At 52.4% G+C, this 57551-nt stretch carries 54 protein-coding genes and 1 riboswitch (1 of these 55 running past the window's edge); of the genes, 30 read left to right on the top strand and 24 right to left on the bottom strand.

Features of this window, described 5'->3' with window-relative positions:
• The 3 genes in view from rfaF to B880_RS0117950 are tightly spaced (at most 1 nt apart) and all read left to right on the top strand, a layout consistent with a single transcriptional unit that may run on beyond the window.
• Positions 1 to 126, top strand: the 3' end of a protein-coding gene (gene rfaF / locus B880_RS0117960) for an ADP-heptose--LPS heptosyltransferase RfaF (protein ID WP_017348841.1). Its footprint begins 933 nt before the window's first position; 126 of the gene's 1059 nt are visible here — the last part of the coding sequence; the start codon falls outside the window, past its left edge; it ends in the stop codon at positions 124 to 126.
• Positions 114 to 1091, top strand: coding sequence for a lipopolysaccharide heptosyltransferase RfaC (gene rfaC, locus B880_RS0117955; RefSeq protein ID WP_017348840.1), 978 nt, complete (start codon positions 114 to 116; stop codon positions 1089 to 1091). The genes rfaF and rfaC overlap by 13 nt, the downstream gene beginning before the upstream one ends.
• 1 nt (position 1092) lies before the next feature.
• A complete protein-coding gene (locus tag B880_RS0117950; protein ID WP_017348839.1) occupies positions 1093 to 2172 on the top strand; it encodes a glycosyltransferase family 9 protein in 1080 nt (359 codons plus the stop codon).
• Here the strand turns inward: B880_RS0117950 and B880_RS0117945 are convergent.
• The 4 genes from B880_RS0117945 to envC form a co-directional block, all read right to left on the bottom strand.
• Entirely contained in the window at positions 2167 to 3414 is a 1248-nt protein-coding gene (locus B880_RS0117945; protein ID WP_017348838.1) for an O-antigen ligase family protein, read from the bottom strand. The genes B880_RS0117950 and B880_RS0117945 overlap by 6 nt on opposite strands.
• Positions 3411 to 4532, bottom strand: a complete 1122-nt coding sequence (locus tag B880_RS0117940; RefSeq protein ID WP_017348837.1) for a glycosyltransferase family 9 protein — start codon at positions 4530 to 4532, stop codon at positions 3411 to 3413. Before B880_RS0117940 ends, B880_RS0117945 begins: the two co-directional genes overlap by 4 nt.
• Positions 4533 to 4699: 167 nt before the next feature.
• Positions 4700 to 5572, bottom strand: coding sequence for a divergent polysaccharide deacetylase family protein (locus B880_RS0117935; RefSeq protein ID WP_051005715.1), 873 nt, complete (start codon positions 5570 to 5572; stop codon positions 4700 to 4702).
• Positions 5573 to 5617: 45 nt separating this feature from the next.
• Entirely contained in the window at positions 5618 to 6919 is a 1302-nt protein-coding gene (envC, locus tag B880_RS0117930; protein WP_017348835.1) for a murein hydrolase activator EnvC, read from the bottom strand.
• Between the two features lie 251 nt (positions 6920 to 7170).
• Here envC and B880_RS0117925 point away from each other — a divergent pair, with 251 nt between their 5' ends.
• From B880_RS0117925 to cysE, 5 genes are all read left to right on the top strand, one after another.
• On the top strand, positions 7171 to 7602 hold the full coding sequence (locus B880_RS0117925) for a rhodanese-like domain-containing protein (protein ID WP_026042748.1): 432 nt from the start codon (positions 7171 to 7173) through the stop codon (positions 7600 to 7602).
• Positions 7603 to 7622: 20 nt separating this feature from the next.
• Positions 7623 to 7877: a glutaredoxin 3 gene (grxC, locus tag B880_RS0117920; protein ID WP_017348833.1), complete on the top strand. Its 255-nt coding sequence runs from the start codon at positions 7623 to 7625 to the stop codon at positions 7875 to 7877.
• A 40-nt stretch (positions 7878 to 7917) separates the two neighbouring features.
• Positions 7918 to 8379 (top strand): protein-export chaperone SecB, encoded by a 462-nt coding sequence (gene secB, locus B880_RS0117915; protein ID WP_017348832.1) that lies wholly within the window; start codon positions 7918 to 7920, stop codon positions 8377 to 8379.
• Positions 8379 to 9395 (top strand): NAD(P)H-dependent glycerol-3-phosphate dehydrogenase, encoded by a 1017-nt coding sequence (gene gpsA, locus B880_RS0117910; protein WP_017348831.1) that lies wholly within the window; start codon positions 8379 to 8381, stop codon positions 9393 to 9395. The genes secB and gpsA overlap by 1 nt, the downstream gene beginning before the upstream one ends.
• A 68-nt stretch (positions 9396 to 9463) precedes the next feature.
• Positions 9464 to 10282, top strand: coding sequence for a serine O-acetyltransferase (gene cysE, locus B880_RS0117905; RefSeq protein ID WP_017348830.1), 819 nt, complete (start codon positions 9464 to 9466; stop codon positions 10280 to 10282).
• A gap of 6 nt (positions 10283 to 10288) precedes the next feature.
• Here cysE and trmL read toward each other — a convergent pair whose 3' ends face one another.
• The 3 genes from trmL to cpxR are packed head-to-tail and all read right to left on the bottom strand — an operon-like array spanning position 10289 to position 12870.
• Positions 10289 to 10759 (bottom strand): tRNA (uridine(34)/cytosine(34)/5-carboxymethylaminomethyluridine(34)-2'-O)-methyltransferase TrmL, encoded by a 471-nt coding sequence (gene trmL, locus B880_RS0117900; RefSeq protein ID WP_017348829.1) that lies wholly within the window; start codon positions 10757 to 10759, stop codon positions 10289 to 10291.
• Between the two features lie 39 nt (positions 10760 to 10798).
• Positions 10799 to 12175, bottom strand: coding sequence for an envelope stress sensor histidine kinase CpxA (gene cpxA, locus B880_RS0117895; RefSeq protein ID WP_017348828.1), 1377 nt, complete (start codon positions 12173 to 12175; stop codon positions 10799 to 10801).
• Complete coding sequence (cpxR, locus tag B880_RS0117890) at positions 12172 to 12870, bottom strand: envelope stress response regulator transcription factor CpxR (RefSeq protein ID WP_026042746.1); 699 nt, start codon at positions 12868 to 12870, stop codon at positions 12172 to 12174. The genes cpxA and cpxR overlap by 4 nt, the downstream gene beginning before the upstream one ends.
• Positions 12871 to 13018: 148 nt before the next feature.
• Between cpxR and cpxP the strand changes: the two genes are divergently transcribed.
• The 8 genes from cpxP to B880_RS0117845 all read left to right on the top strand — a co-directional run bounded on the left by cpxP (position 13019) and on the right by B880_RS0117845 (position 20707).
• Positions 13019 to 13531 carry a cell-envelope stress modulator CpxP gene (cpxP, locus tag B880_RS0117885; protein ID WP_017348826.1) on the top strand — a complete coding sequence of 171 codons (513 nt, stop codon included), beginning with the start codon at positions 13019 to 13021 and terminating at the stop codon, positions 13529 to 13531.
• A gap of 201 nt (positions 13532 to 13732) precedes the next feature.
• Complete coding sequence (locus tag B880_RS0117880; protein WP_017348825.1) at positions 13733 to 14683, top strand: hypothetical protein; 951 nt, start codon at positions 13733 to 13735, stop codon at positions 14681 to 14683.
• Positions 14684 to 15313: 630 nt separating this feature from the next.
• Positions 15314 to 15862, top strand: a complete 549-nt coding sequence (locus B880_RS0117870) for a hypothetical protein (protein WP_017348823.1) — start codon at positions 15314 to 15316, stop codon at positions 15860 to 15862.
• Between the two features lie 416 nt (positions 15863 to 16278).
• On the top strand, positions 16279 to 16461 hold the full coding sequence (locus B880_RS0117865) for a general stress protein (RefSeq protein ID WP_017348822.1): 183 nt from the start codon (positions 16279 to 16281) through the stop codon (positions 16459 to 16461).
• A 214-nt stretch (positions 16462 to 16675) separates the two neighbouring features.
• Positions 16676 to 17575, top strand: coding sequence for a CDF family cation-efflux transporter FieF (gene fieF / locus B880_RS0117860; protein WP_017348821.1), 900 nt, complete (start codon positions 16676 to 16678; stop codon positions 17573 to 17575).
• Positions 17576 to 17756: 181 nt separating this feature from the next.
• Positions 17757 to 18719, top strand: a complete 963-nt coding sequence (gene pfkA, locus B880_RS0117855; RefSeq protein WP_017348820.1) for a 6-phosphofructokinase — start codon at positions 17757 to 17759, stop codon at positions 18717 to 18719.
• 125 nt (positions 18720 to 18844) lie between these two features.
• Complete coding sequence (locus tag B880_RS0117850) at positions 18845 to 19840, top strand: sulfate ABC transporter substrate-binding protein (protein WP_017348819.1); 996 nt, start codon at positions 18845 to 18847, stop codon at positions 19838 to 19840.
• Positions 19841 to 19945: 105 nt separating this feature from the next.
• Complete coding sequence (locus B880_RS0117845) at positions 19946 to 20707, top strand: CDP-diacylglycerol diphosphatase (protein ID WP_017348818.1); 762 nt, start codon at positions 19946 to 19948, stop codon at positions 20705 to 20707.
• Positions 20708 to 20726: 19 nt separating this feature from the next.
• On the opposite strand, the gene tpiA is transcribed toward B880_RS0117845, so the two are convergent.
• The 3 genes from tpiA to fpr form a co-directional block, all read right to left on the bottom strand.
• Positions 20727 to 21494 carry a triose-phosphate isomerase gene (tpiA, locus tag B880_RS0117840; RefSeq protein WP_017348817.1) on the bottom strand — a complete coding sequence of 256 codons (768 nt, stop codon included), beginning with the start codon at positions 21492 to 21494 and terminating at the stop codon, positions 20727 to 20729.
• An 81-nt stretch (positions 21495 to 21575) separates the two neighbouring features.
• Entirely contained in the window at positions 21576 to 22199 is a 624-nt protein-coding gene (locus B880_RS25220) for a DUF1454 family protein (protein ID WP_051005714.1), read from the bottom strand.
• A 138-nt stretch (positions 22200 to 22337) separates the two neighbouring features.
• The gene (gene fpr / locus B880_RS0117830; protein ID WP_017348815.1) at positions 22338 to 23084 is read right to left on the bottom strand and encodes a ferredoxin--NADP(+) reductase; all 747 of its coding nucleotides are present in this window, start codon (positions 23082 to 23084) and stop codon (positions 22338 to 22340) included.
• A 297-nt stretch (positions 23085 to 23381) separates the two neighbouring features.
• On the opposite strand from fpr, the gene emrD reads away from it, so the two are divergent.
• The gene (emrD, locus tag B880_RS0117825; protein ID WP_017348814.1) at positions 23382 to 24575 is read left to right on the top strand and encodes a multidrug efflux MFS transporter EmrD; all 1194 of its coding nucleotides are present in this window, start codon (positions 23382 to 23384) and stop codon (positions 24573 to 24575) included.
• Here emrD and glpX read toward each other — a convergent pair.
• From glpX to B880_RS0117810, 3 genes are all read right to left on the bottom strand, one after another.
• On the bottom strand, positions 24565 to 25575 hold the full coding sequence (gene glpX, locus B880_RS0117820; RefSeq protein WP_017348813.1) for a class II fructose-bisphosphatase: 1011 nt from the start codon (positions 25573 to 25575) through the stop codon (positions 24565 to 24567). The two genes, emrD and glpX, sit on opposite strands and share 11 nt — an antisense overlap.
• A gap of 111 nt (positions 25576 to 25686) precedes the next feature.
• Entirely contained in the window at positions 25687 to 27204 is a 1518-nt protein-coding gene (gene glpK, locus B880_RS0117815; protein ID WP_017348812.1) for a glycerol kinase GlpK, read from the bottom strand.
• A gap of 30 nt (positions 27205 to 27234) precedes the next feature.
• The gene (locus tag B880_RS0117810; protein ID WP_017348811.1) at positions 27235 to 28074 is read right to left on the bottom strand and encodes an MIP/aquaporin family protein; all 840 of its coding nucleotides are present in this window, start codon (positions 28072 to 28074) and stop codon (positions 27235 to 27237) included.
• Positions 28075 to 28491: 417 nt separating this feature from the next.
• Here B880_RS0117810 and zapB point away from each other — a divergent pair, with 417 nt between their 5' ends.
• Entirely contained in the window at positions 28492 to 28731 is a 240-nt protein-coding gene (gene zapB / locus B880_RS0117805; RefSeq protein ID WP_017348810.1) for a cell division protein ZapB, read from the top strand.
• A 51-nt stretch (positions 28732 to 28782) separates the two neighbouring features.
• Here zapB and rraA read toward each other — a convergent pair whose 3' ends face one another.
• The 6 genes from rraA to priA form a co-directional block, all read right to left on the bottom strand.
• The gene (rraA, locus tag B880_RS0117800) at positions 28783 to 29268 is read right to left on the bottom strand and encodes a ribonuclease E activity regulator RraA (RefSeq protein WP_017348809.1); all 486 of its coding nucleotides are present in this window, start codon (positions 29266 to 29268) and stop codon (positions 28783 to 28785) included.
• Between the two features lie 176 nt (positions 29269 to 29444).
• On the bottom strand, positions 29445 to 30776 hold the full coding sequence (gene hslU / locus B880_RS0117795; protein WP_017348808.1) for an HslU--HslV peptidase ATPase subunit: 1332 nt from the start codon (positions 30774 to 30776) through the stop codon (positions 29445 to 29447).
• 11 nt (positions 30777 to 30787) lie between these two features.
• On the bottom strand, positions 30788 to 31318 hold the full coding sequence (gene hslV, locus B880_RS0117790) for an ATP-dependent protease subunit HslV (RefSeq protein ID WP_071524416.1): 531 nt from the start codon (positions 31316 to 31318) through the stop codon (positions 30788 to 30790).
• Between the two features lie 88 nt (positions 31319 to 31406).
• The gene (gene ftsN / locus B880_RS0117785) at positions 31407 to 32375 is read right to left on the bottom strand and encodes a cell division protein FtsN (protein ID WP_020376728.1); all 969 of its coding nucleotides are present in this window, start codon (positions 32373 to 32375) and stop codon (positions 31407 to 31409) included.
• Between the two features lie 154 nt (positions 32376 to 32529).
• Complete coding sequence (gene cytR, locus B880_RS0117780) at positions 32530 to 33567, bottom strand: DNA-binding transcriptional regulator CytR (protein ID WP_017348803.1); 1038 nt, start codon at positions 33565 to 33567, stop codon at positions 32530 to 32532.
• Between the two features lie 144 nt (positions 33568 to 33711).
• Positions 33712 to 35907 (bottom strand): primosomal protein N', encoded by a 2196-nt coding sequence (priA, locus tag B880_RS0117775; protein WP_017348802.1) that lies wholly within the window; start codon positions 35905 to 35907, stop codon positions 33712 to 33714.
• A gap of 225 nt (positions 35908 to 36132) precedes the next feature.
• Between priA and rpmE the strand changes: the two genes are divergently transcribed.
• On the top strand, positions 36133 to 36345 hold the full coding sequence (gene rpmE / locus B880_RS0117770; RefSeq protein WP_017348801.1) for a 50S ribosomal protein L31: 213 nt from the start codon (positions 36133 to 36135) through the stop codon (positions 36343 to 36345).
• Between the two features lie 74 nt (positions 36346 to 36419).
• Here the strand turns inward: rpmE and metJ are convergent, their stop codons facing one another.
• On the bottom strand, positions 36420 to 36737 hold the full coding sequence (gene metJ, locus B880_RS0117765; RefSeq protein ID WP_017348800.1) for a met regulon transcriptional regulator MetJ: 318 nt from the start codon (positions 36735 to 36737) through the stop codon (positions 36420 to 36422).
• Between the two features lie 270 nt (positions 36738 to 37007).
• Here metJ and metB point away from each other — a divergent pair, with 270 nt between their 5' ends.
• Together metB and B880_RS0117755 are read left to right on the top strand one after the other, a co-directional pair.
• Complete coding sequence (metB, locus tag B880_RS0117760; protein ID WP_017348799.1) at positions 37008 to 38168, top strand: cystathionine gamma-synthase; 1161 nt, start codon at positions 37008 to 37010, stop codon at positions 38166 to 38168.
• A 2-nt stretch (positions 38169 to 38170) separates the two neighbouring features.
• A complete protein-coding gene (locus B880_RS0117755; protein WP_017348798.1) occupies positions 38171 to 40606 on the top strand; it encodes a bifunctional aspartate kinase/homoserine dehydrogenase II in 2436 nt (811 codons plus the stop codon).
• Positions 40607 to 40689: 83 nt separating this feature from the next.
• Here the strand turns inward: B880_RS0117755 and ppc are convergent, their stop codons facing one another.
• A complete protein-coding gene (gene ppc / locus B880_RS0117750) occupies positions 40690 to 43341 on the bottom strand; it encodes a phosphoenolpyruvate carboxylase (protein ID WP_017348797.1) in 2652 nt (883 codons plus the stop codon).
• 269 nt (positions 43342 to 43610) lie between these two features.
• Positions 43611 to 44762: an acetylornithine deacetylase gene (argE, locus tag B880_RS0117745; RefSeq protein ID WP_017348796.1), complete on the bottom strand. Its 1152-nt coding sequence runs from the start codon at positions 44760 to 44762 to the stop codon at positions 43611 to 43613.
• Between the two features lie 167 nt (positions 44763 to 44929).
• On the opposite strand from argE, the gene argC reads away from it, so the two are divergent.
• From argC to oxyR, 5 genes are all read left to right on the top strand, one after another.
• The gene (gene argC / locus B880_RS0117740) at positions 44930 to 45934 is read left to right on the top strand and encodes an N-acetyl-gamma-glutamyl-phosphate reductase (RefSeq protein ID WP_017348795.1); all 1005 of its coding nucleotides are present in this window, start codon (positions 44930 to 44932) and stop codon (positions 45932 to 45934) included.
• 14 nt (positions 45935 to 45948) lie between these two features.
• Positions 45949 to 46725, top strand: a complete 777-nt coding sequence (gene argB / locus B880_RS0117735) for an acetylglutamate kinase (protein ID WP_017348794.1) — start codon at positions 45949 to 45951, stop codon at positions 46723 to 46725.
• Between the two features lie 28 nt (positions 46726 to 46753).
• Positions 46754 to 47971, top strand: a complete 1218-nt coding sequence (locus B880_RS0117730; RefSeq protein WP_017348793.1) for an argininosuccinate synthase — start codon at positions 46754 to 46756, stop codon at positions 47969 to 47971.
• A 75-nt stretch (positions 47972 to 48046) separates the two neighbouring features.
• Entirely contained in the window at positions 48047 to 49420 is a 1374-nt protein-coding gene (gene argH, locus B880_RS0117725) for an argininosuccinate lyase (protein WP_017348792.1), read from the top strand.
• Positions 49421 to 49629: 209 nt separating this feature from the next.
• A complete protein-coding gene (oxyR, locus tag B880_RS0117720) occupies positions 49630 to 50547 on the top strand; it encodes a DNA-binding transcriptional regulator OxyR (RefSeq protein ID WP_017348791.1) in 918 nt (305 codons plus the stop codon).
• Here oxyR and sthA read toward each other — a convergent pair.
• Positions 50530 to 51930 carry a Si-specific NAD(P)(+) transhydrogenase gene (gene sthA / locus B880_RS0117715; protein WP_017348790.1) on the bottom strand — a complete coding sequence of 467 codons (1401 nt, stop codon included), beginning with the start codon at positions 51928 to 51930 and terminating at the stop codon, positions 50530 to 50532. The two genes, oxyR and sthA, sit on opposite strands and share 18 nt — an antisense overlap.
• A gap of 194 nt (positions 51931 to 52124) precedes the next feature.
• Between sthA and fabR the strand changes: the two genes are divergently transcribed.
• Both fabR and B880_RS0117705 read left to right on the top strand, forming a co-directional pair.
• A complete protein-coding gene (gene fabR, locus B880_RS0117710; protein ID WP_017348789.1) occupies positions 52125 to 52769 on the top strand; it encodes an HTH-type transcriptional repressor FabR in 645 nt (214 codons plus the stop codon).
• 17 nt (positions 52770 to 52786) lie between these two features.
• A complete protein-coding gene (locus B880_RS0117705; protein WP_017348788.1) occupies positions 52787 to 53143 on the top strand; it encodes a YijD family membrane protein in 357 nt (118 codons plus the stop codon).
• 31 nt (positions 53144 to 53174) lie between these two features.
• Here the strand turns inward: B880_RS0117705 and trmA are convergent, their stop codons facing one another.
• A complete protein-coding gene (gene trmA, locus B880_RS0117700) occupies positions 53175 to 54278 on the bottom strand; it encodes a tRNA (uridine(54)-C5)-methyltransferase TrmA (protein WP_017348787.1) in 1104 nt (367 codons plus the stop codon).
• Between the two features lie 112 nt (positions 54279 to 54390).
• A riboswitch (cobalamin riboswitch) is annotated at positions 54391 to 54574 on the top strand.
• A gap of 70 nt (positions 54575 to 54644) precedes the next feature.
• Here trmA and btuB point away from each other — a divergent pair.
• Together btuB and murI are read left to right on the top strand one after the other, a co-directional pair.
• Positions 54645 to 56507, top strand: a complete 1863-nt coding sequence (btuB, locus tag B880_RS0117695) for a TonB-dependent vitamin B12 receptor BtuB (protein ID WP_017348786.1) — start codon at positions 54645 to 54647, stop codon at positions 56505 to 56507.
• A complete protein-coding gene (gene murI / locus B880_RS0117690; protein ID WP_017348785.1) occupies positions 56452 to 57303 on the top strand; it encodes a glutamate racemase in 852 nt (283 codons plus the stop codon). The genes btuB and murI overlap by 56 nt, the downstream gene beginning before the upstream one ends.
• The last annotated feature ends 248 nt before the right edge of the window (positions 57304 to 57551 follow it).

Below are 57551 nucleotides of genomic sequence, written 5' to 3'. Positions count from 1 at the left end.
AAAGTACGTAAAGGCGATGCAGAGCAGGGTTATCATCAGAGCCTGATCGATATCACTCCGGCGCGTGTTTATCAGGAACTCAGCACATTGCTGCACGCACCACAGGAGACGTCATGCACGTCCTGATTATTAAAACCTCCTCAATGGGCGATGTTCTCCACTCGTTGCCCGCATTAACGGATGCGATGCAGGCGATTCCTGGCATTCGTTTTGATTGGGTGGTTGAAGAGAATTTTGCCCAGATTCCTGGCTGGCATCCGGCAGTTGATAAAGTCCTGCCGGTGGCGATTCGCCGCTGGCGCAAGCACTGGTTTGGCAGCCAGCAGCGAGAAGAACGTTTTCTGTTTAAACGTGAACTGCAGTCCCGTCAGTACGATATCGTGCTGGATGCTCAGGGGTTGATTAAGAGTGCTGCCCTGGTCACCCGGTTAGCAAAAGGGGTCAAGCATGGCCAGGACAGCCGCAGTGCACGTGAGCCCTTTTCCAGCTGGTGGTATGACAAACGCCATGAAATTAGCAAACAGCAGCACGCGGTAGAACGGACGCGTGAACTGTTCGCAAAAAGCCTGGGATATGAAAAACCGCAAACCCAGGGCGACTACGCGATTGCTCGCCATTTTCTTAGCCAGCCCTCAGCGGATGCACAGCGTTATCTGGTGTTTTTGCACGCTACCACGCGTGATAACAAACACTGGCCCGAAGCGCACTGGCGCGATCTCATCGCACGTGTGGCTCCTACCGGCCTGCGGATCAAATTGCCGTGGGGTGCAGAGCATGAGCACCAACGCGCACTACGCCTGGCTGAAGGCTTCGACCACGTAGAAGTGCTGCCGAAGCTGTCACTGGAACTCGTTGCAGGTCAACTGGCAAATGCGCGAGCGGTGGTGTCGGTAGATACCGGCTTGAGTCACCTGACCGCAGCGCTGGATCGACCGAATATCACACTGTATGGGCCGACCGATCCCGGCTTGATTGGCGGTTATGGCCAGAATCAGGTGAGCATCAAAGCGGAAGATAACTGCACCGATTCGATTACCAGTGAAGCGGTGTACTTACGTCTTCAGGAGATATTGCAGTCTCAGGCGGCATAAAATGGAAAAGAAGAAAAAATTTGCGAAGCTGCGGGCATTAAATCGCCAACGCAATTATCTGATGAAGTCGCTGCGCCTTCATTTCGCACGCCTTTTACTCGACCATCGCTCACCAAGGGCTTTTGCTATTACGGCGAGTAAACGCGTTCTTTTCCTGCGTGATGACGACAAAATTGGCGATATGGTGGTTTCCACCTCACTGTTTCGTGAATTTTCACGCGCAGGATATCAGGTTGATGTTTATGCTGGTGCAGCCAATGTCTGTGTCATTGAGCGTAATCCGCACATCAATAACATTATTATTGCCAGTAAAGACATTCAGGCCAGGCTGGCACAAGCAAACGTGCTCGCCCAAAAGCCCTATGACGTCGTGATTGATATGGGCGATAAACTTTCGCCGTTTCATCTGCGATTTCTGCGCCGCTTGAATGCCATGAATGTCGTGGGTTTTAATAAAAAAGGGTTCAATATCTACAATAAGTCGCTGGATTATCTCGGTTATGAACGCCATATCACCGAGCGCTACCAGTTGCTAATGGAAAGTTTTGATATTAAGAATTTCAGCACTGCGTATGACCTGCATATCCCGGAGTCATTGCAGAGCGAAATCAGTGCTTTTTTTGCCAGCTTACCGGGTGAACGCTGCCTGGTTATCAATCCCTATGCTGCGGATGCACGACGTGATATGTCATTGCCGCAGTTGCAGCAGGTGATCCAACTTATTCATGAACGTTGGTCAGACACGGATGTGGTGATCATTGGTGACCCCAAACGTGTTAGCCATCTGGAACTGGAAGGCGCGGTGATCAGTCCTTTCCAGACCTTGCAAGGTGCGTGTGGAGTGATTGCGCAAAGTGATGCTGTACTGTCACCTGATACCGCAGTCGTCCATATTGCCGCCGCCTGGCAAAAACCTATGGTTTGTCTGTATGGTAATGATCTGCACGGTTCGTGGATTAACAGCAAAGTCTGGGGGCCGGGTTATCCGCAAGCCTTCCAGGTTTACACTCAGGATAAATACCATCCGGTCTCAACGATCAAGGCAGATGATATTATCCTGGCGCTGGGCAAAATCTTATGACGTTACCTGAGGTGCGGGTCGACTGAGCTGCCAGAGCAGTGTCAGGAGCATCAGCACGGGGAAGAAAATGGTCTGATCGCGGCTGATAAATATGACGTCGGTCAGGCCAGAGAGCATAACGACTAACACCACGGATAAGAACGCCGGGTTGCGGTATCTCCATCCCAGTGTCAGGTTGGTGATGTAGTAGAAAATCAGGACTGCCAGACCTAAAACACCTTGCAGACTAGCGGTTTCAATTAACTCATCGTGCAGATGGATATTGACGTAAGCAAGCGAGGATTTGTCTTTGTGCGTGGTGGCGACATAGTCTTTGAACCACTGAGTACGATCTTCCTGGCTCATGCCAAACGGGTGGGCGGCAAAACTCTTTAGGCCCACGTTCCACATTGCCAGCCGGGTAGTTAATGAACCGAGGTCATTACCATCACTCTGTTCAAATGTCTGATACTCCTGAACCGTCGTCGCAACTCTGGGTGCAATCACCAGTTTGTAGCTCGCTGCAATCAACACGAAGAGGGTGACAAAGACTATCGCAAAGCCCTTCCAGCCAAAATGACGGAACTTCAGCACCCCAATAATCAGTAATGCCAATGGGAAGCTCGCCATTGTATTGCGGGTTTCAGTGGCGCTGATCATCAGAAAAGCGAGAATAAACACGCCTGCGGCCACAAGGTAGTGCCAGCGTTGGTTGGCATCTTGCAGCAGCATAAAAATGACGGCGGTTGCTAATCCGGCATACATGTAGGAGGCATCAGTGGCGCGTCCCTGGTAAAAGTCGACCCGGTCAACATGATGCAGAATCTGCCAGCCACCCACGCAAGTTGCCACCAACAGCGCACCCAGCAGGCCATACTTGATGAACTGAGCATGAACGGGGCTGAGCAAGCGTTTATTGCCGAGTAGAAACAGGGCGATGAATGCTGCAATCATCACGCGTTTACCACTGGCAAGGTAGGAGTTATAGATATCAAAGTCCGGCTGACCAATATACTCGATGCCGAACCAGACAACTTTACTGAGCCCAAGAAGAAAGAGTGAGCCGATAAAAAAATATTCACTGCGACTCAAGGAGAGGCGACGATATAACATGCCGAAAGCGGCAAGGTAAGAAGAGATAAAGAAAAAAATGCGCCCGTCTTTTTTATCAAAGAAAGTAAAAATAACTGTCGATAAGATAAGTAAAGCTGAGAGGTTGAATAACCATGTCAATCTCTTGTCTGGCGCAGGAAGTATTTTCATTCGACAAGTTGCTCCTCAGGTGTGAGTGTTCTGATTCCTTTTTCCAGCATCTCCGTGACTTTTGCCGCGACCTGTTCAGGCCGGATGACATCCATCACATGTGCCAGTTCGCTATGGGACTTTCTGCGGCTAACATAAATGATTCGATGTAAATGAGGGTCCTGGAATGCACCTGTTGCGTAGGGGTTGGCCGTCACAAACAGCCCTAAAGTCGGGGTTTTTACCGTCACGGCAATATGTAATGGGCCCGTGTCTCCGGTGATTAAGAGATCCATATTGTTGATGATCGCGCATAGCTCCGGTAAACCGGTCGCGCCGACGCGATTGCTGACTTTTTCATGCAGTGCTTGCGGAAAATGTTGCAGGAAAGCGGCTGCCCGGCCCTTATCTCCCGGCCCGCCGATCAAAATAAAATGGCATTCGGGATGGCGCGTCAGAATGTGTGCAGCTGCGCTGGCAAAATGTTCTGGCGCCCAGCAGCGCTCTGGGGTTGAAGCGCCTAATTGCAGGCCAACCACCGGTTGAGGATTGCGTTGTTTTTCCGGCAAAACCAACGGCAGTTTCATTGTAATATCATTAATATCACAGCCTAACCCTTGTACCAGAGCCAGCTTGCGTTGAATGATATGCCCTTTAAACGCGATGGTGTAATCCGCCAGCCATTTATCCCGCAGAGGCACATTATCCAGATAGTTATCTTTAATGATGGTTTTCGCACCCGATAAGATGGCGCATAAATAGTCATAAGGTTCGTGCGAGTGAAGCAACAGCGCTAAATCAGGGCGGGGATATTGTTTTAGCTCTTTCAGCAGCGGCGCAATCGTAATGGCTTTGTTATTCCAGAAGGCAAGATTATCCCAGTCATCACCTGTGCGCAGGAAATCAGTAAACTTCTGATGTGCAATAAGGGTAATCAAGGCGTCAGGATAGCGAGCCCTTACTGCGCGAATCGCCGGGGAGTTAAACAGGAAGTCGCCAAGGGCTGTAGTGGAAAAAATTAAAATGTGACGAGGCTGCAGGGTTGATAAATCAACCGTAGTATCGACCTGATGACGCTTTACCAGGTTATGGACAAGGAGCGCCTTGTCTAACAGTTTTGTTTTCCAAATTTTGCGCATGTACGGCTCGTATTATTCTGATTCAGATGATGATGAAACACTTTTGACCCGGTGGAACTGATTAAGTTTCCCGATCAAACCCGTGTGTTACCACACCGTTAAAGCGTGCAAGCAGCCTCTTAAGTTTAACGAATTGTGCCACTTTCCCCACAGAGGGGGAAAGGCAATCAGAACAGGTCCGCCAGTTTTTTGTAGAGCGGGCTTTGCGCAATACTCTCCGCGATCACACTCAACATACGCGTTGCTGGCACGGGGGCAATAGGCTGCCTGGTTACGCACAAGCCAGGCGCTTTGAAGCGTGCTGGCTGAGGTTTTACTGGCGAAGTTGGATGCGTGCTGGCAGAAACCGCAGTACCGCGCTGCGGCTCATTAAGGAGCTGGCTGGGACGCACTAAGGTGACATCGGCGGGTAGATTCGGCAGCATCGCACGTAGCACCCGTACCGTGGTGGGATGTGGGTGCCCAATCGCAATAGCGTATCCATCACGCTGGGCCAGTTTTACCGCTCGCTGGAACTGCTGGCGGATGTCTGCCTCGTTTTGGCTGTCATCAAGGAAAACGCGACGTTTCAGAATACGGACGTGCGTGCCCTGCGCTGCGGGTATGGACTGGCTACCCGCAATCGTCATGCTATCGAGAAAATAGAGATTGTAGTGATCCAGTGCCTGCATCACTTTCTGCATACCCGACAAACTGGAGGTCATCTTACTGCCCTGATGATTATTCAGGCCGACGGCAAACGGGACTTTATTCACCGCTTCCTGGATGATGCGAGCAACTTCGGCACTGCTCATATCAGGCGTGAGGGTATTTTTTTCCAGTGGCTGTTTACTTAACGGGGCCATGGGAAGATGGATGATCACCTCATGGCCCAATTGATGGGCCTTGACCGCCATCTCATGGGAATGTGGGGCATCTGGCAGGACGGAAACGCTGATTTGCGGCGACATCTGCAAAATCTGGTTCTCTTCCGCCGGGCGATAACCAAAATCATCAATCACTAACGCTAACTTGCCAGCATGAGCAGTAAAGCTGAGCATCAGACCGCCCAGCAACGAAATGAGAGTGCGGGAGCGAATCAAGGCTTATCTTCCTAACCACGGGAGTGGGTTAACCGCCTGTCCCTGGCGTCGGATTTCGAAATAGAGCGATGGCGTACCACGACCGCCGCTGGTGCCTACCAGGGCAATGGACTGTCCGGCCCTTACCTGAGCACCTACGCTCACCAGTGCGCTTTGGTTATAGCCGTAGAGGCTCATATCCCCTTTGCCGTGATCGATAACCACCACCAGCCCGTAACCTTGCAACCAGTCGGCCATGAGCACGCGGCCATCTGCGATGGCTTTAACGTCACTGCCTTCTGCGGCATCAATCACCAGCCCTTTCCAGCGCAGTTCACCTTGCAGAGTTTCACCAAAGCGATGTTCGATGCGGCCATGTACTGGCCACAGAGCCTGGCCACCAGGTCGGCCTAAGCCACCGGTACGTGCCATCAACTCACTCTCATCGCGAGTGGGTTTGTAAGTGGAACCTTTGGCCTTGGCTTGTGCCTGACGCTGGCGCACCTGTTCTGCTTCGCGCGCTTCACGTTCAGCTCTTGCACGTGCCTCGCGTTCAGCTTTGGCTATTTTATCTTGCAGGCGGCTTTCGTTCTGGCGCATCTGCACCAGGTCAGCCTGGTCTTTCTCCAGTGAACTCTCCAGCACGCTCAGGGTTTTTTTACGTGCTGCGTTGGCTTGTTCCAGACGAGTTTGCTGTGTCTGTTGTTGAGACAGCAGTCCTTTCTGTTGTGCTTGCTTAGCCAGCAATGTGCTTTGTTGCTGGGCGAGTTTCGCTCGGGTTTGCTTGAGCGCCTCAATGTTCTTTTCTCTGGCGTCGTTGAGGTAGCCGAAGTACGCCAGAATGCGCTCACTGCGTTGTGCTTCTGCACCGCCCATCAGCAACTGTAGGCCGTTATGTTTGCCCTGACGGAATGCAGCATCCAGCTGTTGTGCGAGTAATTTTTCCTGAGCAACCTGCTGCTTCTTCAGTTGCGCAATCGAGGCGGTGAGTTGGTTGATATCATTGTTGATACTGGCCAGTGTATTGCGGGTTTCTCTCAGCTGGCGACTCGCCTGCGCGACCACTTTTTCCTGGCTCTGGAGCTGATCAAGCAGTTGGCTGCGCTGCACTTTCTGCGCCTGAACACTCTTCTCTTTCTCGGCAATACTCTGCTGAATCGACTTGAGTTGAGTTTTGTTGTCATCAGCGCTGTAGCCAGTGACAGGCAATGACAACATGCCCGCGCAAAGCAGGCTCAGGGAGAGGACGGACATACGCACCGTTTTTGGCGAATGCGCCGTGTTAAAACGGGTCCATGTGTATGAATTGGCTGTTTTTCCCTTCATATACCAGTGATTATTCCACGTTGAATAGATGCTTACCAGCCATCCCCAAAGGGATTTCCTTTTCCAAACATGTCCGTAAGCGACCAAACCTTCTTAAGCGTTGCGCTGTTTTTACGATTTGACCACTTTTTTTGGAAAATGACGCACAAATCGTAACTCTGGCCCTCTCGCTTCTGTACATGCGAAGTGGCGCAGGTATACTCAGAACCCTTGTTTTCGCTTATTAGCCCGGTTTGGAGTCGTTACCCCTCATGCAAGAAATTATGCAGTTTGCCAGCAATCACACCATCCTGAGCCTGGCTTGGGTTGCTTTATTAATTCTGGTGATTGTAACCACCGTTAAAGGCATGTTCTCTAAAGTAAAAACAATTAGCCGGGGCGAAGCAACCCATCTAATTAATAAAGCAGACGCGGTGGTGGTTGACGTTCGCTCACGCGATGATTATCGCAAGGGGCACATTTCTGGGGCTATTAACCTGGCAGCAGCAGATATCAAAAAAGGCAGCTTTGGCGAACTGGAAAAGCATAAAGCTCAGCCAGTCATTGTTGTCTGCGCCACGGGCCAGAGCGCCGGTGAGCCAGCGGCTGCACTGAGTGCAGCCGGTTTTGCGCAGGTTAGCGTTCTGAAAGATGGCATCAGTGGCTGGAGCGGTGAAAACCTGCCTCTGGTACGCGGAAAATAATCTTCCCTAAGGAATCCGATATGGCAAACATTGAGATTTATACCAAAGCGACCTGTCCTTTCTGTGTGCGTGCAAAAGAACTGTTAAAACAGAAGGGTGCTGCATTCAATGAAATCGCTATTGATGGTGATGCCGAAAAGCGTGAAGAGATGATTAAACGCAGTGGCCGTACTACTGTGCCTCAGATCTTTATTGATGCGCAGCATATTGGCGGCTGTGACGACCTTTTTGCTCTTGAGGGTCGTGCCGGATTAGACCCACTCCTTCAGGCGTAATTTAACGTCAGGACATTTTAACATACAGGACTTAAGTCAGATGTCAGAACATAACACCAACGAAATGCAGTTCCAGATTCAACGCGTCTATACTAAAGATATCTCTTTTGAAGCGCCTAATGCGCCACAGGTATTCCAGAAAGAGTGGGAACCTGAAGTTAAACTGGACCTGGACACCGCGTCTTCTCAGCTGGCTGACGACGTATTTGAAGTTGTCCTGCGCGTTACTGTAACCGCCAGCGTTGGTGAAGATACTGCGTTCCTGTGCGAAGTTCAGCAGGCAGGTATTTTCAGCATCACCGGTATCGAAGGCAACCAGATGGCTCACTGCCTGGGTGCATACTGCCCGAACATCCTGTTCCCGTATGCGCGCGAGTGCATCACCAGCCTGGTTTCTCGCGGTACCTTCCCGCAGCTTAACCTGGCGCCAGTGAACTTTGATGCGCTGTTCATGAACTATCTGCAGCAGCAGCAGGGCGCTGAACCACATCAGGATGCCTGATGAGTAATCACGCTTCTATTAGCGTCATCGGTGCCGGTTCATACGGCACCGCACTGGCGATCACCCTAGCCCGTAACGGCCATCCGGTACTGTTATGGGGACATAATCCTGTGCATCAGGCGCAGCTCCAGGCTGACCGCTGTAATGTGGCTTTTCTGCCTGATGTACCTTTCCCTGACAACCTTGCACTCGAAACCGATCTGGCAAAAGCTGTGGCTGCTAGCCGTGACTTGCTGGTCGTGGTGCCAAGCCATGTCTTTGGTGAAGTGCTGGCGCAAATCAAACCGCACCTGCGAGCGGATTCACGGATTGTCTGGGCAACAAAAGGCCTGGAGCGTGAAACGGGGCGTTTGTTGCAGGATGTGGCGCGTGAAGTGCTGGGTGATGAAATCCCACTTGCTGTGGTGTCTGGTCCCACCTTTGCAAAAGAGTTGGCTGCGGGTATGCCAACCGCGATTGCTCTGGCGGCAACAGATGCGCAATTTGCTGAAGATCTGCAGCTCAAACTGCACTGTGGCAAAAGTTTCCGTGTTTACAACAACCCGGACTTTGTCGGCGTACAGTTGGGGGGAGCGGTGAAAAACGTCATCGCTATCGGAGCCGGTATTTCCGATGGAATTGGCTTTGGTGCGAATGCCCGCACGGCATTGATCACGCGTGGCCTGGCTGAAATGAGTCGTTTGGGTGCTGCGTTAGGTGCCGATGCGACAACCTTCATGGGCATGGCCGGTCTAGGCGATTTGGTGCTGACCTGTACCGATAATCAGTCACGTAACCGTCGTTTTGGCATGATGCTGGGACAGGGCGAAGATGTAGACAGCGCACAGCGCATTATCGGACAAGTGGTTGAGGGATACCGAAACACTAAAGAGGTCAAAGCATTAGCCGCTCGTCTTGGCGTAGAGATGCCAATTACAGAACAAATTTACCAGGTTCTGTATTGCGAAAAGTCAGCGCGAGAGGCAGCATTGAGCTTGTTGGGCCGTGAACGCAAGGATGAAAACAGCCCGAGCTGAGGCATGATGCCCGGTAGAATTATCTGTAGCGCCGGTTTTGGCGCTTTTTTTTATCAGGAGAAATAGCAATGTCGTCTGATGAGTTAGAACTGGTTTGGAATAATATTAAAGCCGAAGCACGAGCGTTGGCAGACTGTGAGCCAATGCTGGCCAGTTTTTACCATGCGACATTGTTGAAACATGAAAATCTCGGCAGCGCGTTGAGCTATATGCTGGCTAACAAGCTTTCGAACCCAATCATGCCAGCAATCGCCATTCGCGAGATTGTTGAAGAGGCGTATCGTGAAGATCCCTCCATGATTGTCTCTGCGGCTTACGATATTCAGGCGGTACGCCTGCGTGACCCGGCAGTCGACAAATACTCCACGCCATTGCTTTACCTCAAAGGTTTCCATGCTTTGCAGGCTTATCGTATCGGCCACTGGCTGTGGAATGAGGGACGTCGTGCACTGGCGGTCTATCTGCAGAATGAAATTTCTGTCTCCTTCAGCGTTGATATCCACCCTGCGGCAAATATTGGTTACGGTATTCTGCTCGACCATGCTACCGGCATCGTTATTGGTGAAACGGCTGTGGTAGAAAATGACGTATCCATTTTACAGTCAGTGACGCTGGGCGGTACCGGGAAAACCACCGGTGACCGTCACCCAAAAATTCGCGAAGGCGTACTGATTGGCGCGGGGGCCAAAATTCTCGGCAATATCGAAGTGGGACGTGGTGCGAAAATTGGTGCGGGTTCAGTAGTATTGCAACCGGTGCCGCCGCATACCACGGCAGCAGGGGTTCCGGCACGCATTGTGGGTAAACCCACCAGTGATAAACCCTCAATGGATATGGATCAGCACTTTAGTGGTGCCGCCGGATTTGAATTCGGCGACGGGATCTAAACGCGTTTATTTAACCAGCGCGCCGGCATAATCCAGCTGGCGCCATGCTTCAAACACCACGACTGAAACCGCATTCGAGAGGTTCATGCTCCGGCTTTCCGGCGCCATTGGGATGCGGATCTTATGTTGTGCAGGCAACACATCCAAAATCGTTGCGGGTAAGCCGCGGCTCTCCGGTCCAAACAGCAAGTAATCCCCAGCCTGATAGCTCACCGCACTGTGTGCCGGCGTGCCTTTGGTCGTCAAAGCAAACAACCGCTGTGGATTTTCAGCATTGAGGAAAGCGGCGTAATCGTCGTGATGACGAATAGCCGTGAATTCATGGTAGTCCAACCCGGCGCGGCGCAACCGCTTATCATCCCAGCCAAAGCCCAGTGGATGAATCAGATGCAGTTGAAAGCCGGTGTTAGCGCACAGGCGAATAATATTGCCAGTATTCGGTGGGATTTCAGGTTCAAATAAAACGATGTTCAGCATAGTGGCCCCCAGTAACGAGGGCCGCAGCATAGCAAATTATTAACTGGCAGAGGAGTAGAGCGGTAGCCATAACGTCAGACGCAGGCCGCCTAGCGGGCTGTCATCGGCTTTCACCCAGCCGCGATGCTGCTGGATCGCCGTTTCCACAATCGCCAGGCCCAAACCGGTTCCACCAGACTCTCTGTCACGCGCTTCATCAGTACGGTAGAACGGACGGAAAATCTGTTCACGGTCTTCCGGGCTAACGCCTGGGCCGTCATCATCAACGTGAATAGTGATGCCCGTTATATCCACGGAAAACGAGACACTGATATGGGAGTGTGAATAGCGCAGGGCATTGCGAACGATATTCTCCAACGCACTTTCCAGAGCATGAGGATTCCCGTACAGCGGCCACGATCCCGGTGGATAAGGCACATCCAGTTGCTTGCCCATCTGTTCTGCTTCGAACTTCGCATCTTCTAACACGCCGTTCCACAGTTGATTCGCCTTCATGGCTTCACTGACCAGCGCATTGTTGTGTTGTGTGCGTGACAGCACCAGCAAGTCGTTGATCATGCCATCCAGGCGTTGTGCCTCGGTTTCGATACGTTCCAGCTCCTTGCTCTCGCCTTGTCGACGCCGTACCAGCGCAGTGGCTAACTGTAAGCGGGTTAATGGTGTGCGCAGTTCATGGCTGATGTCAGAAAGTAAACGCTGCTGAGCGGACATCATTCGCTCTAGCGCGCTAACCATCTGATTGAAACTGGAACCGGCAGCGAGAAACTCCTGTGGCCCAGATTCCAGTTCCGGGTGTTGACGCAAATTACCGCTGGCTACTTCATCCGCAGCATGTTTCAACTTACGTGCTGGACGTGCCAGGCTCCACGCCAGCCAAAGAAGCAGCGGCGCGCTGATCAGCATGGTGACAATCAGCAGTAAAAATGGCCGGTCAAACAGCAGATTGACGAAATCCAGTTGGGAGCTGGTGGCCGGGCGGATCAGATACAGTTGATAGTTATCTTCGCCGTCCTGCACCATAAACGGCCCCACTAGCTCGATGCGGCCATATTTTTTCTTCATGGGGTGGTCGGCATTATCGGACTGGCCGATAAAGTTGCGGATCACCTGCATTTCATTGTGCTGAGCGCCAATCACACGACCTTCACTGGTCACCAGTAACAAACGCTGGCCCGGCGGTGCCCATTTATCAATGGCACGAAACAGCCGACGCCACCACATCAGGTCATTGGAGGGATCGTCTGAAAGCTCAGCTTCAATATGTTGTTCAATCATCAGACCTTGCCGCTGCTCACTATCGAGCAGCGGGGTCATCTGGCGGGAGTCAAGTTTCGGGACCATCAGCACCAGCATCAACACCAGGGCCAACGTCAGCCAGAAAATAGCGAAGATGCGGGTGGTCAAACTTCCAATCATGATGCAGAGACCATCAGGTAGCCACGTCCACGCAGGGTTTTAAACCACGGGTGCCCGTCACGCCGTTCTGGTAGTTTGCGACGCAGGTTGGAAATGTGCATATCAATCGCACGATCAAAAGGCGTTAAGCGTTTACCTAACACTTCCTGGCTCAGATGTTCACGGGAGACCACTTGCCCCAAATGCTGCGCCAGCAAATAGAGTAGAGTGAATTCCGTGCCAGTGAGGTCCAGCGTGGTGTTTTCAAAGCTCGCTTCCTGACGGCCAGGATTAAGGCGCAGGCAGTCCACTTCCAGCGTTGGCGCGCTGTTGTCTTGCTGCTGCTGCTGTTCACTCCAGTTCGAACGACGCAGGATGGCACGGATACGCGCTACCAGTTCGCGGTCATTAAACGGTTTGGGCAGATAGTCATCTGCACCGAGTTCCAGCCCCAGAACGCGATCGAGCTCACTGCCGCGTGCAGTCAGCATAATCACTGGCGTTTGATGCTGCTGGCGGAGTTCCTTCAGCGTGTCGATGCCATTTTTTTTCGGCATCATTACATCAAGTAAAAGTAGGTCAACAGAGCTGTCGAGGAGGTTGAGTGCTTGCTCGCCGTCACCGGCTACCAGTATTTCAAACCCTTCCATTTCCAGCAGCTCTTTTAACAGTGACGTTAATTCGCGGTCGTCATCAACTAACAGGATTTTGTTCATTTTCATTGCCCTCCGCAGGCAAAATACCTCGTTCCTGGCTAACCCATCCATCGCTTTACGTAGTTTTACACCCCCTGACGCATGTTTGCAGCCCCAGCCGTAAACTGGCTCTCGTTGAATCGCAAAACAGAACGAACTGGAGTACCCGATGCGCACACTAACCGCCGTCGTTTTTGCCTCAGCGGTGAGTCTAAGTATCACTCAGGCAGGAGCCGCAAGCACGACGAAGAGTGAACAACCGCATCAAGATGGACAGCGGGTGCCGGGAGGCATATCGCAAATTCATCAAAACCAGATGTTCGATGGGATTGAGTTGACCGAACAGCAACGTCAACAGATGCGCGACCTGATGCAGCAGGCCCGCCATGAACGTCCAGCGATTTCACTGCAGGAAATTGAAAACCTGCACGAGTTAACGATTGCTGACCAGTTTAATGAATCTGCGCTGCGCGCCGAAGCTGAAAAGATAGCACAAGCGCAGGTAGATCATCAGGTTGAGATGGCCCGGGTCAGTAATCAGATGTATCACCTGTTAACGACGGCACAGCAAGCCACGTTGCAGAAAAATTATGAGCGTCGCCTGAATCAGTTACGCGAGCTCTCATCTTTGCAGTCAGCGTCATCGCTGCAAGCAGTGAGTAGTACCAGTGGTAATCAGTAAGCATGTATCCAGTAACATAGTATCCCTGTTTTTCCTTGCCATAGACACCATCCCTGTCTTCCCCCTCATGATGAGGGGGTTTTTTTTGCCCGCCGATCTTACTTCGCTCTGATTATAAACAATACTTTACTGTGGTTTACTTGAGTGATGGTAACTAACCGTTATAAATTCATCGCCTTTCACGGAGCGATGAGAATAACAATGGCAACTTCAGGTCTTTTCCCGGCACACAAACTCCCTTCAATCGACTTAGCCCGCCGTCTGGGCATTAAAGATCCGATCGATTTTCAGGCGCTGATCAATCAGTTTGACTGCCTACGTAACTTTGAGCGCGTAGGGATTATCTATGATGATGGCTACTCACGCTGGCTGGTGCGGCCTTCACGGCGTTATGCGAGCATTACAGATAATGTGGTTACGCATGTGGTGATTACCAGGATTAGGGAAAACACCTCATCAGCAGATATTGAAAAATCTCTTACTGGCACTCTTTCAACTTCGATTTTCAATGGGGAGTTTGCGGCAACAGCTCTAGCATGCGGTTCTAGTTTAGCGACAGCGGTATTAGCTGTTACGGCTACGGGGGTTATTCCTTTGACTGGTGGTAGTTCAGGTATTGCAGCTGTCACTTTAGCAACAGGAACTTGGGCAACAGGCTTCCAGTGTGGTATAGGAGTGGGTAGGGCTATTGGTTTATCTGCTGGTTTTAGTGAAGAAGTTAAATGGTTGGATAGTCAGCAATGGTTTCAAGCGACGTCTACGATTTTAGATGGATTATCATTAACTTCGGCTAGCGTTGGTTTAAAGAAAACAGTAGATGTTTATAAGCAAATGAAGGCTATTTCTTCCATTAAAGCAACTGAATGGTTAAATCTACTTCCAAGAGCAGAACGGAAACGTTTGACTGATCACATCATCCGCGCGCAAAATCCTGGCATCTCAGCCTCAGGTATCAAAGCTGCTATCAATGCTGGGAAATACCCAAAACGCTTTCCTGCAGAGTCTCTGCAACGATCATTACATCGTGAGCTTGTCAGTGCAGTAATTAATTCTTCAGCATTTGTTGGGAGTGGTTTTTCTGGTAATCTCAGAAACCCAGAAAACATTTCTTTACATGGGAAATACATCATTAGCTTAATGCAGAGTTTTTGAGCGATAAATCATGAGAATTCAAACCGTAAAGTATCATGAGCTAGAGATTAATATAAATAAATCAAATATTAAGGAGCTTGATGCCATAAGGGAAAGCCTGAATATTGAAATGAAGAACATACCAGCATGGGTGAGCTTTCCGATGTTTGCTTGTGATATTTTATCTTTCATTGGCTTCGTTATTATTCAGGTTTTTTTGTGGCGTGATGTTTTTTTTATCGCCGGATTGGATGCTGTTAAGGTTTTTTCCGGAGTTGTTTTTTCAATCGGATTATATTGTCTTTTGAAGACGGTCTCTATTTTTCTACTTAGGAGAGGCATGTCATTAGGCCTTATACTCTATTGCTGGCTGTTGAATGTGGTAATTATTATACTAGCTTCGTACTTTTTTATATCATTACCATTTTTCAGGAGCATCATACCTGGGATTGAAGGGAATATAGTGTACTCTACTTGTTCATTAGTGTTTGTGTTAGTAGGTAAGTCTTTTCTTTATACCCTCCGCTTTGATAAGTTCATGCTAAATAATTTCTATGAGCTGACATGGCGAAGGGAGAAAAAAATATCATAATTTTATTTTTGAAAAAATAAAAAATACAAGTTTAAATTTTTAAAAAAAAGGACTAAACCATGTACGTTATTGCACATCTTGATCAGCTACGTCAACTTGATCAGAAAATTAAAACAAACGATTTTAATAAACTTGAAACTACACAAAAAGAAATTAAAGAACTGATAGGCAATGAACCTTGCGCTCGCACACCGTGGGCAATGGTGTTTGCTGTTTTTTTTACGATGTTAAGCGTTGTTGGTCCTTATATACTGTGGTTTGAGATTATTACCGGTGATCATATATCTACCGATAATGAAAACATCATATATAAACCAGAGCTACTGATCTTCATTTTGGTCTTGATTACGGCAGTCCACTATCTGGCAAAAGGTTTTTACCATGGCCTTTTAGCTTTGGCAGGGATCTGGTTTATGAGTTTCTGTATTGCAGTATCCGGCAGTCTTATCACGCTATTTAATTATGAACATTACATCACCAGCGGTGGGGTTGCACTCAGTTCTATGGGAATGATTTTTGGGTCATTGTCTTTTTTGTTGTTTAACCGAAAAACCACTTATAAATATATTTTATTTGCTTATCACAATCGAATCTTACGTAAAAAATAAATCAGGCAAAACAGGCAGAGAGTTGAGTGCTGAGTTTTTGTGACAAGCATCACGCTTTTTGGCTGTTAAAAATTAATTTATCTTTGTGATTCCCGCTGCGCTTGTTCTGTTATTTATCTGGTGCAGCTTGCTGAAATAAAAGGTTTTTGAATAGTGATTTTCTGTGCGAGTATTTTTAATCTCATAGGGGGTTTATAATTTACCTGGATTTAATCCATGGTATTCAGTGTATTACCTTGCTTAGTCGTCAGGCTGGCAGAATATCAGACTTGCTCTACACTAAGTCCTGTCGCAAACGGAAATGCTGATAAGTGTCGAATATGCATGTGTGAAACATTGTCAGATCTCTTTGCGGGAAATAGGGAAATACTGCAAACCTTTATCTTATCCAATACAACTGAGTAACGGAGTAAGTTATGGCTGAGCATCGTGGTGGTTCCGGTAATTTTGCAGAAGATCCAAAACGCGCTTCTGAAGCCGGGAAAAAAGGCGGACAACATAGCGGCGGGAATTTTAAAAATGACCGCGAGAAAGCCTCTGAAGCAGGCAGAAAAGGTGGACAGAACAGTCACGGCGGTCGCCGCAGTTCATCTAAATGATTCAGTGTGTGATGCATTGAAAACTGCTTAAGCAGAGGAATGCCTCGACCTCAACGCAGAGGCCGAGGTATTTATTTTTCTGCCTGTCATGAATAGTCTACTGCCCCGTCCTTTCTCACAAAAAAGTGGGGGTTTTGGTATGTTGCATAACGCTGTACTGTCATCGACCGAGTGGTAGACTCACTGACTATGTGCTTTTTGCGATGAATCTCAGATGCAACACTCCTACGCGACTTTGGTTAAGCGCGCCGCGCTGGCTGCCACTCTGCTGGCATTCTCCCTGCTCATCATCAAAATCTTTGCCTGGTGGTACACCGGTTCGGTCAGTATGTTAGCCGCGTTGGTCGATTCACTGGTGGATATGGGCGCTTCGCTCACTAATTTGCTGGTGGTTCGCTACTCACTTCAACCCGCAGACAGCGACCATACCTTTGGCCACGGTAAAGCCGAATCGCTTGCTGCGCTGGCTCAAAGTATGTTTATCTCCGGCTCCGCTCTGTTTCTATTCCTGACGGGCTTACAACATCTGGCTCGCCCTGCAGAGCTACACGATCCCGGTGTTGGCGTCATCATTACTGTCATTGCGCTGTTTACCACGCTGGTGCTGGTCACCTTCCAGCGCTGGGTCGTGCGTAAAACCTCTAGCCAGGCGGTGCGGGCTGACATGCTGCACTACCAGTCGGACGTGGTGATGAACGGCGCAATCCTGCTGGCACTGGTTCTCAGCAGCTACGGCTTTACGCGGGCAGATGCTCTGTTTGCACTGGGGATTGGCGTCTATATTCTTTATAGCGCACTGCGTATGGGCTATGACGCAGTTCAGTCACTGCTCGACCGGGCACTGCCGGAATCCGATCATCAGGAGATTCTTACCATTGCGCAAAACTGGCCCGGGGTGCAGGGGGCGCACGATCTCCGGACACGTCAGTCCGGGCCGACCCGATTTATCCAACTGCACCTGGAAATTGATGACCATTTGCCGTTGGTTGAAGCACACGATATCGCAGTGGGTGTCGAGCACGCTTTACTGGCGAGATTTCCCGGCTCAGATGTGATTATTCATCAGGACCCTTGCTCGGTCGTACCGCAAGAGCCTCGCCAGCCTTTTAACTGATACCAGGGAAACGGCGGAATTTTGCCGTTTCGCTAGCAAGGCCGCAAAAAAGTAGTGAAAACTTATCTGACCTGAATCAATTCAGCATTGAGCCTTTGATATACTATCAGCCATTACTTGCCGGAACCTTACCGCCCGGCCTACAGATAAAACCCTTCGTTTGAACAAACCAGAGGTTGTCATGATTAAGAAAATCGGAGTACTGACCAGTGGTGGCGACGCCCCCGGCATGAACGCAGCAATTCGTGGAGTGGTCCGCGCAGCGCTGAGTGAAGGGCTAGAGGTTTTTGGTATCTATGACGGCTATCAGGGTTTGTACGAAGATCGCATGATTAATCTCGACCGCTACAGCGTGTCAGACATGATCAACCGTGGTGGTACTTTCCTCGGTTCTGCGCGTTTCCCTGAATTCCGCAATGAAGACGTGCGCCAGGTCGCGATTGAGAACATGAAAAAGCGCGGCATTGATGCGCTGGTGGTGATTGGGGGAGATGGCTCCTACATGGGCGCAAAGCGCCTGACCGAAATGGGCTTCCCATGCATCGGCCTGCCAGGCACGATCGATAACGATGTCGCCGGCACTGATTACACCATCGGTTACTTCACCGCGCTGGAAACGGTGGTCGAGGCGATTGACCGCCTGCGCGATACCTCTTCTTCGCATCAGCGTATTTCTATCGTCGAAGTGATGGGGCGTTACTGTGGTGATCTGACATTAGCGGCGGCGATTGCAGGCGGCTGTGAATTTATCGTGTTGCCTGAAATTCCTTACACGCGTGAAGAGCTGCTGTCAGAAATTAAAGCCGGGATCGCCAAGGGTAAAAAACACGCCATCGTCGCTATCACTGAGCACATCTGTGATATCGACGAACTGGCGCACTACATCGAAACGGAAACCAAGCGCGAAACCCGCGCCACGGTGTTAGGCCATATCCAGCGTGGCGGTGCGCCTTGCGCCTATGACCGCATTCTGGCGTCACGCATGGGAGCCTATTCAATTGAGCTGCTGTTGCAGGGCTACGGTGGTCGCTGCGTCGGTATTCAGAATGAGAAGATGGTGCACCATGACATCATCGACGCCATTGAGAACATGAAGCGCCCATTCAAGCGCGACTGGCTGGATACGGCCAAAAAACTGTTCTGATTCTGCCCGGGGTGCTGCTCAGCACCCCTTTATTCCCCGTGGTTATAAATCCTCCTTTTTAATTCTTTTAGTCGTAGAAAGGTTTATGTCACGCTTAGCCCATAACGATTCTGGGAGATGGCGTAATGAACAAGTGGAGTATTGGTTTCACCCTGTTGCTGGCTTCAACCAGCGTCCTGGCTAAGGATATCCAGCTGTTAAACGTGTCTTATGACCCAACGCGTGAGCTGTACGATCAGTACAACAAAGCGTTTGCTGCCCATTACAAACAAGAAACGGGCGATAACGTCATCGTGCGTCAGTCACACGGCGGCTCGGGCAAACAGGCGACTTCTGTCATCAACGGAATTCGTGCCGATGTGGTAACGCTGGCGTTGCAGTCCGATGTTGATGCTATCGCTGAGCGTGGCCGTATCGATAAAGACTGGATCAAGCGTCTCCCGGATAACTCCGCACCTTACACCTCGACCATCGTCTTCCTGGTGCGTAAAGGCAACCCGAAAGGGATTCACGACTGGAGCGACCTGACGAAAAAAGGCGTTTCTGTGATCACGCCAAACCCAAAAACCTCAGGCGGAGCGCGCTGGAACTATCTGGCTGCGTGGGGTTGGGCGCTGGATCAGAACCATGGCGATCAGGCCAAAGCGCAGGAATACGTCAAAGCGCTGTTTAAAAACGTAGAAGTACAGGATTCCGGTGCGCGTGGTGCCACCAATACCTTCGTTGAGCGTGGCATCGGTGATGTGTTGATTGCCTGGGAAAACGAAGCCTATATGGCAGTTAATAAACTGCCGGGCGGTAAAGATAAATTTGAGATCGTCACGCCAAGCGAATCGATTCTGGCTGAGCCAACGGTCGCGGTGGTGGATAAAGTGGTCGATCAGGATGGCAACCGCAAAGTCGCGGAAGAGTACCTTAAATATCTCTACTCTCCAGAAGGGCAGACTATTGCCGCGGAAAACTTCTATCGTCCACGTGATGCAGCCGTTGAGAAGAAATTCGCTAATACCTTTGCGCCAGTGAAACTGTTCACCATCGACAATAAGTTTGGTGGCTGGACCGCCGCACAGAAAACACACTTTGCCGATGGCGGTACTTACGACCAGATCATGAAACCGTAATCGCCTTCGTTCAGACAGACCAGCCTCCGGGCTGGTTTTTTTTCGTGACTTTCCGCTCGCCGCAGGCGAGGATGCAGGCAGATTCCAGCGAGAGGATTGACTGCTATGCAGGGAAGAAACCGCCCCCTGGTTGTCATCAGCGTGCTACTGGTTGTACTGGTCGGTGGGCTGCTGTTCAAAGCTTTTCACGTCAAAAAGAATTCCGATGCCTTGTGGCATATCATCAGCGAGAAGTGCTTGCCAGATATGGCACAACACGGTGTGCCCGCACCCTGCCAGCAGGTCAATCTGGCGCAGGGCTATGTGACGTTGAAAGATCTCAATGGTCCACTGCAATTTTTGCTGATGCCGGTCGCAAAAATCACCGGTATCGAAAGCCCGACTCTGCTTGTTCCTTCAACGCCTAACTTCTTTGCACTGGCATGGCAACAGCGAGCCATCATGAGTGAAAAACGCGGTGCACCGGTAGCTGACCGGGTTATCGCACTGGCGATCAATTCTGAATACGGTCGTTCGCAAAATCAGCTCCATATTCATATGTCCTGCCTGAAACCACGGGTGCGCCAACAGCTGGATCAATATGCGGCCTCGCTCACCGCGCAGTGGCAACCTTTTACCTTACAGAAGCATCGCTACCTCATCCGCACGTTGACCCCGGATCAACTGGCACAGGAGAGCGTATTTATCCGTCTGGCGCAGGAAGTCCCTCAAGCCCAGGATCAAATGGGGAAATATGGCATGGCGCTGGCGGCGTTGCCTGATGGCAAACTGGCACTATTGGCGCTGGAGAGAAACTGGCTGCTGTTGAACCGTGGTTCGCCGGAAGAGTTGCAGGATCATCAATGTGGGATTTTGCAGGGCGGCTGAGAGCCGCCCTAAGGCGAGATTAGCCTTTTTTAGCCGCAGCGGCAGCTTTAACAATGACCGCGAAGGCATCGGCTTTCAGAGAAGCACCGCCAACCAGCGCGCCATCGATATCTGGCTGAGTGAACAGTTCAGCGGCGTTCTTATCGTTTACTGAGCCACCGTACTGAATGATGACCTGATCGGCAATCGCCTGATCCTGCTTAGCAATGTGATCGCGGATAAACTTGTGTACTGCCTGTGCCTGCGCAGGAGTTGCTGATTTGCCAGTGCCAATCGCCCAGACGGGTTCATAGGCAATGACTGCACCTTTAAAGGCTTCAGCGCCCTGAGTAGTCAGTACAGCATCAATCTGACGTGCACAAACTTCTTCCGTTTTACCGGCTTCATTTTCCGCTTCGGTCTCACCAATGCACAGCACTGGCACCAGACCTGCCGCTTTCAGTACGGCATATTTTTTCGCGATGAACTCATCGCTCTCTTTGTGATAGGTACGACGCTCAGAGTGACCAATGATGATGTACTCAGCACCAATATCTTTCAGCATTTCTGCGGAGGTTTCACCGGTAAAAGCACCAGACAGGTTAACATCAACGTTCTGCGCGCCCAGTTTGATAGCGCTGCCCTTAATGGCACCAGCAGCCTGATCGAGATAGATTGCAGGTGGAGCGATAGCCACGCCACAGCCATCAACGCCAGAGAGTTCTTGCTTCAAACCTGCAATTAAATCAGCGGTCTGTTGCTTGCTGCCATTCAGTTTCCAGTTACCCATAACCAGTGGATGTCGCATTCTTTCCTCCGCATAAAGCGCTTCGTTTAATAGCACTGCCGGGGGCAGTGTTTTCTGTGCCCAGTATAGAGATCTATTACCCTACTGGCTCTGCTTTTGATCAGTTTTGTCGCTGCTGTTTGTGGGTGGCAACGTCAGTTTTATCGGCTCAATCGCGAGGGTTAACCCTTTATCTCCGCTATCTGAAACCACAAACCGCAGGGCTCCTTCGCTACGAGCAAAATAACGTTCTCCTTTTCCCGCAGTAAGCAGTGAATCGAGCTTTTTACGTCCGGTTTCAGCGGTGAGCGTCGGTTCAAAGAAACGCAGCAGTGCAGTCATGTAAGCCATGGCTTTTGCCTGTGCGGCTTTCTGATCTGGACCGGGTAGCGGTAGCCACGTGATTTGCAGCGTTTTAATCTTACCAGTGCCCGCTTCAAGTGCGGTTGAAGCATAGAGGGTTTCGTTAATTTTACTCGCGGCGCGGGTTAAGGCCGCTCCGCTGTCGATAGCGCGAAACTCCAGTAACGGTGTGTCCACGTAGCTGGCATTAAACTTTTCGCGGAACTGAGCAATAGTCATATCAAAGGTGGGCGCGCCCGCCATCAAATAGGAGGCAGTCGGGGGGGATGACGCGGCGGGATCCGCAGGCTGCGAAGTTTCGGCAGCACAGGCGGAGGCTGTCAGCGCGATACTCAGTAAGAGTACGCCTGGCAATTTCTTCATTTCTTCGGCCCTGACCAGTAAACTCAGCTGCAAATTAAACCGGTTTTCTGCCGTGAAAGTCAAAAGCCAACCGATGAATTTTCTCGGTAAATCAAGTCATCTGTTTTCAGAGGCTGGTTTTTTCTTAGCGAGGCCCACTTACCAGTAGTGTTCGCTGGTCATGTGGCCCGGTTTACGTTTGAAGTGTTTGCGCATTTCACGGCTCTCTTTCAGCATCTGTTGTGTGTCTCGTACCATTTCAGGATTGCCACACAGCATGATGTGGCTGGAATCTGCCGTCATTTTTAAGCCAACAGCCGCTTCCAGTTCGCCGCTTTCAATTAATGCCGGGACGCGTCCCGTTAATGCACCCGCCGTGGTTTCGCGACTGACAACGGTTTGAATGCGCAGCTTGCCTTGATAAATCTGCTGTAGCTGTTGCATCAACGGTAAGTAGCTCAGGTCAGCCGCGTAGCGTACTGCGTGTAGCAAGACGATATTCTCAAAGCGATCTAATCCCTCGCCCTGTTGCAGAATCGACAGGTAGGGGCCGATTGCGGTGCCAGTCGCCAGCATCCACAAGGTTTCGCACGGCGGAATTTCATCGAGGATGAAGAATCCTGCCGCCTCTTTGGTGATCAGCACCTCATCACCCGGCTGGAGCGCCTGTAAGCGTGGGCTGAGTTTGCCTTCCGGCACAGTAACCAGATAGAACTCCAGCAACTGATCATTGGGCGCATTAACGTATGAGTAAGCGCGTACAACGCGCTCACCATTCACTTCCAGCGCCAGTTTGGCATACTGACCCGCAGTAAAAGTATCAATTGGCGCGGTGACGCGCAGGCTGAACAATGCATCCGTCCAGTTCTCGATCTCTTGCACCTTTGCAGTGACCCATTCGGCCATGAGTTCTCCTTAGTAGGACTATTTTCACCTGGTGATTATCCTGCGATGCCGCGAGTGATTTTTCTACTGCCTGAACCCCCGCATGACCCGAATGATCAAATGGATAGCACCCACGATCACCTTCTGTGCTGTTGTTTTTACAAGGCGGATATTTTTCTTTACACGTGATAGTCAAACTGCGGAATCATCCCCCCTCGCTTTGTCACAAGAAACTGATATTTTGCACCGCCATTAGGGCAGCATGTCTGTTTTCCTGCTGTTATCCGTTTAAATTTTAGATGCTTGTTACGGTATTTGATGAAAACCCCCTTAGAAAATCGCCATATTATTTTTATGTTGTTGGTATTGCTGGCCGTTGGTCAGATGGCGCAGACCATTTATGTGCCCGCGATGGCACAAATTGCGGAAGCTTTGAATGTAAGAAACGGTGAGATGCCGCGTGTGATGGCCGCATATTTGATCACCTATGGCGCATCACAGCTGATCTACGGCCCGATTTCTGACAGCACCGGACGGCGTCCGGTGATTCTGTTTGGCATGCTGCTGTTTATGTTGGGTGCTGGCGTTTCACTCATGGCAACCTCGCTCAATATGCTGGTGCTGGGAAGTGCGATTCAGGGCATGGGAACCGGTGTGGGTGGTGTTATGGCGCGCACCCTACCGCGCGATCTGTATGACGGTCAGTCCCTGCGTCGGGCAAATAGCCTGCTCAATATGGGTCTGCTAATGAGCCCGCTACTGGCACCGCTGGTCGGGGCCGCACTGACTCGCTGGTTTAGCTGGCACGCCTGTTTTGCCTTCTTGCTGCTGCTGTGTCTGTTGGTCACTGGCGCGATGTCTCGCTGGTTGCCGGAAACCCGCATCGGGCAGAAGAGCACGACACCTTTTTTCCAGCGTTACACGTTGCTCTTACGTGATGGGCGCTTTGTGCGTTTTTTACTACTGCTGATTGGTGCGTTGGCCGGTATTGCGGTATTCGAAGCCAGCTGTGGCGTTCTGCTGGGCGGCGTGTTGGGCTTAAGTAGCCTGACGGTGAGCGTGTTGTTTATTCTGCCTATCCCGGCGGCCTTTTTTGGTGCCTGGTATGCGGGGCGCGATGGCGCAAGCTGGAATAGTTTGATGTGGACGGGCGTGAATAGCTGCCTGGCCGCAGGTTTTCTGATGTGGTTGCCTGCCTGGTTCGGGGTCATGAACATCTGGACGCTGCTGGTGCCGGCGGCGCTGTTCTTCTTCGGCGCGGGTATGTTATTCCCACTGGCTACCTCTGGCGCGATGGAACCCTATGCCTGGCTCGCGGGCACAGCAGGTGCTTTGCTGGGTGGATTGCAGAACCTGGGGGCGGGTTTTGTTGCCTGGGCCTCCGCGTTGCTACCGCAGCACGATCAGTCCAGCGTAGGGATGCTGATGTTTCTGACCGCACTGGTGATGCTGCTTTGCTGGCTGCCTCTCTCGCGTAATCCGGAAAGTGGCAGCCAACACGTCACAGAATAAAAGGCAGTAACGCCGCGTCTTTGCGATCAAGATAGTGAATCGACTGGATGCGGCGAATGGTTCGCGATTTACCACGGATCAACAGCGTCTCGGTGCTGGCGATATTGCCCTGACGGCTGATCCCTTTAAGCAGGTCGCCGGTAGTGATACCGGTGGCCGCAAACACCACGTTGTCGCTGCGTGCCATCTCTGAGAGTGGCAGTACGCGGTTTGCTTCAATGCCCATTTCCGCACAGCGCTGAAGTTCATTTTCGCCGAGGCGGCAGTTCTCTTCAGAATCTCCTTTTACCTGATGGCGAGGCAGTAAACGCCCTTGCATATCGCCATCCAACGCACGGATCACCGCTGCAGACACCACACCTTCTGGTGCACCACCAATGCCATACATCACATCGACTTCACTGTCTGGCATGCAGGTGAGAATGGAAGCCGCAACGTCGCCATCCGGGAAAGAGAACACGCGCACGCCAAGCTGATGGAGCTGAGCAATCGTTGCATCGTGGCGTGGTTTCGCGAGGATGGAGACCGTGAGCTCAGTCAGGGGTTTATTCAGAGCCGCAGCGATATTACGTAGATTCGTTTCCAGTGGCAGATGCAAATCGATGGCACCACGCGCGGCGGGTCCAACAATCAGCTTCTCCATGTACATATCGGGCGCGTGCAGGAAGCTGCCTTTTTCGCCGACTGCCATCACCGCCAGCGCATTCGCCTGACCCATTGCCGTCATGCGGGTGCCTTCGATAGGGTCAACGGCGATATCGACCGCATCGCCCTGGCCAGTACCCACTTTCTCACCGATGTAGAGCATCGGCGCTTCGTCGATTTCACCTTCACCGATGACAATCTGTCCATCAATGGCAATGGTATTGAGCACCTGGCGCATGGCATTGACTGCTGCACCATCGGCTACGTTTTTGTCTCCACGCCCAAGCCAGCGATAGCCAGCCAGTGCTGCTGCTTCAGTGACACGGGAAAATTCGATAGCGAGTTCGCGTTTCATGTGAAATGTCAGTTGGAAAAACAGGCAGAGAGTGTAGCACAGCGCTACGCCATTTTTCCCTCACCCCAACCCTCTCCCTTTAAGGGAGAGGGCCAGGGTGAGGGTGGTTAATTATTCCTCGTGATCTTCCCATTTCTGCGCGCGGGCAACGGCTTTCTGCCAACCTGCGTAGAGGAAGTTACGCTGTGTAGTCTCAATACCAGGACGGAACTCACGTTCAATCACCGATTTCGAGCGCACTTCTTCAAGGTCATTCCAGAAGCCAACGGCAAGGCCTGCCAGGTAAGCCGCACCCAATGCGGTCACTTCACGCACTTCTGGGCGCTCAACGCGTGTTCCCAGAATGTCTGACTGGAACTGCATCAGGAAGTTGTTGGCGACTGCACCGCCGTCAACGCGCAGTGATTGCAGACGCGTATTGGCGTCATTCTGCATGGCTTCCAGCACATCACGTGTCTGGTAGGCAATTGACTCCAGCGTCGCACGGATGATGTGGTTAGCATTCGCACCACGGGTCAGGCCGAAGATCGCGCCACGGGCATACGGGTCCCAGTAAGGTGCGCCGAGGCCAGTGAACGCAGGCACCATATAAACGCCGTTGCTGTCTTTGACTTTAGTGGCGAAATATTCAGAGTCTTGTGAATCACTGAACAGTTTCATCTCATCGCGCAGCCACTGAATGGAGGCTCCCCCGATGAATACCGCACCTTCCAGTGCATAGTTCACTTCGCCACGCGGGCCGCAGGCGATGGTGGTCAACAGGCCATTCTTCGAGGTCACGGCTTCAGTACCGGTATTCATCAGCATGAAGCAACCGGTACCATAGGTGTTCTTTGCCATTCCCGGCTGAACACAGAGTTGGCCATACAGTGCGGCTTGCTGATCCCCGGCGATCCCGGCGATCGGAATACGTGTACCGCCTTTACCACCGATGTTGGTCTGCCCGTAGATTTCAGAAGAAGACTTCACTTCTGGCAGCATTTCGCGCGGAATATCGAGCACATCCAGCAGCTTCTGGTCCCAGTCTAAGGTGTGGATGTTGAACAGCATGGTACGTGAGGCATTGGTATAATCCGTGATGTGAACACGGCCTTGGGTCATCTTCCATACCAGCCAGGTATCCACGGTACCAAACAGCAGTTCACCGCGTTTTGCACGTTCACGTGCACCCTCGACATGGTCAAGGATCCATTTCACTTTGGTGCCAGAGAAGTAAGGGTTAATCACCAAACCGGTGCTGCTCTGGATGTACTCCTCCAGGCCCTCTTTTTTCAGCTTATTACAGTAGTCGGCGGTACGTGGGTCCTGCCAGACAATGGCGTTATAGATCGGCTTGCCGCTCTCTTTTTCCCACACGATGGTGGTTTCGCGTTGGTTGGTGATACCAATCGCCGCAATCTGATCGGAACTGATGTCTGCGTGGGCCAGAACTTCTACCAGCGTGGAGCTTTGTGAAGCCCAGATATCCATCGGATCGTGCTCTACCCAGCCTGCTTTCGGGTAGATTTGGGTAAATTCGCGCTGGGAAACCGCAACGATATTGGCATCGTGATCCAGCACTACGGCGCGAGAGCTGGTAGTACCCTGATCGAGCGCAACAATATATTTTTTATCACTATTTGAAGACATAATGCTTTCCTGAATGAGTAAAGGTGAAACTTACGCTTTACGCTGCTCAGCGCGCGCGACCGGTTTTTCTTCTGTTGCCAGGTTAGTTGGCAAATGGCGGCTAATCAGGGCGCGATAACCGAAAGCACCGAGGCAAGCACCGACCAGTGGTCCAAAAATTGGGACCAGGAAGTATGGGATATCACGGGCACCGGTAAAGGCAACCTCACCCCAGCCTGCAAAGAAGGCGAACAGCTTTGGTCCGAAATCACGTGCCGGGTTCAGTGCGAAGCCCGTCAATGGGCCCATAGATCCACCGATAACGGCAACCAGCAAACCAATCAACAGCGGGGCCAGTGGGCCGCGCGGCACGCCATTGCCATCGTCAGTCAGGGCCATGATCACTGACATCAGAACGGCGGTAATCACCACTTCTACCAGGAACGCCTGACCAACACCAATGTGTGGGTTCGGGTAGGTAGAGAAAATACCGGCCAGGTCGAGGCTTGCAGCCGTGCCGCGTACCATCTGATGGCTTTGTTCATAATCATAAAACAGATTGTAGTAGAGGCCATATACCAGCGCGGCTGCACAAAATGCGCCAGCCACTTGCGCCAGAATGTAGGGAACAACTTTGCGGCCTTCGAAGTTAGCGAACAGGCAGAGCGCAACCGTAACAGCAGGATTGAGGTGAGCGCCTGAAACGCCTGCACTGAGGTAAACCGCCATGGAGACAGCTAAACCCCAGATGATGCAAATTTCCCACTGACCAAAACTGGCACCCGCCAGTTTTAACGCAGCCACGCAGCCAGCACCGAAGAAGATAATTAATCCGGTGCCAAGGAATTCGGCGATGCATTGACCTTTGAGAGTACTTGTTGTTTGACTCATGTTGGTATTCCTGAAGCGAGGTTAAATTTTATCAATTGTCGTGCTCATCCATGAGATACCCCGAGCTGTATGTAGGGTTGATGTGAATTTATCGTTAACGAGCATAAACGAGAAATAGCGAAATTAAAATTTGTGTCCCTCGTCAAAAAAATGAGCGTTTTCGCGTGCTGTGGCTTTCATAAACCATCATATCGAGCCGGGGGGTTGGTTTTTCTTGCGGTGGGATTCAGTGACGCCTCAATTTTCAGCATAGGCTGAAAAGTGTGACAGTTGGAGATCAAACCCTTTGCGTTGCTGGACTTGCGCGATGAGGCTACTTACAATCGATTCATCGTTGCTGTCTCGGTGCGATCGCGTTGCGATTTGCGCGGAGGCGAGCAGTATCACCGCCTTGCAAGGTTTGGGAGAGTCAAAAAGATGTCATTTGAAGTGTTCGAGAAACTGGAATCGAAAGTACAGCAGGCGATTGATACCATCACTTTGCTGCAGATGGAAATTGAAGAGCTGAAAGAGCAGAACAACGTGCTGAAAAATGAAGCACAGCAGGCTGCAGGCAACCACGATTCCCTGATTCGTGAAAATCAGCATCTGAAAGAAGAGCAGATTGCATGGCAGGAACGTTTACGCTCACTGCTGGGAAAAATGGAAGAGGTGTAACAGCCTCAGCCATCGTCTAACGGGTGCTTGAAGCACCCGTTTTTTTGCGCGTTATTCGATATCGAGCGCGTCTTCAGAGAGGATCATGCCGGTATTGTCGGCGTAGAGGTGGTCGCCGGAGAAGAATGTTACGCCACCGAAGTTGACCCGAACGTCACTCTCACCAATGCCTTCACCCGCAGCACCCGCTGGAATGGCGGCAATCGCCTGGATGCCAATATCCAGTTCTTCCAGCTCATCAACCTGACGTACTGAGCCGTAAACGACCAGGCCTTCCCATTCGTTTTGCGCAGCAAGTCGTGCCAGTTGTGCATCGACCAGTGCCCGGCGCACGGAACCACCGCCATCGATCAGCAGTACGCGTCCACGGCCATTCTCTTCTAGCAGGTCGTATAACAAGCCGTTGTCTTCGAAGCACTTGACTGTGGTTATCTGACCACCGAATGAGGTGCGACCACCAAAGTTTGAAAAGAGCGGTTCAACCACATTCACGTCTTCATGGTAGATGTCGCAGAGTTCAGATGTATCGTATTTCATAGCGGTTTCGTCTGTTGACCACAGGAGCCGTAAGTATATCGCTATACACAGATTGTTGGCAAAAGCATCAGGGGATAAAAAGGGCGGTGTTTGTTCAAACCTGGGGCGTGAGTGGCAGAAATAAAAATGCCAGTCAGCATAAACTGACTGGCATTCGGCATTCACTGAGCGGGGAATTACAGGATAAAGCGGCTCAGATCTTCGTCGGCGACCAGCTGATCCAGATGTTTGCCAACGTAGTCAGCATCAATGGTAAATGACTGTCCATTGAGATCGCTGGCGTCATAGGAGATATCTTCCATCAGGCGTTCAAGCACAGTATGCAGACGACGTGCACCGATGTTTTCGGTGGTCTCGTTAACCTGCCATGCCGCTTCTGCGATGCGACGAATACCATCTTCGGTGAATTCGATGTTCACGCCTTCGGTGTTCATCAACGCTTTGTACTGTACGGTGACAGAAGCACTTGGCTCGGTCAGGATACGTTCAAAATCATTGACGGTCAGCGCTTGTAGCTCAACGCGAATCGGTAAACGACCCTGCAGCTCTGGGATCAGGTCTGACGGGCTTGCAACCTGGAATGCGCCAGAAGCGATGAACAGGATGTGGTCGGTTTTGACCATCCCGTGTTTGGTCGAAACGGTGCAACCTTCTACCAATGGCAGCAGGTCACGCTGAACGCCTTCACGTGAAACATCCGGGCCTGAGCTCTGTCCGCGCTTACAGATTTTATCGATTTCGTCGATAAACACGATGCCGTGCTGCTCAACGGCATCAATAGCGTCTTGTTTCAGCTCTTCTGGGTTGACCAGTTTTGCTGCTTCTTCTTCCACCAGCAGCTTCATCGCTTCTTTGATTTTCAGCTTGCGTGGTTTCTGCTTCTGACCGCCGAGGTTCTGGAACATTGACTGCAATTGGCTGGTCATCTCTTCCATGCCAGGAGGAGACATGATCTCTACGCCCATTGGCGCAGCGGCGAGGTCGATTTCGATCTCTTTATCATCCAGCTGGCCTTCACGCAGTTTCTTGCGGAAAGACTGGCGTGCAGCAGAAGGCTCCTGTGGCTGTTCGGACTGGCCCCAGTTATTTTTTGCCGGTGGGATCAGCACATCAAGGATGCGCTCTTCCGCCAGCTCTTCTGCGCGGTATTTGTTTTTCTCAATCGCCTGAATGCGCACCATTTTAATGGCAGAGTCAGTCAGGTCACGAATGATGGAGTCGACTTCTTTGCCGACATAACCCACTTCGGTGAATTTGGTCGCTTCAACCTTGATGAATGGCGCATTTGCCAGCTTTGCCAGGCGACGGGCGATCTCGGTTTTACCGACACCCGTTGGGCCAATCATCAGAATGTTTTTTGGTGTGACTTCATGGCGCAGCTCTTCGTCGAGCTGCATGCGACGCCAGCGGTTACGCAGTGCGATAGCGACAGCGCGCTTTGCGCCATCCTGGCCAACGATAAAGCGATTCAGTTCGCTGACGATTTCGCGGGGAGTCATCTCAGACATGATTTCGATCCTTACGCCTTAGACGGGAGTGCTTCAAAATTGACGTTATGGTTGGTGTAGATGCAGATGTCGCCAGCGATATCGAGCGCTTTAGCCACAATCTCTTGTGCACCTAATTCCGTATTTTCCAGCAGAGCGCGTGCGGCTGCCTGAGCGAAAGGACCACCAGAACCGATAGCGATCAGATCATTTTCTGGCTGAATCACGTCACCGTTGCCGCTGATAATCAGCGAAGCGTTCTCATCCGCGACTGCCAGCAGTGCTTCCAGTCGACGCAGCATACGGTCGGTACGCCAGTCTTTTGCCAGCTCGACGGCGGCTTTCACCAGGTGTCCCTGGTGCATTTCCAGTTTGCGTTCAAACAGCTCAAACAGTGTGAAGGCATCTGCGGTGCCACCGGCAAAACCAGCGATCACTTTGTCGTTGTAGAGACGACGTACTTTTTTAACATTGCCTTTCATTACGGTGTTGCCGAGCGTAGCCTGGCCATCACCGCCAATCACTACCTGGCCGTTACGTCGAATGCTTACTATTGTTGTCACGGGCAGACCCCTTGTTGCTGTGGGAAAAGGGCTCCGCATTTTCACGCGGAGCATCATGCAACCTGATATGGGGCGGGTTTAGCGGGTTTCAACCCCCGGCAGCGAGGGGAATACAGTTTGAATGGCCACCACTGCGCAGGTTTCTCAGCACATTGTCTGCGCTGGCGCGATCTTTATAGGGACCGATGACCACGCGATGCCAGCCTCCGCCACTGCTGACCCGGCTTTCAAAACCTTCGAATGCCAGAGCAGCACGCGCGGATTCCGCCTGGTCGGTTCCCTTGAAGGAGCCGCACTGAATTAACCAGCGTTGGCTGGGAGCTTTTTCCACGGGTTTAGCTTTCACGACATCCTGCTCACGCGTGACCGGGGCCGGTTGTTGCTGGCGCTGCTGCTCCTGACGCTGCTGTTCCTGCAACTGCTGTTGGCGCAGTTGTTGCTGCCGCTGTTGATTCTGCAACTGTTGCTGACGTAGCTGTTCCTGACGCTGTTGTTGAGCGAGCATCTGTTGTTGATGCTGATATTGCTGTTGTGCTGAAGGTTGCGTCACGGGCTGTGGCGCTTGCTGCGGCTGGCGCTGCTGCGTTTGCATTTGCTGCAAAGTCTGCTGGCGTTGAGCCGGCGTCTGCTGGTTCCACGGCACTTCGTTTAATTGTGTGGGCTGCTGGCGCATGTCAGCCTGCATCTGTTCCAGCAGTTGACGCTGTTCATCAGTCAGCTGAGTCTGGGACTGAACGCCGCCACCCGCCGAAGGTTCAGTGGGTGTGGGAACGGTAAGTTGGCGGTTTTCTAACTCTTTAATGTATTTCCAGCGCTCTTCAGGTTTCGGTGGCAGGCCATTCCCCACGGTCTTGTGGTCGGGAATGACCTTCTCTTCTTCCTTTTTATGATGGGCAATAAACCATAGCCCACCCGCAAACGTGACCAGTACGGCGGCTGCCAGTACTATCATCACCTTAGAGGCACCAGAACCGCCTTTGCTGCTCTTACCCCGACTGTTGCTTTTGCGACGCGTCCCTGTTGAACGCCCGCGGCCTACATAATCTCTTTGTGCCACTCTCGTTCACTTTCCTTAACTGACAGTGCCAAACGGGCAAGAAAAACGTTGCGATGTTCGCCCGGGCAGAAGTTCGCAATGTTACTGTAAGGGTCGATAGTTTGACCAGCCGTGTTCGCCTTAAGAATAAGCTGAAAATAGCATGGCGGTGGCCTTACTTTTTCGTTTTTGCCACGGGTGCGGTGCTCCCTCGCACTTTCAATTCGGCATCCAGCAGCCTTGAACCGCTGTTCACCCGTTTTCCTTGCAGCTCTTCTAACAATAGCAACATCGCCTCACGGCCAATCTGATAACGCGGCTGCGCCACCGTGGTCAGTGGGGGATCCCAGTAGCGCGATAGCTCGATGTCATCAAACCCAACGACCGAGAGGTCCTGAGGAATGCGCAACCCAAGGTTACGAGCCTGATTCATCGCACCCAGCGCCATAATATCGCTATGACAGAACAGCGCGCGTGGTGGGTTTGGCAGGCTCATCAGCTGTTTCATCGCCTGCGATCCCGCTTCAAAGGTAAAATCGCCCCTTACAATATAGCGGGGATCGACCGTCAGGCCATTACGGCGTAAAGCCTGTACATAGCCTTCCAGGCGATACTGGCTTAACGGCGTCTCTTCTGGCCCTGCGATGCAGGCAATATCACGATGTCCAAGCTGCAACAGATGGTTGACCGCCTCAAAGGCTGCCGTCAGGTTGTCGATATGTACCGTTGGCAGCGACATTTCAGGCGCGAACTCATTGCCCATCACCATGGGCGGGAGGTTACGCAGCTCTTCCGTGCTGGCTTCAAACGGCAGTTGCGAACCTAACAGCACCATGCCGTCAATCTGCCGGGTCAGCATCAGGTTAAGGAATGATTTTTCCTGCTGATTTTGGTGGGCGCAGTCGCCAATCAGGACAATATAGCCCTGCTTTGCTGCTGTCTCTTCCACACCGCGAATGATTTCACTGAAAAACGGATCGCAGATATCGGGCACGATGATCAGGATGGTCTGTGTTTCACCCCGGCGAGTATTGCGCGTCAAGACATGGGGTGCATAACCGATGGCCTGAGCGGCCGATTCCACTTTTTGCCGGGTGGCGGCAGAGACTTTATCCGGGTTCATTAACGCCCGTGAGACGGTAGCGGTGGATACGCCCGCTTTTTCGGCTACATCCTTCATTGTGATAGAAGGGGACTGCTGATTCTGCTGCAACTCATCGCTCCTGACGTCGGTCTAAGCCCTGAATATTTGTGGGCTGAAGCTCTGTTTTAAACCATTGCTGGCATTGGCTGTTACTTAATTTGCAGAAAAAGTGTGAGTTATACGACTTTTTTCGATCCTGCTCGCAAACCACCCTTAGCTTTCGGTCGGGTCGATATCCAGCGTCCACTTCACCTTACGCGCGGCGGGGAGGGTGTTAATCAGCGGCAGTGAACTGCTCAGCAACTGCTGTAGCCGTTTCCGCGAAGCGTGCTGAATCAGCAGTTGCCAGCGCCACCTGCCGCTGCGTTTTGCCTGTAAGGCCGGGATTGGGCCCATCAGCCACAGCGCAGCATCTTTTAATGGGCTGGCTTCCAGCAAATTACGCAACTGAGTGAGGAACTCTGCCGCCTGCTGATTATCCAGATCTTCTGCGCGGAAAATTGCATGGCTGGTCCAGGGTGGCAGATGGAGCATTTGCCGTTCGCGTAACGTCTGTTCGGCAAACGCAAAATAGCCCTGATGCAGCAAGGTCTGGAGCAGCGGATGCTCCGGATGATGGGTCTGCAACAGCACTTCGCCTTGTTTACCCGCACGACCCGCACGGCCTGCGACCTGTGTATACAGTTGGGCAAAGCGTTCCGCCGCGCGGAAGTCGGCGGAGAACAGCGCGCCATCCACGTCCAACAACGACACCAGGGTGACATCAGGGAAGTGATGTCCTTTAGCCAGCATTTGTGTGCCCACCAGAATGCGTGCGCCACCGCGATGGACTTCCGCCAGATGTTTTTCCAGCGCTCCTTTGCGGCTGGTGGTGTCCCGGTCAATACGGGATATCGGCACCTGCGGGAAGAGCGTCGAAAGATGCTGCTCTAGCTGCTCGGTTCCCACTCCCACCGGCAGCAGGTGAGTTGATCCACACTGAGGGCACTGGTTTGGCAGGGGTCGTTGGCTATCGCAGTGGTGGCAGCGGAGCTGGCGTTGCTGCTGATGTAAGGTGTAGTAGTGTTCACAGCGCTGGCATTCGGCAATCCAGCCACAGTCATGGCACAGCAGCGCGGGAGAAAAGCCGCGACGGTTCAGAAACAGCAGCACCTGGTTATCCGCTTGCAGGTGCTCGCGCATTTTCTTGATTAATGCCGGTGCTAAGCCGCCCTGAATGCGCGCACCTTTAAGATCAAGCAACTGCTGTAATGCCGGGCGGGCGTTGCCTGCGCGTCGGGTTAAATTCAGCTGACGGTATTTGCCGCTGGTGACATTGTGCAACGTCTCCAGTGCAGGTGTCGCTGAGCCCATGACAATCGGGATGCCCTCTTCACGTGCGCGCAGTACGGCCAGGTCGCGTGCATGATAGCGCCACCCTTCCTGCTGCTTGTAGGAGCTGTCATGCTCTTCATCAATGATAATCACGCCCGGACGCGCCAGCGGGGTAAACAGCGCCGAGCGGGTGCCGATCACGATAGCGGTTTCCCCCTGACGTGCGCGCAGCCATACCGCCAGACGCTCACTGTCATTTAAGGCGGAGTGCAGCACATCAACAGGGGCTTTGAAGCGCTCGCGGAAACGGGCAATCGTCTGGGGTGTCAGGCCAATTTCCGGTACCAGGACCAGCGCCTGCTGCCCGCGCGCCAATACATTTTCCAGCACGCTGAGATAGACCTCGGTTTTACCTGAACCGGTAATCCCTGCCAGTAGCCAGGGAACATAGCGGTCATCTTCGGCGCGAATCGCCCCGACTGCCGTGGCCTGATCGGTATTCAGGCGCAGGCGTTCACCGAGAATGGCAAAATCTGTCCGCCAGTCGTGAGGCTGGGCGCGTTGTTGATGCAGTTCGCACAGCCCTTTACTACGCAGCGCTTGCAGTGCGGTTTCAGTGAGGTCCTGGTCGCTAACCTGATGGCGATAGAGCGCCTTTTGCCGCAGGGCTGCCAGCGCCTGTTGCTGCTTTGGGGCTCGCTTCAGGCTCTCCGGCAGCGTTGCCTGACCTAATTCAGTGATGACCCATTGCCATAATGGCGCATCTTCCGCCGGTTTTCCCTGGCGCAATAACACCGGTAGCGCATGGTTGAGGACTTCTCCCAGCGGCGATTGATAGTAGCTGGCCGCCCAGGTCAGAACACGCCACAGGGAAGGGGAGAACAGGGATTCATTATCCAGGACTTCTGCAATCGGTTTTAGCTGTTGTAGCGGAAGATCGCTGGTATCACGGATGTTGACCACCACGCCAACCAGTTTACGGTTGCCAAACGGCACGCTGACCCGCGCACCTGCAACTGGCAACTTCTCCGTTGCAGGCAGGTAGTCAAACAGGCGAGGCAACGGAACGGGTAAGGCGACCTGAACAACGGGCATGGCAATCTCTATCCGGCGGAATAAAAGGAAAAACAGTGTAACGGCTTTCGCCGTGAGGGGATATCTTCTGTGCTATTTGCACCCAGGCGGGCTGGGCTGTATAATATGCCGCCTTTGGTGAGGTGTTCCTCGTCAAAGAAAACATAACTTATTGTTCAATCGCGTGTGGTGCTGTGCAGGGTTAACCTGGCACGGAGAGCGACACGGCCTTTTCTGAGGTTTCCCATGAAAAAAGATATCCATCCTAAGTACGAAGCTGTATCTATCTCTTGCTCTTGCGGCAACGTGATCAACACCCGTTCAACCATGACCGGTACTCTGAACCTGGACGTATGTGGTAACTGCCACCCGTTCTACACTGGTAAGCAGCGTGTTGTTGATACCGGTGGCCGTGTTGATCGCTTCAACAAGCGTTTCAGCATCCCTGGTTCAAAATAAGTTTTCGCTAGCCGAGTCCCTGGATTCGGCTACAAAAAAACCCGGCTTAGGCTGGGTTTTTTTATGGCTAAAAATCAGTATTCCCAGGTATCGGGATCGATGCCCATTTCACGCATAATCACTTTGGCTTCTTCCGGGATCTCATCGCCGCGTTCTTTGCGCAAATCAACATCATCTGGCAGCGGTTGTCCGGTAAAGGCGTGCAGAAACGCTTCGCACAGCAGTTCACTATTGGTAGCGTGACGCAGGTTGTTGACCTGACGACGAGTACGCTCATCAGTCAAAATCTTCAAAACTTTCAGCGGAATAGAAACCGTGATTTTCTTGACCTGCTCGCTTTTCTTACCGTGCTCAGCATACGGGCTGATATATTCGCCGTTCCATTCAGCCATGGTTTACCTTAATCAATAAAAGTTAATTGTGGGGAAAAGGGGGGATTATGCCCGATTTCCAGATGCCTTACCGATGAAAATGCGCATTTTATCGGTACATCCCTGTGGCATAAACCCTGCAGACAGGCGATGACGCATAATTTTAGCGGGTATTGCGCTTCTGCTCAATCTATACGCAAAGACATTTAGATGTCCAGATGTATTGACGTCTAAATTGGGGGTGTTATCCTGTGGCCTCTTTTATTCTCAGCTTCAGGAACAGTAAGCACCATGACGCGTAAACAGGCAACCATCGCAGTACGCAGCGGTTTGAATGATGACGAGCAATATGGCTGCGTTGTCCCCCCGATTCACCTCTCCAGTACCTATAACTTTCTTGATTTCAACCAGCCTCGTGCACATGACTACTCGCGTCGCGGTAATCCAACGCGTGATGTCGTGCAGCGCGCCCTGGCAGAACTGGAAGGCGGTGCGGGCGCAGTATTGACCAATACCGGTATGTCTGCGATCCATCTGGTCACCACCGTGTTTCTGAAGCCTGGCGATCTGCTGGTTGCCCCGCATGACTGCTACGGCGGTAGCTATCGTCTGTTTGACAGCCTGAGCAAGCGCGGCGCTTATCGCGTGAAATTTGTCGATCAGGGCGATAAAGCCGCATTAGCCGCTGCCATGGCGGAAAAACCTAAACTGGTTCTGGTCGAAAGCCCAAGCAACCCTCTGCTGCGCGTAGTGGATATCGCGGCCATCTGTCAGGCCGCACGTGAAGCGGGTGCTGTCAGTGTGGTTGATAACACCTTCCTGAGCCCGGCGTTGCAAAATCCGCTGGCGCTGGGTGCGGATTTGGTTATCCACTCCTGCACAAAATATCTCAACGGACACTCCGATGTTGTGGCCGGTGCTGTGGTTTCGAAAGATCCTGCGGTCGCGACGGAGATGGCGTGGTGGGCCAATAATATTGGTGTAACAGGCGGCGCGTTTGATAGCTACCTGCTGCTGCGCGGTATGCGCACTCTGGCCCCGCGTATGGCGGCGGCACAGCGTAATGCACTGGCGATAGTTGATTACCTAAAGCAACAACCTTTGGTGAAAAAGCTGTATCATCCTTCGTTGCCTGAAAATGCGGGTCACGAGTATGCGGCCCGTCAACAACGCGGTTTTGGCGCCATGTTAAGCTTCGAGTTTGATGGTGATGAAGCCCGCCTACGCCGTTTCCTCAAAGCCTTGCAGCTGTTTACGCTGGCGGAGTCTTTGGGAGGCGTTGAAAGTTTGATCTCTCATACCGCAACCATGACCCACGCGGGCATGTCTGCTGAAGCACGCGCGGCTGCCGGAATTTCCGAGACGTTGCTGCGTATTTCAACCGGTATTGAAGATCACGAAGATTTAATTGCCGATCTGGATAACGCATTCCGGATCGCTTCCGAGGAGTAAGCATGACGAGTTCAGCAGGCGCGGGAACGCCGACGATAAAGCAGTTGCATAAATTTGGGGGGAGTAGCCTGGCAGACCCACGTTGCTATCAACGCGTGGCGGAAATTATGGCGGGTTATAGCCAACCGGGCGATCTGATGGTGGTATCCGCTGCGGGTAGCACCACCAATCAGCTGATTAGCTGGCTGAAGCTCAGCCAGAGCGATCGGCTGGCGGCTCACCAGGTGCAACAGACTTTACGCCGTTTCCAGAGTGAGCTGATTGACTCATTACTGCCTGCTGAAATCGCAGAACCGATGATCACGGAGTTTATCCGTGATCTGGAGCGTCTTGCTGCACTGCTGGATGGAACAATCACTGAGGCGGTATACGCCGAAGTCGTTGGGCACGGAGAAATTTGGTCAGCCCGACTGATGGCTGCGGTACTGTGTCAGCGAGATATTGATGCCTGCTGGCTGGATGCACGTGATTTCCTGCGTGCTGAGCGTGCTGCACAACCTCAGGTCGATGAAGGGAAATCATGGCCGCTGTTACAGGCTCTGCTGGCTCAGCATCCACATCAGCGTGTGGTGGTCACTGGGTTTATCAGCGGTAACGACAGCGGTGAGACCGTACTGCTGGGACGCAACGGTTCAGACTATTCAGCCACCCAAATTGGTGCGCTGGCTGGCGTGAAACGCGTCACCATCTGGAGTGATGTGGCCGGTGTGTACAGCGCTGACCCACGTAAAGTCTCCGATGCCTGTTTGCTCCCGCTGCTGCGTCTGGATGAAGCCAGTGAGCTGGCGCGTCTGGCAGCGCCGGTATTACATACTCGTACCTTACAGCCGGTCTCGAACAGCGATATCGATCTGCAATTGCGTTGTAGCTATCAACCAGAGCAGGGTTCTACGCGTATTGAGCGTGTGCTGGCTTCTGGCACGGGTGCACGTATCGTTACCAGCCATGATGACGTCTGTCTGATCGAAATCCAGATCCCCGCGCAGCATGATTTCTCCCATCTGCAAAAAGAGATCGATCTGTTACTGAAACGCGCGCAGCTGCGCCCGTTAGCGGTAGGAGTGCATCTCGATCGCCGTTTGATTCAGCTTTGCTACACCTCGGAAGTCGTGAACAGCGTGTTTGAGCTGTTGCAAGATGCTGCTCTGCCGGGTCATTTGCAGCTGCGTGACGGTTTGGCGCTGGTGGCACTTGTCGGCGCGGGTGTAACCCGTAACCCGCTGCATAGCCACCGTTTCTGGCAGCAGTTGCAGGATCAGCCCGTCGAGTTTATCTGGCAGTCGGAAGACCATATTAGCCTGGTGGCGGTATTGCGTGTCGGGCCGACTCAGCACGTGATTCAGGGGCTGCATCAGTCTCTGTTCCGGGCAGAAAAACGCATTGGCCTGATGCTGTTTGGCAAAGGCAATATCGGTTCGCGCTGGCTTGAGCTGTTTGCGCGCGAGCAGGAGACGCTTTCAGCGCGCACCGGTTTTGAATATGTGCTGGCTGGTGTGGCAGACAGCCGCCGCAGCTTGCTGAATTATCAGGGGCTGGATGCCAGCCGCGCATTGGCTTTCTTTGATGATGAAGCACAGGAACGCGACGAAGAGTCTCTGTTCCTGTGGATGTGTGAACATCCGTTTGATGATCTGGTGGTGTTGGATGTGACTGCCAGTGAATCTCTGGCGCAGCAGTATCATGATTTTGCCAGCCACGGTTTTCACGTGATCAGTGCCAATAAGGTTGCCGGGGCTTCTGGCAGCGCACAGTGGCGTCAGATTCGCGATGCATTTGCGAAAACAGGCCGCCATTGGCTGTATAACGCCACGGTAGGTGCTGGTTTGCCTATCAACCACACCGTGCGGGATCTGCGCGAAAGCGGTGATAGCATTCTGGCGATCAGCGGCATCTTCTCCGGCACACTTTCGTGGCTGTTCCTGATGTTTGATGGCACGGTGCCGTTTACCGAACTGGTTGACCAGGCATGGCAGCAAGGACTGACTGAACCCGATCCGCGTGTTGACCTCAGCGGGCAGGACGTGAAGCGTAAGCTGGTAATTTTGGCGCGTGAAGCGGGCTACGATATTGAACCCGATCAGGTCCGTGTGGAATCACTGGTGCCAGCGGGCTGTGCCGATGAGTCCATCGATCACTTCTTTGAAAATGGCGCAACTCTTGACGAGCAGATGCTGCAACGCCTGGAAGCGGCGCAGGAGATGGGGCTGGTGTTACGCTATGTCGCGCGTTTTGATGCTAACGGGAAGGCCCGTGTCGGTGTTGAAGCCGTGCGAGCAGACCATCCACTGGCAGCGCTGTTACCCTGTGATAACGTGTTTGCCATTGAAAGCCGCTGGTATCGCGATAACCCACTGGTGATTCGCGGGCCTGGCGCCGGGCGTGATGTCACTGCTGGCGCTATTCAGTCCGATATCAACCGGCTGGCGCAGCTGCTCTAATCTCTTTGAATCAAAAAAGGGTGCCCTCGTGGCACCCTTTCTGACTTATTAGCTCTCCCCGGCTTTCACCGGGGCAGCCATCATTAACCCGTGTTACGCATACCCGCAGCAACACCAGCAATGCTGACCATCAGCGCTTGTTCAACGCTGGCATCAGGTTCTTCACCACGCGCTTCCTGCGCACGGGCGCGATGCAGAAGTTCGGCCTGGAGCAGGTTGAGTGGGTCGGTATAGACATTACGTAGCGCGATGGATTCTGCAATCCAGGGCTGATCGGCCATTAAATGTGCATCGTTAGCAATGGTCAGTACCGCTTTGATATCCGCTTCTAACTGGTCGCGTAGCTGTTGCCCCAGCGGCCACAGTGACTTATCTACCAGGCGCTGATCGTAATACTCCGCCAGCCACAAATCCGCTTTCAGGAACACCATCTCCAGCATGCCCAAACGGGTGGAGAAGAATGGCCAGTCACGGCACATTGCTTCCAGCTGATCGCGGTGGCCATCATTCATTGCCTGTTGAATGGCTGCACCGGCACCAAGCCAGGCGGGCAGCATCAGACGGTTTTGCGTCCACGCGAAGATCCACGGAATAGCGCGCAGTGATTCAACACCGCCGGTAGGACGGCGTTTCGCCGGGCGCGAGCCGAGTGGCAGCTTACCCAGTTCCTGTTCTGGTGTGGCTGAACGGAAGTACGGCACGAAGTCAGGGTTCTCACGCACATAGCCACGGTACATGGCACAAGAGTGCGCAGAGAGCTGATCCATGATGTTGCGCCATTCCGCTTTAGGCTCTGGCGGTGGCAGCAGGTTCGCTTCCAGAATCGCACCGGTATAGAGCGAAAGGCTGGCCACTGCCACTTGCGGTAAGCCGAACTTAAAGCGGATCATCTCACCTTGTTCGGTGACGCGCAGGCCGCCTTTCAGGCTCCCCGGTGGCTGTGACAGCAGGGCCGCATGCGCTGGTGCGCCGCCACGGCCAATGGTGCCGCCGCGTCCGTGGAACAGCGTCAGAGCGATACCGGCTTTTTCACAGGTTTTAATCAGTGCATCCTGAGCCTGATACTGTGCCCAGCTTGCCGCCATGACACCTGCATCTTTTGCCGAGTCAGAGTAGCCAATCATGACCATCTGCTTGCCCTGAATAAAGCCGCGATACCAGTCGATATTGAGCAACTGGCCCATGACGTCATTGGCATTGTTCAGGTCGTCCAGGGTTTCAAACAGCGGGGCAACTGGCATCGCAAAAGTGATACCCGCTTCTTTCAACAGCAGGTGCACGCCCAGTACATCGGACGGCGTTTTTGCCATAGAAATAACATAGGCAGCAATTGAGCCTTCCGGCACTTCCGCCGCAACACGACAAGTTTCCAGCACTTCACGCGTGTCGTCGGTCGGTTCCCAACTCCGTGGCAGCAGCGGGCGCTTGGAGTTCAGTTCACGGATCAGGAAGGCTTGTTTGTCTGCTTCAGACCAGCTTTCATAATCGCCCAGGCCCAGATAACGGGTAATCTCGGCAATCGCCTGAGTATGACGTGTGCTCTCCTGGCGAATATCAATTCGGACCAGCGGAACACCAAAACACTTCACGCGGCGCAACGTATCCAGCAGTTGGCCATTGGCGATGATCCCCATATCGCACTTCTGCAGTGACTGATAAATGGTATACAGCGGCTGCCAGAGCTGTTCATTGGTGATCAGCAGGTCTGCTGGACGCGGCAGGCGCTCACCTTTCAGGCGGCGCTCCAGGTAGGCCTGGGTGCTCATTAACTGGCTGCGCAGACGCTTCAGAATCACACGATAGGGTTCAATTGCTTCTGGATCGCCACTTAACTCCAGCACTTCCGGAGTACATTCGGACATTGAGAGTTCGGAAATCAGGACAGCGATATCGCGCAGGAACAGGTCGGCGGCTTTCCAGCGCCCCAGTTGCAGTGCATGGCGCGTTACGCTGGCCACAACGTTAGGGTTGCCATCACGGTCACCGCCCATCCATGAAGTGAATTTCACCGGCACGAAGTCCACTGGCAGCTTGATGCCAAAGGTTTCTTCAACCTGTTCGTTCAGTTCGCGCAGGAAAGCCGGTACGCCTTCCCACAGGCTGTTTTCAACCACGGCAAAGCCCCATTTAGCTTCGTCGATCGGGGTCGGGCGATATTTACGGATCTCATCCGTGTGCCATGCCTGAGCCACTAGCTGGCGCAGACGGCGCATAATCTGGTTGTATTCGTATTCGGACACGTCGCTGTGATCGAGCTGCTTCAGGCAGCTATTTACTTCGACCAGTTTGTGAATCAGCGTACGACGGGTAATTTCGGTTGGGTGCGCAGTCAGCACCAGTTCCAGCGACAGCGATTCAATCGCTTCGCGGATCGCTGACTCGCTGATGTTGCCCTGCTGTTTCAGGTTTTCGAAGGTCTTTTTCAGCAGTTCAGGGTGGTTAGCGCCATCGCCGCTGCGGGAAATGGTTTGATACTGCTCAGCAACGTTGGTCAGATTGAGGAACTGGCTAAATGCACGAGCAACAGGCAACAGCTCCTCATTAGACAGATTTTGCAGTGTGGTCAACAGTTCCTGGCGATGAGCGTCATTTCCGGCACGGGATGACTTCGAGAGTTTACGGATAGTTTCTACCCGCTCGAGGATGTTCTCTCCTAAAGCATCCTTGATGGTATCCCCGAGCAATTTGCCGAGCATACTGACGTTACTACGCATTGCGGAATATTGTTCGTTCATTGGACCCTGTTAACCTTATCGTCTAAATAAACACCACCACATATGCCCGAAAATCTGTGAATAAGATCACGTGGACATAACATCGTCTTTTATCTAGCCACGTAATCATGGATTCGTCAATTGACTTAAACTGACATAAACGTGTCGCTAAATAACGGAAATTCATGGAATTTAACTGGAGGTAAGCGAGATAAGTTATTCTTATCACCCATCAAAGGGAATTGCTGGGGCATTTTGCTGAATTATCAGCAAAATGCCCGATTTATTGCTTAACAGTGGCAGAAATGGTGCACCACTTGAGAAATGAGTTCGCGTGTGGGCTTGATAAATGCGGTATCGATAAATTCATCTGGCTGGTGCGCCTGGTTGATCGATCCCGGTCCCAATACCAGCGTTGGGCATAACTGCTGAATAAATGGCGCTTCGGTGCAGTAGTTCACTACTTCTGTCTCAACACCCAGCAGTTTCTCCACCACCTTCACCAGTTCATGATTCTTCGGACACTCATAGCCAGGGATAGGGGGATGCATGGCTCCCACCGTCAGACGGCCAGGCCAGCGCTCGCTCACCGGTGCCAGTGCTTCATTCAGCAATCCATCCAGATCGTCCAGCGTCAGCCCTGGCAGCGGGCGGATGTCCATATGCAGTTCGCAGCATGCACAGATACGGTTTACTGCATCGCCGCCGCTGATGCGGCCAAAGTTCATGGTGGGATAGGGAATGGCGAAATCGGCGTGGTGATAGCGTTCTTTCAGCGTGTTGCGCAGCCCCATCAGGTGGCCGATAGCTTCATGCATCAGCTCAATGGCATTAACGCCACGCGCCGGATCGCTGGAGTGACCGGAATGACCTTCAATGCGAATCGCATTCGAGAGGTGACCTTTGTGTGCTCGCACCGGCTTGAGTGACGTTGGCTCACCAATGATGGCGCAGTCAGGCCGGATATGCGTACTTTCAGCGAAATACTGCGCACCGGCCATGGTGGTTTCTTCATCGGCAGTTGCCAGAATGTAGAGCGGTTTTTTCAGTGTTGTCACATCGACATCACGCAGCGCGTCGAGAATAAAGGCAAAAAAGCCCTTCATATCTGCGGTGCCCAGACCATAGAGTTTATTGTCATGTTCGGTCAGGGTGAACGGATCGCGCGTCCAGCGCCCGTCATCGAAAGGAACTGTGTCAGTATGACCGGCTAGCAGCAGTCCGCCTGCGCCATCGCCACTGCGTGCCAGCATGTTGAATTTACGACGCGTTCCCGGCACCGGCTGTACTTCAACCTGGAAGCCAAGATCGCGGAACCAGCCTGCCAGCAAACTGATTAAAGTTTCATTACTCTGATCCAACGCGCTTTCAGTCGCACTGATCGACGGGGTAGCGATCAACTGGCGGTACAGTTCGATAAAAGGCGGTAATTTTGTCTTCACTGTTGACGGTCCTTGAGTTAGGATGTATCAATATTCATGCATTAATAGTGAATAAAAATACATTAACGTCGTATGCATGTGAACCCAAATTTGCTGCAAACGACATGGTGGGCAACGGGGCAAGGCCGCGACCCGGAATGTGTGACTGTAAAAAGGTATACAGCCTGATGTTGAATACGCTGATCGTTGGTGCCAGTGGCTATGCTGGCGTAGAGCTTGCCACTTTCCTCAATCGCCATCCACATATGAACATAACCGCTCTGGCGGTTTCCGCGCAAAGCCCGGATGCAGGAAAACGTCTTTCTGATCTTCATCCGCAGCTTAAGGGCGTGATCGATCTGCCATTGCAGCCGCTGAGCAATGCCGCTGAATGGGCAGATAAAGTGGATGTAGTGTTCCTCGCCACCGCGCACGAAGTGAGCCACGATTTGGCTCCAGAGTTCCTGAAAGCCGGTTGCGTGGTGTTCGACCTGTCAGGCGCATTCCGTGTCAATGATGGCGCTTTCTATACCCAATATTACGGCTTCCCACACCAGCACGCTGACTGGCTAGATAAGGCTGTTTATGGTCTGGCTGAGTGGAACCGTGAAGCCATCGCACAGGCACAATTAGTGGCTGTGCCGGGTTGCTATCCTACCGCAGCTCAACTGTCACTCAAGCCGCTGCTTGACGCCGGTCTGATCAACGAAGCGCAGTGGCCAGTGATTAACGCCACCAGCGGCGTGAGCGGTGCTGGACGTAAAGCCAACCTCAACACCAGCCTGTGTGAAGTGAGCCTGCAAGCCTATGGCCTGTTTAATCACCGTCACCAGCCTGAAATTGCCGTGCATTTGGGCACGCCAGTGATTCTCACACCGCATCTGGGCAACTTCCCACGCGGTATTCTGGCGACCACGACCTGCCGTCTGAATCCTGGCGTAACGCGTGAAGATGTGGCGCAGGCGTTCCATAACGCCTATAACGATAAACCGCTGGTGCGTGTTTATGAAGACGGTGTGCCCGCGCTGAAAGCCGTGGTTGGCCTGCCGTACTGCGACATTGGCTTTGCCGTGCAGGGCGAACATCTGATTGTGGTCGCAGCAGAAGATAACCTGCTGAAAGGTGCAGCATCGCAAGCCGTGCAGTGCCTGAATATCCGTTTCGGTTTCCCTGAAACCCAGTCACTGATTTGAGCGGCGGAAAGGTCATGAGCAATCCATTAATTATTAAACTCGGCGGCGTGCTGCTGGATAGCGAAGAGGCGCTGGCGCGTCTGTTTGAAGCCCTGGTCGCCTATCGTTCAGCCCATCAGCGCCCGTTGATTATTGTGCACGGCGGCGGCTGTCTGGTTGACGAGCTAATGAAAAAGCTGGCGCTGCCGGTACAGAAGAAAAACGGTCTGCGGGTCACACCAGCCGACCAAATCGACATTATTACTGGCGCACTGGCGGGAACGGCTAACAAAACGCTGCTTGCCTGGGCGAACAAATACGCCCTGCGCGCCGTCGGCCTGTGCCTGGGTGATGCCGGGTTGGTGAATGTCACGCAATTCGACCCTGAACTCGGTCACGTAGGGCAGGCTACGCCGGGTAATCCAGCGTTGCTGCATACGCTGCTGGACGCCGGCTATATGCCGATTGTCAGCTCTATCGGCATTACCGCCGAAGGCGAACTGATGAATGTGAATGCCGATCAGGCCGCGACCGCGCTGGCTTCAACGCTGGGTGCAGATCTGGTGCTGCTGTCTGATGTCAGTGGTATTCTGGATGGCAACCGTCAGCGCATGGCTGAAATGACGGCAGAAAAAGCCGAACAGTTGATCGCTGACGGAGTGATCACTGACGGTATGATTGTGAAAGTACGTGCGGCGCTTGATGCAGCACGTACTCTGGGACGCCCGGTAGATATCGCTAGCTGGCGTCATGCTGAACAACTCCCTGAGCTGTTCAATGGTGTCTCGATTGGCACCCGGATTTTCGCTTAAACGACTCTGATTCAAGGATTACGACCAAATGGCAACGCAAAATATCAAAAAAATCGTTCTGGCTTACTCCGGTGGCCTGGATACTTCCGCCATCATTCCATGGCTGAAAGAGAACTACGGCGGCTGTGAAGTGGTCGCTTTCGTCGCCAACATTGGCCAGGACCCCGCTGATCTGGAAGGCGTTGAGAAAAAAGCGCTGCAGTCAGGGGCTTCTGAGTGCCACGTTGTTGATCTGCGCGAAGAATTCATCAGTGATTACATCTACCCTGTTCTGCAAACCGGTGCGCTGTACGAAGGCACTTATTTGCTGGGTACTTCAATGGCACGTCCAATCATCGCTAAAGCGCAGGTTGAGCTGGCGTTGAAAGTCGGCGCAGATGCGCTGTGCCACGGTGCAACCGGTAAAGGTAACGACCAGGTGCGTTTCGAAACCACCTACACCGCACTGGCACCACAGCTGAAAGTGGTTGCGCCATGGCGTGAGTGGGATCTGCGTTCACGTGAAGCGCTGCTGGACTACCTGAAAGTCCGTAACATCCCAACCACCGCTTCACTGGAAAAAATCTACAGCCGTGATGAAAACGCATGGCACATCTCTACCGAAGGTGGCGTACTGGAAAGCCCAGCAAACGCACCGACCAAAGATTGCTGGGTGTGGACCGTTGATCCTCTGGATGCACCAGACCAGCCTGAAAATGTCACCGTGACCGTTGAGAAAGGTCGTGTAGTTGCAGTTAACGGCGAGAAGCTGAGCCCATTCCAGTGCCTGGAAAAACTGAACGTGCTGGGTGCTAAGCACGGTGTTGGCCGTATCGATATCGTAGAAAACCGTCTGGTTGGGATTAAATCTCGCGGCTGCTACGAAACCCCTGGCGGCACCATCATGGTAAATGCACTGCGTGCGGTTGAGCAGCTGGTTCTGGATCGTGACAGCTTCAAATGGCGTGAGCAGTTGGGCCATGAAATGGCTTACGTGGTATACGATGGCCGTTGGTTCGCACCACTGCGTAAATCTATCCAGGCGGCAGCTGAATCACTGGCAGAAGAAGTGAACGGTGAAGTGGTCCTGCAACTGTACAAAGGTCAGGCGATTGCCACGCAGAAAACCTCTGCTAACAGCCTGTACTCGGAAGAGTTCGCGACCTTCGGCGAAGACGAAGTGTACGATCACCGTCACGCGGGCGGCTTCATCCGTCTGTTCTCGCTCTCTTCACGTATCCGTGCGTTGAACGAGCAGAAAAAGTAATACCGCAGCAAGCGACACATTTTGCAAGGGCGGCGTTAGCCGCCCTTTGTTTAACAGATATTCAGGAGCATTCAGATGGCACTTTGGGGCGGACGTTTTTCTCAGGCAGCAGACCAACGGTTCAAACAGTTCAACGATTCGCTGCGCTTTGACTATCGCCTGGCGGAGCAGGACATCATCGGTTCCGTTGCCTGGTCAAAAGCGTTGGTAACGGTTAACGTGCTCAGCAGTGATGAGCAGCAGCAGTTGGAAGCTGCATTGAATGCGCTGCTGGCGGAAGTACGTGCCAATCCAGAGCAGATCCTGCAAAGCGATGCAGAAGATATTCACAGCTGGGTCGAAGGCAAGCTGATTGAGAAAGTCGGTGCGCTGGGTAAAAAACTGCATACTGGCCGTAGCCGTAACGATCAGGTCGCTACCGATCTGAAATTGTGGTGTAAGGAGCAGGTCGCCGTACTGTTGGCAGCAACCCGTGAGCTGCAACAAGCACTGGTTGTGACAGCAGAAGCCAATCAGGACGTTGTCATGCCGGGTTATACCCACTTACAGCGTGCACAGCCGGTTACCTTTGCACACTGGTGCCTGGCGTACGTTGAGATGCTGGCGCGCGATGAAAGCCGTCTGCAGGATGCACTGAAGCGCCTCGACGTTAGCCCGTTGGGCTGTGGTGCGCTGGCAGGTACGGCGTATGAGATTGATCGCGAGCAGTTGGCTGGCTGGTTAGGCTTTGCTTCTGCGACGCGTAACAGCCTCGATACCGTTTCGGATCGTGACCACGTACTCGAACTGCTGTCTGATGCTTCAATCGGCATGGTGCACCTGTCGCGTTTCGCTGAAGATCTGATTTTCTTCAATACGGGCGAAGCCGGTTTTGTCGAGCTGTCAGATAAAGTGACTTCAGGTTCTTCCCTGATGCCACAGAAGAAAAACCCGGATGCTCTGGAACTGATCCGTGGTAAGTGTGGCCGTGTGCAGGGCGCATTGACCGGCATGATGATGACGTTGAAGGGCCTGCCGCTGGCTTACAACAAAGACATGCAGGAAGATAAAGAAGGCCTGTTCGACGCGCTGGATACCTGGCTCGACTGCCTGCATATGTCGGCACTGGTGTTGGATGGCATTCAGTTGAAGCGTCCGCGTTGCCAGGAAGCGGCAGAGCAGGGTTACGCGAACTCTACGGAGCTGGCGGATTATCTGGTGGCGAAGGGCGTACCTTTCCGTGAAGCTCACCATATCGTGGGTGAAGCGGTGGTTGAGGCGATCAAACAAGGTGTAGCGCTGGAAGCGTTAACGCTGGAGCAGCTTAAGCAGTTCAGCGCCATCATTGAAGCGGATGTTTATCCGATTCTGGCACTGCAATCCTGCCTCGATAAGCGTAACGCTCAGGGTGGCGTTGCCCCTGCGCAGGTCGCCGCAGCAATTGCCTTCGCGAAACAGCGTCTGGCATAAGTAAAAAAAATGGCGGACTGCTTCAGTCCGCCAACCTCTAGCTTCGAAATAACATCTTGTTTTTATAGGCACATCACCAAGACATCCGCATTTCCTCGCGTCTGCCATGATCTAATCTGTGCGTATTATTTCTCCATCTTCTTGATAGGGCTAATCGTTCATTGCTATGCTATCTATCGCCACGAACTATCGTGGTCTGGAGGATTACAATGAACATCCGCGATCTTGAATATCTGGTTTCTCTGGCGGAACACCGCCATTTTCGTCGTGCCGCAGATGCGTGCCATGTCAGCCAGCCAACGCTGAGCGGACAGATCCGTAAGCTTGAGGATGAGCTGGGTGTGATGCTGCTTGAACGTACCAGCCGTAAGGTGCTGTTCACGCAGGCTGGCTTATTGTTGGTAGACCAGGCGCGCACCGTTTTGCGCGAGGTGAAAGTGCTTAAGGAGATGGCAAGCCAGCAGGGCGAGACAATGTCAGGTCCGCTGCATATTGGCCTTATCCCAACCACTGGGCCTTACCTGCTGCCGCATATCATTCCGATGTTGCATCAGACGTTCCCAAAACTGGAAATGTATCTGCATGAAGCGCAGACGCAGCAGTTACTGGCGCAACTCGATAACGGCAAGCTGGACTGCGCAATTCTGGCGCTGGTGAAAGAGAGCGAGGCCTTTATTGAAGTACCGCTGTTTGACGAACCCATGACACTGGCGATCTATGAAGATCACCCGTGGCGGGATCGCGATCGGGTGCCGATGTCCGATCTGGCAGGGGAAAAGCTGTTGATGCTGGAAGATGGGCACTGCTTGCGCGATCAGGCGATGGGCTTCTGCTTTGAAGCGGGTGCCGATGAAGACACCCATTTCCGCGCCACCAGCCTGGAAACGTTGCGTAACATGGTTGCGGCGGGCAGCGGTATTACGCTGTTACCAACGTTAGCGGTACCGCCGCAGCGTATCCGTGATGGCGTGTGTTATCTGCCGTGCTACAAGCCAGTGCCACAACGTACCATCGCACTGGTGTACCGTCCGGGATCTCCCCTGCGCAGCCGTTATGAACAGTTGGCAGAGGCAATCCGTACGCACATGCAGTCTCATCTGCAAAACACGTTAAAACAGGCGGTTTAATCCGTTTAGCGCGGCAACGCGATAGGCTTCGGCCATCGTTGGGTAGTTAAAGGTGGTGTTGACGAAATACTCAATCGTATTACCACCGTTTTTCTGCTCCATGATGGCCTGGCCGATGTGAATAATCTCCGCCGCACGTTCACCAAAGCAGTGAATCCCCAGGATCTCTTTGGTTTCCCGATGGAACAGGATTTTCAGGCTACCGACGTTCATGCCGACAATCTGTGCGCGTGCCAGGTGTTTAAACTGCGCACGTCCCACTTCATACGGCACTTTCATCGCGGTGAGCTGCTGTTCGGTTTTACCTACTGAGCTGATCTCCGGAATGGTGTAAATCCCGGTCGGGATATCTTCAATCAGATGGGCCGTTGCTTCGCCTTTCACCATCGCAGTCGCCGCGATGCGACCCTGATCGTAGGCCGCTGAAGCCAGGCTAGGGTAGCCGATGACGTCGCCAACCGCGTAGATGTGCGGCTGAGCCGTCTGGTACATGCTGTTTACTTTCAGCAATCCGCGCCCGTCAGCTTCCAGACCGACATTTTCCAGCGTCAGTGAATCCGTATTACCGGTGCGACCGTTGGCATACAGCAGGCAATCGGCTTTCACTTTTTTGCCCGATTTCAGATGGACAATGACGCCATCATCCACACCCTCAATTTTCTCGAACTCTTCGTTATGGCGAATTACCACACCGCTGTTCCAGAAGTGGTAGGAGAGTGAGTCTGACATCTCCTGATCGAGGAACGCCAACAGGCGGTCACGGGTGTTAATCAGGTCCACTTTGACATTCAGGCCACGGAAGATAGACGCATATTCGCAACCAATTACCCCAGCACCGTAAATAATCACGTGGCCTGGCTCATGGTGAAGGTTAAGAATGGAGTCGGAATCGTAGACGCGTGGGTGATTAAAATCGACATTCGCCGGGCGGTAAGGGCGAGAGCCACAGGCGATAACAAATTTCTCGGCAGTCAGGCTTTCACGGGTGCCATCGGGATAGACGACTTCGAGTGTATTCGCATCAACGAAATGCGCATCGCCCTGAAATATGGCGCAACGGTTGCGTTCATAAAAGCTCTGACGCATTGCGGTTTGCTGACTGATGACGCTTTCGGTGTGGTTCAGAATATCTGCGAAGGAGGAGCGTAGCAGCCTGGTGTGGTCGCTGTAGAGTGGGTTCTGGTTGAACTCAATAATACGGCTGACGGCGTGACGCAATGCTTTGGACGGGATAGTGCCCCAGTGTGTACAACCACCGCCGATATTATGGTAGCGCTCGATCACTGCAACACGCTGTCCCTGCTTGACCAGCCCCATTGCTGCACCTTCACCGCCGGGGCCTGAGCCAATCACTATGGCGTCGTAATCGTAAGACTTTTGCATACTAATACGTCCTATTCTTATCTACATTTTCACAACGAGATTCTAACATCTCCGTGCGCACATCTGAATTCTATCAGTCAGTTTAAGCGCTTTTTGACAAAGCGTGGGCTTTCACAGCCAGTGACAAAGTTTGCAAAACTGTACGCTGAATATTTTGTTATAGTGTCGACCTAACCCCTCAGAAGGCAGAGATAATGGGCGTCAGAGCGCAACAAAAAGAACGTACACGCCGTTCATTGATCGAGGCAGCCTTCAGCCAACTCAGCGCGGAACGCAGTTTTGCCAGCCTGAGCTTACGTGAAGTTTCCCGTGAAGCGGGGATTGCACCTACTTCGTTTTACCGCCATTTCAGAGATGTAGATGAACTGGGGTTGACCATGGTAGATGAAAGTGGCCTGATGTTGCGTCAACTGATGCGCCAGGCACGGCAGCGTATCGCCAAAGGCGGCAGCATTATCAAAACTTCGGTGGCGACTTTCATGGAATTCATCGGGAACAATCCCAATGCATTCCGCCTGTTGCTCCGTGAGCGATCGGGCACTTCCGCCGCATTTCGTGCGGCTGTTGCGCGTGAAATTCAGCACTTTATCGCCGAACTGGCTGACTATCTTGAGGTCGAAAATCGCATGCCGCGCAGCTTCACCGAAGCGCAGGCCGAGGCGATGGTTACCATCGTTTTCAGTGCCGGTGCCGAAGCACTGGACGTTGATCTTGAGCAGCGCCGCAAACTGGAAGACCGTCTGGTGCTGCAATTACGCATGATTGCTAAAGGTGCGTATTACTGGTATCGCCGTGAGCAGGAGCGACTGGCGGTCACTTTAGAAAAAACCGAAGAGTAACAGATAAGGATAACGTGATGTCATTACAGAGTCCCCGCGATAAAAGCACCTTACTGCTGGCTTTTATCACTGGTTTAGCGATAAACGGATCGTTTTCCGTGATGTTTAGCGCTTTTGTCCCTTTTTCCATTTTTCCGCTGATTGCGTTAGGACTGGCAGCCTGGTCTCTGCACCAGCGCTATCTTAACCGCAGCATGCCAGAGGGTATGCCTTCACTGGCGGCGGCTTTCTTCCTGCTAGGGATTTTGGTTTACAGTGCGCTGGTGCGCGCAGAGTACCCGGATATTGGCTCTAACTTCATCCCGGTAGTCCTGATGGTAGCGTTGGTATTTTGGATTGCGACCCGTTTCAAGAAAGGGAAAAGCAGTCAGTAATGCAGAAGGCGGCCGGGGCCGCCTTTTTTGATCAGGCTTTGCGCGTCAGTAGCACGCCACATTCCATATGGTGCGTATAGGGGAACTGGTCAAACAGTGCCAGGCGTGAAACATCATGGGTTTCTGCCAGCGTAGCAAGGTTATCGCACAGGGTCTGTGGATTGCAGGAGATATACAGAATCCGCGGATACGCCTGAACCATCGCAACGGTTTCGCTATCCAGCCCACTGCGCGGTGGATCGACAAAAATCGTCTCACACTCGTAGCTCGTCAAATCAATCCCTTCCAGACGATTAAAGCTGCGTGTGCCGTTCATTGCCTGCGTAAACTCTTCCGCTGCCATGCGGATAATCTGCACGTTATCGATGTTATTCGCGGCGATATTGTATTGCGCGGATGCCACCGAGGGTTTGGCGATTTCTGTTGCCAGCACCCGACGGAAATTCCGTGCCAGAGCCAGAGAGAAATTCCCATTCCCGCAATACAACTCCAGCAGGTCGCCCTGAGAATTTTGTGTGACATTTAGCGCCCACTCCAGCATCTGAATGTTCATCGCGGCATTCGGCTGGGTGAAACTGTTCTCGACCTGGCGGTAGATCATGTCACGGCCTGCTACCGGTAATGATTCGTCGACAAAGTCTTGATCAAGAAAGATTTTTGTCTTGGTGGCGCGTCCAATCAGATGCAGCTGGTAGCCTTTAGCGCGCAGCGCATCGCGTAACAGGGTTGCCGCCTGCTGCCACTCTTCATCCAGTTTACGGTGGTACAGCAGCGAAATGACGATCTGATTGCTCATGGTGGAGAGATAGTCAATCTGGAACAGCTTAAAGCGCAGGGTACGGTTATCGCGTAGCGCTGCCATTAACTCTGCCATGAGCTGGTTGATCAGTTCGCTGGCCGCAGGAAACTGGTCGACGCGAATACGTTGTTTCGTCTCTTGATCAAAGATGATGTGATAGAGATCGTCACCATCATGCCAGATACGGAATTCGGCACGCATCCGATAGTGGCTTACCGGTGAACGGAACACCTCCACGTCGGGCGCAGCAAAGGGCACCATCATCGCCTGTAAACGGCTGACTTTTTCCGCCAGTTGTGCGTCGTATTGTTCAATCGGGAGCTGTTCGGGTGTCATCTTTAATCCTGGTAATAAGCCTGCTTGCCGGGCGATTGTAGGCATTCACTTTCTGTTGTCCAGTCTTTAAACAAAACAACCTGGGTCGAAATCTGGATTCCAGGGTGGCTTCACCTTAGACTGCGACAGCCGGTCTCAGTATTGAGCTAACAGGGAATCCAGTGAAAATCTGGAGCTGACGCGCAGCGGTAAGGAATGTCGTGGTGATTGCCTAGGCAGACACTGTCCTTTGGGATGGGAAGTCTTCACCATTTATGATTCTTAGCCCGAAGACCTGCCGGTGTTACGTCGCATTTCATACGACTATCGCGTGCTATAAGTCGTGTGCCTCTGCGGCATCCTGATGGGTTTTTGGATGCTACAACAATGAATAAAAGTAACACTACGCTGTGCGCTTTCAGTGCCACGGCGCTTTCGCTCTGGGCTGCATATGGCTTTGCTCAGGATGATGATACGCAAATCGTGACGGCTAACCGTTTTCAACAACCGGTTTCTTCGGTGTTGGCACCGACGACTGTGGTCACTCGTGAAGAGATTGATCGCTGGCAGGCTAAAAGCCTGACAGATGTGATGCGCCGTTTGCCCGGTGTGGATATCGCGCAAAATGGTGGCATGGGACAATCCAGTAGCATCTATATTCGCGGTGCTGAAGCCAGACATACCTTGGTGCTGATTGATGGTATTCCACTGGCAAAATCAGGCATTACCGGCATTTCTGATTTCAGCCAAATCCCTGTCTCGCTGGTTCAGCGTATCGAGTTAATTCGCGGGCCTCGTTCTGCAGTCTATGGTGCGGATGCGATTGGCGGGGTGGTTAACATCATTACCGAGAACAATCAGCCGGGTGGCCAGCTCAATGTAGGTATGGGATCTAACCACTACCAGGAATATAGTGGAACGGTACGCCAGAAAGTGGGTGAGGACACCTTAATCACGGTAGCTGGCGCGTTCCAGGCCACCAATGGCTATAACATTCAGCCACAGTCAACGTATAGCGTTGATAGCGATCGCGATGGTTTCCGCAGCAAAACGTTTTGGGCTGGGGTTAACCACCAGTTCTCGCAAAACCTTTCCGCATTCTTCCGCGGCTATGGTTACGGCAATAACACCTCGTATGACGTGGGCTATCAGGATGGAGGGGATAAACGGCAGGTCTATAATCACACCTATGAAGGTGGGTTTCGATTCAACCAGGATATCTACTCATCACAACTGACGTATAGCTATCAGCGTTTCAAAGATTACAACTATGCCAGTACCCTGGGACGCTACAGTGCGAGTACGACACTGGATGACATGAGCCAGCGTAATTTGCAGTGGGGTAATAGCTTTGCTGTTGGTCTCGGCACGGTGAGCGCGGGGGTGGACTGGCAGCAGCAACAGTTAGATTCCAGCGATGCATACAACGGCGATCGCTACCAGCGGACCAATACCGGCTATTATCTGACAGCCCAACAGCGCATTGATACTTTAACGCTGGAAGGTGCTGTGCGAGGAGATGACAACAATCAGTTTGGTTGGAACGGGACCTGGCAAGCGGCGGCTGGCTGGGCGTTTGTACCGGGCTATCGCTTCACACTCTCTTATGGCACTGGATTTGAAGCGCCGACATTAGGGCAGATGTACGGGCAAAGTCGACTGGGCATCGCCTCTAACCCAAATCTTAATGCTGAAACTTCCCATCAGATTGAAGCTGGGCTTGAAGGACTGACCGGGCCGGTTGACTGGCGTTTATCGGTTTACCAGAACAAAATCAAAAACCTCATCGATTATCTCTACGATGATAATTTCGTAGGTACTTACTACAACATCCAGTCCGCCACGATTAAAGGTATTGAATGGACCGGCAGCATGGATACCGGGATTTTCACTCACCGCATCACGCTGCAATACCTTGATCCTCGTCGCGACCAAGATAATGAGGTTCTGGCCCACCGCTCGCGGCAGCAATTCAAGTATCAGTTAGACTGGAATTTTGCTGATTTTGACTTTGATCTGGCCTGGCAGTATTTCGGGAAAAGCTTTAACAACAACACTAACCAGTTTGCTGATACTCAGCGGCGGATGCCGAGTTATAGCCTGGTAGATTTCTCAGCTGCATATCCGGTCACGTCTCATCTGACAGTTCGTGGTAAAATTGCCAACCTGTTGGATAAGGATTACGAGACGGTTTATGGCTATCGAACCCCTGGACGTGAGTACTACCTCAGCGCCAGCTACAGCTTCTGATCTGCGCCCCACTGTGCTGGTGTTTGACTCCGGCGTTGGTGGGCTTTCTGTATATGAAGAGGTTCGGCAGCTGTTGCCGAACCTGCACTATCTTTATGCTTTCGATAACGAGGGCTTTCCTTACGGCGAAAAAAGCGAAGAGTATATCGTTGATCGCGTTGTGGCGATTGTGACGGCTATCGTGCAGCGCTTTCCTCTCTCCTTAGTGATTATCGCCTGCAATAGTGCCAGCACGGTGACACTGCCTGCCTTACGTGCCCGTTTTGATTTCCCGGTTGTAGGTGTTGTACCTGCGATTAAACCTGCTGCGCGCCTGACGCGTAATGGCGTAGTGGGTCTGCTGGCGACGCGCGGCACGGTCAAACGCCCTTATACCCATGAGCTGGTGGCCCAGTTTGCGCGTGAGTGCAAAATCGAGATGCTGGGCTCGGCAGAGCTGGTTGAACTGGCGGAGGCGAAGTTGCATGGGGAAGAGATAGATAAAGAAGCTGTGCGTCATGCTGTTCAACCCTGGCTCAGAATGAACGAGCCACCGGATACCGTTGTACTCGGCTGTACTCACTTCCCGCTTTTACGTGATGAGTTACAACAGGTTCTGCCGGAGGGAACGCGCCTGGTGGATTCGGGAGCCGCAATTGCCCGTCGTACTGTCTGGTTGTTAGAACATGAATCCCCTGAGACATTTTCTTCTGCACAAAATCTGGCGCTTTGTACGCGGATGGACGAAGAAGCGTTGAAGTTATCGCCAGTTCTACAGCGATATGGCTTCCCATTGTTGGAAAAAGTAGCGATTTAGCCCGGTTTAGCCGAAAAAAACAGCACTCAGAAATTAATTTGAAATTAGCACTTGTCAGCCCGGAAGAACTCCCTATAATGCGCCTCCACTGACACGGAACAACGACTTACAAGTCGCCGGGTCAGAAAGGAAGTTGAAGGTAACTTCCGGTCAGAAAAGCAAAATAAATGCTTGACTGGCAAAGCGGAAAGCGTAATATACGCATCCCGCGCCGCTTGAGAAATCGCGGCACTGCTCTTTAACAATTT

Origin of the sequence: Pantoea sp. A4, assembly GCF_000295955.2 — a bacterium.
Lineage (GTDB): Bacteria > Pseudomonadota > Gammaproteobacteria > Enterobacterales > Enterobacteriaceae > Pantoea > Pantoea multigeneris.
The sequence above is the reverse complement of the archived record's forward strand: the minus strand, read 5'-3'. Positions and strand labels throughout refer to the sequence as shown.

Bases quoted from the DNA above. Each gene is read 5' to 3' on its own strand.
- rfaC (WP_017348840.1), top strand. From the start codon at position 114: ATGCACGTCCTGATTATTAAAACCTCCTCAATGGGCGATGTTCTCCAC.
- B880_RS0117950 (WP_017348839.1), top strand. From the start codon at position 1,093: ATGGAAAAGAAGAAAAAATTTGCGAAGCTGCGGGCATTAAATCGCCAA.
- B880_RS0117945 (WP_017348838.1), bottom strand. From the start codon at position 3,414: ATGAAAATACTTCCTGCGCCAGACAAGAGATTGACATGGTTATTCAAC.
- B880_RS0117940 (WP_017348837.1), bottom strand. From the start codon at position 4,532: ATGCGCAAAATTTGGAAAACAAAACTGTTAGACAAGGCGCTCCTTGTC.
- B880_RS0117935 (WP_051005715.1), bottom strand. From the start codon at position 5,572: ATGCTCAGCTTTACTGCTCATGCTGGCAAGTTAGCGTTAGTGATTGAT.
- envC (WP_017348835.1), bottom strand. From the start codon at position 6,919: ATGAAGGGAAAAACAGCCAATTCATACACATGGACCCGTTTTAACACG.
- B880_RS0117925 (WP_026042748.1), top strand. From the start codon at position 7,171: ATGCAAGAAATTATGCAGTTTGCCAGCAATCACACCATCCTGAGCCTG.
- grxC (WP_017348833.1), top strand. From the start codon at position 7,623: ATGGCAAACATTGAGATTTATACCAAAGCGACCTGTCCTTTCTGTGTG.
- secB (WP_017348832.1), top strand. From the start codon at position 7,918: ATGTCAGAACATAACACCAACGAAATGCAGTTCCAGATTCAACGCGTC.
- gpsA (WP_017348831.1), top strand. From the start codon at position 8,379: ATGAGTAATCACGCTTCTATTAGCGTCATCGGTGCCGGTTCATACGGC.
- cysE (WP_017348830.1), top strand. From the start codon at position 9,464: ATGTCGTCTGATGAGTTAGAACTGGTTTGGAATAATATTAAAGCCGAA.
- trmL (WP_017348829.1), bottom strand. From the start codon at position 10,759: ATGCTGAACATCGTTTTATTTGAACCTGAAATCCCACCGAATACTGGC.
- cpxA (WP_017348828.1), bottom strand. From the start codon at position 12,175: ATGATTGGAAGTTTGACCACCCGCATCTTCGCTATTTTCTGGCTGACG.
- cpxR (WP_026042746.1), bottom strand. From the start codon at position 12,870: ATGAACAAAATCCTGTTAGTTGATGACGACCGCGAATTAACGTCACTG.
- cpxP (WP_017348826.1), top strand. From the start codon at position 13,019: ATGCGCACACTAACCGCCGTCGTTTTTGCCTCAGCGGTGAGTCTAAGT.
- B880_RS0117880 (WP_017348825.1), top strand. From the start codon at position 13,733: ATGGCAACTTCAGGTCTTTTCCCGGCACACAAACTCCCTTCAATCGAC.
- B880_RS0117870 (WP_017348823.1), top strand. From the start codon at position 15,314: ATGTACGTTATTGCACATCTTGATCAGCTACGTCAACTTGATCAGAAA.
- B880_RS0117865 (WP_017348822.1), top strand. From the start codon at position 16,279: ATGGCTGAGCATCGTGGTGGTTCCGGTAATTTTGCAGAAGATCCAAAA.
- fieF (WP_017348821.1), top strand. From the start codon at position 16,676: ATGCAACACTCCTACGCGACTTTGGTTAAGCGCGCCGCGCTGGCTGCC.
- pfkA (WP_017348820.1), top strand. From the start codon at position 17,757: ATGATTAAGAAAATCGGAGTACTGACCAGTGGTGGCGACGCCCCCGGC.
- B880_RS0117850 (WP_017348819.1), top strand. From the start codon at position 18,845: ATGAACAAGTGGAGTATTGGTTTCACCCTGTTGCTGGCTTCAACCAGC.
- B880_RS0117845 (WP_017348818.1), top strand. From the start codon at position 19,946: ATGCAGGGAAGAAACCGCCCCCTGGTTGTCATCAGCGTGCTACTGGTT.
- tpiA (WP_017348817.1), bottom strand. From the start codon at position 21,494: ATGCGACATCCACTGGTTATGGGTAACTGGAAACTGAATGGCAGCAAG.
- B880_RS25220 (WP_051005714.1), bottom strand. From the start codon at position 22,199: ATGAAGAAATTGCCAGGCGTACTCTTACTGAGTATCGCGCTGACAGCC.
- fpr (WP_017348815.1), bottom strand. From the start codon at position 23,084: ATGGCCGAATGGGTCACTGCAAAGGTGCAAGAGATCGAGAACTGGACG.
- emrD (WP_017348814.1), top strand. From the start codon at position 23,382: ATGAAAACCCCCTTAGAAAATCGCCATATTATTTTTATGTTGTTGGTA.
- glpX (WP_017348813.1), bottom strand. From the start codon at position 25,575: ATGAAACGCGAACTCGCTATCGAATTTTCCCGTGTCACTGAAGCAGCA.
- glpK (WP_017348812.1), bottom strand. From the start codon at position 27,204: ATGTCTTCAAATAGTGATAAAAAATATATTGTTGCGCTCGATCAGGGT.
- B880_RS0117810 (WP_017348811.1), bottom strand. From the start codon at position 28,074: ATGAGTCAAACAACAAGTACTCTCAAAGGTCAATGCATCGCCGAATTC.
- zapB (WP_017348810.1), top strand. From the start codon at position 28,492: ATGTCATTTGAAGTGTTCGAGAAACTGGAATCGAAAGTACAGCAGGCG.
- rraA (WP_017348809.1), bottom strand. From the start codon at position 29,268: ATGAAATACGATACATCTGAACTCTGCGACATCTACCATGAAGACGTG.
- hslU (WP_017348808.1), bottom strand. From the start codon at position 30,776: ATGTCTGAGATGACTCCCCGCGAAATCGTCAGCGAACTGAATCGCTTT.
- priA (WP_017348802.1), bottom strand. From the start codon at position 35,907: ATGCCCGTTGTTCAGGTCGCCTTACCCGTTCCGTTGCCTCGCCTGTTT.
- rpmE (WP_017348801.1), top strand. From the start codon at position 36,133: ATGAAAAAAGATATCCATCCTAAGTACGAAGCTGTATCTATCTCTTGC.
- metJ (WP_017348800.1), bottom strand. From the start codon at position 36,737: ATGGCTGAATGGAACGGCGAATATATCAGCCCGTATGCTGAGCACGGT.
- metB (WP_017348799.1), top strand. From the start codon at position 37,008: ATGACGCGTAAACAGGCAACCATCGCAGTACGCAGCGGTTTGAATGAT.
- B880_RS0117755 (WP_017348798.1), top strand. From the start codon at position 38,171: ATGACGAGTTCAGCAGGCGCGGGAACGCCGACGATAAAGCAGTTGCAT.
- ppc (WP_017348797.1), bottom strand. From the start codon at position 43,341: ATGAACGAACAATATTCCGCAATGCGTAGTAACGTCAGTATGCTCGGC.
- argC (WP_017348795.1), top strand. From the start codon at position 44,930: ATGTTGAATACGCTGATCGTTGGTGCCAGTGGCTATGCTGGCGTAGAG.
- argB (WP_017348794.1), top strand. From the start codon at position 45,949: ATGAGCAATCCATTAATTATTAAACTCGGCGGCGTGCTGCTGGATAGC.
- B880_RS0117730 (WP_017348793.1), top strand. From the start codon at position 46,754: ATGGCAACGCAAAATATCAAAAAAATCGTTCTGGCTTACTCCGGTGGC.
- argH (WP_017348792.1), top strand. From the start codon at position 48,047: ATGGCACTTTGGGGCGGACGTTTTTCTCAGGCAGCAGACCAACGGTTC.
- oxyR (WP_017348791.1), top strand. From the start codon at position 49,630: ATGAACATCCGCGATCTTGAATATCTGGTTTCTCTGGCGGAACACCGC.
- sthA (WP_017348790.1), bottom strand. From the start codon at position 51,930: ATGCAAAAGTCTTACGATTACGACGCCATAGTGATTGGCTCAGGCCCC.
- fabR (WP_017348789.1), top strand. From the start codon at position 52,125: ATGGGCGTCAGAGCGCAACAAAAAGAACGTACACGCCGTTCATTGATC.
- B880_RS0117705 (WP_017348788.1), top strand. From the start codon at position 52,787: ATGTCATTACAGAGTCCCCGCGATAAAAGCACCTTACTGCTGGCTTTT.
- trmA (WP_017348787.1), bottom strand. From the start codon at position 54,278: ATGACACCCGAACAGCTCCCGATTGAACAATACGACGCACAACTGGCG.
- btuB (WP_017348786.1), top strand. From the start codon at position 54,645: ATGAATAAAAGTAACACTACGCTGTGCGCTTTCAGTGCCACGGCGCTT.
- murI (WP_017348785.1), top strand. From the start codon at position 56,452: ATGGCTATCGAACCCCTGGACGTGAGTACTACCTCAGCGCCAGCTACA.